Annotated in this window: 54 protein-coding genes and 3 pseudogenes (2 of these 57 cut by a window edge); 32 read left to right on the top strand and 25 right to left on the bottom strand. The window is 60.2% G+C overall.

Annotated elements, in window-relative coordinates; genetic code table 11:
• The 11 genes and pseudogenes from HFO99_RS12085 to HFO99_RS12135 form a co-directional block, all read left to right on the top strand.
• On the top strand, positions 1-608 hold the 3' portion of the coding sequence (locus HFO99_RS12085; protein ID WP_222361424.1) for an ABC transporter substrate-binding protein. Its footprint begins 337 nt before the window's first position; 608 of the gene's 945 nt are visible here — the last part of the coding sequence; the start codon falls outside the window, past its left edge; the stop codon is at positions 606-608.
• A gap of 68 nt (positions 609-676) precedes the next feature.
• Positions 677-1,612, top strand: coding sequence for an ABC transporter substrate-binding protein (locus tag HFO99_RS12090; protein ID WP_222361426.1), 936 nt, complete (start codon positions 677-679; stop codon positions 1,610-1,612).
• A gap of 16 nt (positions 1,613-1,628) precedes the next feature.
• A pseudogene (locus tag HFO99_RS12095) lies at positions 1,629-2,656 on the top strand (LLM class flavin-dependent oxidoreductase).
• Between the two features lie 56 nt (positions 2,657-2,712).
• The gene (locus HFO99_RS12100; RefSeq protein WP_131709612.1) at positions 2,713-3,309 is read left to right on the top strand and encodes a 2-hydroxychromene-2-carboxylate isomerase; all 597 of its coding nucleotides are present in this window, start codon (positions 2,713-2,715) and stop codon (positions 3,307-3,309) included.
• Positions 3,310-3,486: 177 nt separating this feature from the next.
• Entirely contained in the window at positions 3,487-4,047 is a 561-nt protein-coding gene (gene msuE, locus HFO99_RS12105; protein ID WP_222251788.1) for an FMN reductase, read from the top strand.
• A gap of 11 nt (positions 4,048-4,058) precedes the next feature.
• Positions 4,059-4,256, top strand: coding sequence for a hypothetical protein (locus HFO99_RS12110; RefSeq protein WP_130674234.1), 198 nt, complete (start codon positions 4,059-4,061; stop codon positions 4,254-4,256).
• Positions 4,257-4,389: 133 nt separating this feature from the next.
• Positions 4,390-4,566: a hypothetical protein gene (locus tag HFO99_RS12115; protein ID WP_222251789.1), complete on the top strand. Its 177-nt coding sequence runs from the start codon at positions 4,390-4,392 to the stop codon at positions 4,564-4,566.
• A 13-nt stretch (positions 4,567-4,579) separates the two neighbouring features.
• Positions 4,580-4,729 (top strand): hypothetical protein, encoded by a 150-nt coding sequence (locus HFO99_RS12120; protein ID WP_179040288.1) that lies wholly within the window; start codon positions 4,580-4,582, stop codon positions 4,727-4,729.
• 70 nt (positions 4,730-4,799) lie between these two features.
• Positions 4,800-5,381 (top strand): RBBP9/YdeN family alpha/beta hydrolase, encoded by a 582-nt coding sequence (locus HFO99_RS12125; RefSeq protein ID WP_222361428.1) that lies wholly within the window; start codon positions 4,800-4,802, stop codon positions 5,379-5,381.
• A gap of 11 nt (positions 5,382-5,392) precedes the next feature.
• Positions 5,393-5,701, top strand: coding sequence for a hypothetical protein (locus HFO99_RS12130; RefSeq protein WP_018071749.1), 309 nt, complete (start codon positions 5,393-5,395; stop codon positions 5,699-5,701).
• Positions 5,702-5,704: 3 nt separating this feature from the next.
• Positions 5,705-6,472 (top strand): annotated as a pseudogene (locus HFO99_RS12135) (gamma-glutamylcyclotransferase).
• Positions 6,473-6,496: 24 nt separating this feature from the next.
• On the opposite strand, the gene HFO99_RS12140 reads toward HFO99_RS12135, so the two are convergent.
• Genes HFO99_RS12140 through tauA form a run of 3 tightly spaced genes read right to left on the bottom strand, consistent with a single transcriptional unit; the run spans position 6,497 to position 9,205 of the window.
• On the bottom strand, positions 6,497-7,351 hold the full coding sequence (locus HFO99_RS12140) for an ABC transporter permease subunit (RefSeq protein ID WP_222361430.1): 855 nt from the start codon (positions 7,349-7,351) through the stop codon (positions 6,497-6,499).
• The gene (locus HFO99_RS12145; RefSeq protein ID WP_075225077.1) at positions 7,348-8,136 is read right to left on the bottom strand and encodes a taurine ABC transporter ATP-binding protein; all 789 of its coding nucleotides are present in this window, start codon (positions 8,134-8,136) and stop codon (positions 7,348-7,350) included. Before HFO99_RS12145 ends, HFO99_RS12140 begins: the two co-directional genes overlap by 4 nt.
• Before the next feature lie 55 nt (positions 8,137-8,191).
• A complete protein-coding gene (tauA, locus tag HFO99_RS12150; protein WP_222361432.1) occupies positions 8,192-9,205 on the bottom strand; it encodes a taurine ABC transporter substrate-binding protein in 1,014 nt (337 codons plus the stop codon).
• Positions 9,206-9,422: 217 nt separating this feature from the next.
• On the opposite strand from tauA, the gene HFO99_RS12155 reads away from it, so the two are divergent.
• The 13 genes from HFO99_RS12155 (at position 9,423) to HFO99_RS12215 (ending at position 22,705) form a co-directional block, all read left to right on the top strand.
• A complete protein-coding gene (locus HFO99_RS12155; RefSeq protein ID WP_222361434.1) occupies positions 9,423-10,784 on the top strand; it encodes an FAD/NAD(P)-binding protein in 1,362 nt (453 codons plus the stop codon).
• Positions 10,785-10,985: 201 nt separating this feature from the next.
• On the top strand, positions 10,986-11,678 hold the full coding sequence (locus HFO99_RS12160; RefSeq protein ID WP_222361436.1) for a GntR family transcriptional regulator: 693 nt from the start codon (positions 10,986-10,988) through the stop codon (positions 11,676-11,678).
• A 414-nt stretch (positions 11,679-12,092) separates the two neighbouring features.
• Positions 12,093-12,695 (top strand): amino acid synthesis family protein, encoded by a 603-nt coding sequence (locus HFO99_RS12165; RefSeq protein ID WP_018071756.1) that lies wholly within the window; start codon positions 12,093-12,095, stop codon positions 12,693-12,695.
• A 14-nt stretch (positions 12,696-12,709) separates the two neighbouring features.
• Positions 12,710-13,555, top strand: coding sequence for an alpha/beta fold hydrolase (locus tag HFO99_RS12170; RefSeq protein ID WP_222361438.1), 846 nt, complete (start codon positions 12,710-12,712; stop codon positions 13,553-13,555).
• Positions 13,552-14,487, top strand: a complete 936-nt coding sequence (locus tag HFO99_RS12175; RefSeq protein WP_222361440.1) for a flavin reductase family protein — start codon at positions 13,552-13,554, stop codon at positions 14,485-14,487. Before HFO99_RS12170 ends, HFO99_RS12175 begins: the two co-directional genes overlap by 4 nt.
• Positions 14,484-15,524 carry an LLM class flavin-dependent oxidoreductase gene (locus tag HFO99_RS12180; protein ID WP_222361442.1) on the top strand — a complete coding sequence of 347 codons (1,041 nt, stop codon included), beginning with the start codon at positions 14,484-14,486 and terminating at the stop codon, positions 15,522-15,524. The genes HFO99_RS12175 and HFO99_RS12180 overlap by 4 nt, the downstream gene beginning before the upstream one ends.
• 4 nt (positions 15,525-15,528) lie before the next feature.
• The gene (locus HFO99_RS12185) at positions 15,529-16,992 is read left to right on the top strand and encodes an aldehyde dehydrogenase (RefSeq protein ID WP_222361444.1); all 1,464 of its coding nucleotides are present in this window, start codon (positions 15,529-15,531) and stop codon (positions 16,990-16,992) included.
• Between the two features lie 5 nt (positions 16,993-16,997).
• On the top strand, positions 16,998-17,321 hold the full coding sequence (locus tag HFO99_RS12190) for an NIPSNAP family protein (RefSeq protein WP_024323787.1): 324 nt from the start codon (positions 16,998-17,000) through the stop codon (positions 17,319-17,321).
• A 48-nt stretch (positions 17,322-17,369) separates the two neighbouring features.
• The gene (locus HFO99_RS12195) at positions 17,370-18,380 is read left to right on the top strand and encodes a polyamine ABC transporter substrate-binding protein (protein WP_222309020.1); all 1,011 of its coding nucleotides are present in this window, start codon (positions 17,370-17,372) and stop codon (positions 18,378-18,380) included.
• 109 nt (positions 18,381-18,489) lie between these two features.
• Complete coding sequence (locus tag HFO99_RS12200) at positions 18,490-19,362, top strand: ABC transporter permease (RefSeq protein ID WP_222334579.1); 873 nt, start codon at positions 18,490-18,492, stop codon at positions 19,360-19,362.
• A 1-nt stretch (position 19,363) separates the two neighbouring features.
• A complete protein-coding gene (locus HFO99_RS12205; protein WP_075225088.1) occupies positions 19,364-20,164 on the top strand; it encodes an ABC transporter permease in 801 nt (266 codons plus the stop codon).
• The gene (locus HFO99_RS12210; RefSeq protein ID WP_130657557.1) at positions 20,161-21,240 is read left to right on the top strand and encodes an ABC transporter ATP-binding protein; all 1,080 of its coding nucleotides are present in this window, start codon (positions 20,161-20,163) and stop codon (positions 21,238-21,240) included. Before HFO99_RS12205 ends, HFO99_RS12210 begins: the two co-directional genes overlap by 4 nt.
• A gap of 10 nt (positions 21,241-21,250) precedes the next feature.
• Positions 21,251-22,705, top strand: coding sequence for an NAD-dependent succinate-semialdehyde dehydrogenase (locus tag HFO99_RS12215; protein ID WP_222334580.1), 1,455 nt, complete (start codon positions 21,251-21,253; stop codon positions 22,703-22,705).
• Positions 22,706-22,815: 110 nt separating this feature from the next.
• Here HFO99_RS12215 and HFO99_RS12220 read toward each other — a convergent pair whose 3' ends face one another.
• The 14 genes and pseudogenes from HFO99_RS12220 to HFO99_RS12285 all read right to left on the bottom strand — a co-directional run bounded on the left by HFO99_RS12220 (position 22,816) and on the right by HFO99_RS12285 (position 39,254).
• Positions 22,816-24,345, bottom strand: a complete 1,530-nt coding sequence (locus tag HFO99_RS12220) for an FAD-dependent oxidoreductase (protein WP_222361446.1) — start codon at positions 24,343-24,345, stop codon at positions 22,816-22,818.
• Complete coding sequence (locus HFO99_RS12225) at positions 24,342-25,559, bottom strand: NAD-dependent epimerase/dehydratase family protein (protein ID WP_222361448.1); 1,218 nt, start codon at positions 25,557-25,559, stop codon at positions 24,342-24,344. Before HFO99_RS12225 ends, HFO99_RS12220 begins: the two co-directional genes overlap by 4 nt.
• Before the next feature lie 9 nt (positions 25,560-25,568).
• Entirely contained in the window at positions 25,569-26,549 is a 981-nt protein-coding gene (locus tag HFO99_RS12230; RefSeq protein ID WP_222334583.1) for a GHMP kinase, read from the bottom strand.
• Positions 26,546-28,495: an HAD-IIIA family hydrolase gene (locus HFO99_RS12235; RefSeq protein WP_222361450.1), complete on the bottom strand. Its 1,950-nt coding sequence runs from the start codon at positions 28,493-28,495 to the stop codon at positions 26,546-26,548. The genes HFO99_RS12230 and HFO99_RS12235 overlap by 4 nt, the downstream gene beginning before the upstream one ends.
• The gene (locus HFO99_RS12240) at positions 28,485-29,426 is read right to left on the bottom strand and encodes an SDR family NAD(P)-dependent oxidoreductase (protein ID WP_222334585.1); all 942 of its coding nucleotides are present in this window, start codon (positions 29,424-29,426) and stop codon (positions 28,485-28,487) included. Before HFO99_RS12240 ends, HFO99_RS12235 begins: the two co-directional genes overlap by 11 nt.
• 32 nt (positions 29,427-29,458) lie before the next feature.
• The gene (locus HFO99_RS12245) at positions 29,459-30,418 is read right to left on the bottom strand and encodes a lysylphosphatidylglycerol synthase transmembrane domain-containing protein (RefSeq protein WP_222361452.1); all 960 of its coding nucleotides are present in this window, start codon (positions 30,416-30,418) and stop codon (positions 29,459-29,461) included.
• Entirely contained in the window at positions 30,415-32,385 is a 1,971-nt protein-coding gene (locus HFO99_RS12250) for a hypothetical protein (protein WP_222361454.1), read from the bottom strand. Before HFO99_RS12250 ends, HFO99_RS12245 begins: the two co-directional genes overlap by 4 nt.
• A gap of 19 nt (positions 32,386-32,404) precedes the next feature.
• On the bottom strand, positions 32,405-33,643 hold the full coding sequence (locus HFO99_RS12255) for a glycosyltransferase family 2 protein (protein ID WP_222361456.1): 1,239 nt from the start codon (positions 33,641-33,643) through the stop codon (positions 32,405-32,407).
• Between the two features lie 17 nt (positions 33,644-33,660).
• Entirely contained in the window at positions 33,661-34,287 is a 627-nt protein-coding gene (locus HFO99_RS12260; RefSeq protein ID WP_024322586.1) for an SIS domain-containing protein, read from the bottom strand.
• Positions 34,288-34,562: 275 nt separating this feature from the next.
• A pseudogene (locus tag HFO99_RS12265) lies at positions 34,563-34,913 on the bottom strand (RidA family protein).
• Between the two features lie 13 nt (positions 34,914-34,926).
• Entirely contained in the window at positions 34,927-35,748 is an 822-nt protein-coding gene (locus HFO99_RS12270; protein ID WP_222361458.1) for an ABC transporter permease, read from the bottom strand.
• Positions 35,748-37,004 (bottom strand): ABC transporter permease, encoded by a 1,257-nt coding sequence (locus tag HFO99_RS12275; RefSeq protein WP_222361460.1) that lies wholly within the window; start codon positions 37,002-37,004, stop codon positions 35,748-35,750. The genes HFO99_RS12270 and HFO99_RS12275 overlap by 1 nt, the downstream gene beginning before the upstream one ends.
• Positions 37,005-37,073: 69 nt before the next feature.
• A complete protein-coding gene (locus HFO99_RS12280; RefSeq protein WP_222361462.1) occupies positions 37,074-38,123 on the bottom strand; it encodes an ABC transporter substrate-binding protein in 1,050 nt (349 codons plus the stop codon).
• A gap of 48 nt (positions 38,124-38,171) precedes the next feature.
• On the bottom strand, positions 38,172-39,254 hold the full coding sequence (locus HFO99_RS12285; protein ID WP_222361464.1) for an ABC transporter ATP-binding protein: 1,083 nt from the start codon (positions 39,252-39,254) through the stop codon (positions 38,172-38,174).
• A 239-nt stretch (positions 39,255-39,493) separates the two neighbouring features.
• Between HFO99_RS12285 and HFO99_RS12290 the strand changes: the two genes are divergently transcribed.
• From HFO99_RS12290 to HFO99_RS12305, 4 genes are all read left to right on the top strand, one after another.
• Positions 39,494-40,891 (top strand): PLP-dependent aminotransferase family protein, encoded by a 1,398-nt coding sequence (locus tag HFO99_RS12290; RefSeq protein ID WP_222361466.1) that lies wholly within the window; start codon positions 39,494-39,496, stop codon positions 40,889-40,891.
• Between the two features lie 3 nt (positions 40,892-40,894).
• Positions 40,895-42,187 (top strand): NAD(P)/FAD-dependent oxidoreductase, encoded by a 1,293-nt coding sequence (locus HFO99_RS12295; RefSeq protein ID WP_222361468.1) that lies wholly within the window; start codon positions 40,895-40,897, stop codon positions 42,185-42,187.
• Positions 42,188-42,328: 141 nt separating this feature from the next.
• On the top strand, positions 42,329-42,580 hold the full coding sequence (locus tag HFO99_RS12300) for an AbrB/MazE/SpoVT family DNA-binding domain-containing protein (RefSeq protein WP_064245761.1): 252 nt from the start codon (positions 42,329-42,331) through the stop codon (positions 42,578-42,580).
• A complete protein-coding gene (locus tag HFO99_RS12305) occupies positions 42,577-42,975 on the top strand; it encodes a type II toxin-antitoxin system VapC family toxin (protein WP_222361470.1) in 399 nt (132 codons plus the stop codon). The genes HFO99_RS12300 and HFO99_RS12305 overlap by 4 nt, the downstream gene beginning before the upstream one ends.
• Before the next feature lie 80 nt (positions 42,976-43,055).
• On the opposite strand, the gene HFO99_RS12310 is transcribed toward HFO99_RS12305, so the two are convergent.
• From HFO99_RS12310 to HFO99_RS12330, 5 genes are all read right to left on the bottom strand, one after another.
• Positions 43,056-44,033 (bottom strand): ABC transporter ATP-binding protein, encoded by a 978-nt coding sequence (locus HFO99_RS12310; protein ID WP_222361472.1) that lies wholly within the window; start codon positions 44,031-44,033, stop codon positions 43,056-43,058.
• A 4-nt stretch (positions 44,034-44,037) separates the two neighbouring features.
• Entirely contained in the window at positions 44,038-44,865 is an 828-nt protein-coding gene (locus HFO99_RS12315) for a carbohydrate ABC transporter permease (protein ID WP_168273562.1), read from the bottom strand.
• Positions 44,862-45,740, bottom strand: a complete 879-nt coding sequence (locus HFO99_RS12320; protein ID WP_222309038.1) for a carbohydrate ABC transporter permease — start codon at positions 45,738-45,740, stop codon at positions 44,862-44,864. Before HFO99_RS12320 ends, HFO99_RS12315 begins: the two co-directional genes overlap by 4 nt.
• 66 nt (positions 45,741-45,806) lie before the next feature.
• Positions 45,807-47,090, bottom strand: coding sequence for an ABC transporter substrate-binding protein (locus tag HFO99_RS12325; RefSeq protein WP_222361474.1), 1,284 nt, complete (start codon positions 47,088-47,090; stop codon positions 45,807-45,809).
• 37 nt (positions 47,091-47,127) lie between these two features.
• The gene (locus tag HFO99_RS12330) at positions 47,128-49,449 is read right to left on the bottom strand and encodes an alpha-L-rhamnosidase (RefSeq protein WP_222361477.1); all 2,322 of its coding nucleotides are present in this window, start codon (positions 49,447-49,449) and stop codon (positions 47,128-47,130) included.
• 140 nt (positions 49,450-49,589) lie between these two features.
• Here HFO99_RS12330 and HFO99_RS12335 point away from each other — a divergent pair, with 140 nt between their 5' ends.
• Positions 49,590-50,657: a LacI family DNA-binding transcriptional regulator gene (locus HFO99_RS12335; protein ID WP_222361478.1), complete on the top strand. Its 1,068-nt coding sequence runs from the start codon at positions 49,590-49,592 to the stop codon at positions 50,655-50,657.
• Positions 50,658-50,703: 46 nt separating this feature from the next.
• On the opposite strand, the gene HFO99_RS12340 is transcribed toward HFO99_RS12335, so the two are convergent.
• Positions 50,704-51,615, bottom strand: a complete 912-nt coding sequence (locus HFO99_RS12340; RefSeq protein WP_222361480.1) for a dihydrodipicolinate synthase family protein — start codon at positions 51,613-51,615, stop codon at positions 50,704-50,706.
• A gap of 150 nt (positions 51,616-51,765) precedes the next feature.
• On the opposite strand from HFO99_RS12340, the gene HFO99_RS12345 reads away from it, so the two are divergent.
• The 3 genes from HFO99_RS12345 to HFO99_RS12355 all read left to right on the top strand — a co-directional run bounded on the left by HFO99_RS12345 (position 51,766) and on the right by HFO99_RS12355 (position 54,560).
• Positions 51,766-52,470, top strand: a complete 705-nt coding sequence (locus HFO99_RS12345) for a GntR family transcriptional regulator (RefSeq protein WP_222361482.1) — start codon at positions 51,766-51,768, stop codon at positions 52,468-52,470.
• 200 nt (positions 52,471-52,670) lie between these two features.
• Positions 52,671-53,411 (top strand): DUF4231 domain-containing protein, encoded by a 741-nt coding sequence (locus HFO99_RS12350; protein WP_222334663.1) that lies wholly within the window; start codon positions 52,671-52,673, stop codon positions 53,409-53,411.
• A 255-nt stretch (positions 53,412-53,666) separates the two neighbouring features.
• Positions 53,667-54,560 carry a class I SAM-dependent methyltransferase gene (locus HFO99_RS12355; protein ID WP_222361484.1) on the top strand — a complete coding sequence of 298 codons (894 nt, stop codon included), beginning with the start codon at positions 53,667-53,669 and terminating at the stop codon, positions 54,558-54,560.
• 454 nt (positions 54,561-55,014) lie between these two features.
• On the opposite strand, the gene HFO99_RS12360 is transcribed toward HFO99_RS12355, so the two are convergent.
• Both HFO99_RS12360 and HFO99_RS12365 read right to left on the bottom strand, forming a co-directional pair.
• Positions 55,015-56,346, bottom strand: coding sequence for an alpha-L-fucosidase (locus HFO99_RS12360; protein ID WP_222361486.1), 1,332 nt, complete (start codon positions 56,344-56,346; stop codon positions 55,015-55,017).
• A 90-nt stretch (positions 56,347-56,436) separates the two neighbouring features.
• Positions 56,437-56,747 carry the 3' portion of a LacI family DNA-binding transcriptional regulator gene (locus HFO99_RS12365; protein ID WP_222361488.1) on the bottom strand. 697 nt of this gene lie beyond the right edge of the window, so the window shows 311 of its 1,008 coding nt (coding positions 698-1,008); its start codon lies off the right edge, out of view — the gene reads right to left on this strand; the stop codon is at positions 56,437-56,439.

Raw genomic sequence — 56,747 nt, forward strand, 5'->3', positions numbered from 1 at the left:
CCGATTGGCCGCTGGGGCTGACCTCCGGAAAATTCGACGCGGTGATCTCCAACGTGACGGTCACGGAAGAACGCAAGGAGAAGTTCGATTTCTCGACCTACCGCAAGGATGAGCTTGGCTTCTACGTCAAGGCCGACAGCCCGATCACGGCGATCAAGCAGCCGAAGGATATTGCCGGCCTGAAGGTGATCACCGATGCCGGCACCAACCAGGAGAAGATCCTGCTGGAATGGGATCGCGAGAACGTCGCCGCCGGCCTGAAGCCGATCGAAGTGCAATATTATGACGACGACGCGGTCAAGGATCTCGCCGTTCAGTCCGGCAGAGCAGACACCGTCTTCAGCGTGAACGCGACGCAGGCCTATTCGGCGGGGATCAACGGCAAGACCAAGCTCGTCGGCACCGTCAGCGGCGGTTGGCCGATCACGGCGGAAATTGCCGTCACCACACGCAAGGGCAGCGGCCTGGCTGCTCCATTGACCAATGTCGTCAACGACCTGATCGCCAGCGGCGCCTACCGGAAGATCCTCGATACGTGGAACCTCGGTCCGGAGGCGATCGACAAAGCCCAGACCAACCCGCCCGGCCTGCCGAAGAGCGGCTCCTGATCGATCCCTATTGGGCCGGCGGCAATGCTGCCGGCCATTCCTGCCTGACAATTTGGAGATTGAAGACGATGATTGCCTTTCCGGCATTCCGGACCCTGCTGATCGCCGCCATGGCGTCGGCCCTTTCCTTTGGCGCAACCCATGCAGCCGAGGATTTCGATCTCAGCCCAGAGCAGCCGGGCCGGCTTCACGCCGCCAAGAACGATGCGGCTATCGCTGCGATCCCTAGGGAATTCAAGTTCGTCACGTCAGGCAAGTTCACCATCGCCGTCAGCCCGGGCGGCCCGCCGCTTGCCACCTATGCCACCGACGCCAAGACCGTGGTCGGGGCAGATCCCGATTATGCCTATGCCATCGCCGACAGCCTTGGCCTGACGCTGGAGATCGTGCCGGTCGCCTGGATCGACTGGCCGCTCGGCCTCGTCTCGGGCAAGTATGATGCCGTCATTTCGAACGTCGGCGTCACCGAGCAGCGCAAGGAAAAATTCGATTTCTCCACCTACCGCCAGGGTCTGCACGGTTTCTTCGTGAAATCCGACAGCCCTGTCACCTCGATCAAGGAGCCCACGGATGCGGCAGGCCTCAGGATCATTGTCGGGGCCGGCACCAACCAGGAGCGCATCTTGGTGAAGTGGAGCGAGGAAGATGTTGCCGCGGGCCTGAAACCGATCGAGCTGCAATATTACGACGACGAGGCGGCGAGCCTTCTCGCGCTGCGTTCCGGCCGGGCCGATGTCATCGTCCAACCGCATGCACAGCTTGTCTTCATCGCCGCACGCGACAAGAACATCAAGCGCGTCGGCACGCTGAGTGCCGGCTGGCCGGATCGCTCGGATGTCGCGATCACCACCCGCAAGGGAAGCGGACTGGCCGATGCGCTGACTGCCGCCACCAACGGCCTGATCAAGGATGGCACCTACGCAAAAATCCTCGACCACTGGCATCTTTCCGAGGAAGCCTTGCCGGCATCCGAGACCAACCCGCCCGGCCTGCCGAAATACTGATCATCGGGTGGCACGAGTGGGCAACATATCCATCAGCCATATCGGCTTCCTCACCCCCGGCAATTATCCCGACGAAGATCCGTTGTCGGGATTGGAGCAGACGCTTGAGCAGCTGCAATATGGCGAAGATCTGGGCTTCGACAGCGCCTGGGTCCGCCAGCGGCACCTGGAGCCCGGAATCTCTTCCGCGAGCGCCTCCTGGCAGCGGCGACGCAGCGAACCAGCCGAATCGAGCTTGGAACCGCGGTCATCCCGATCGGCTATGAAAGCCCCTACCGGCTGGCCGAAGATCTCGCCACCGTCGATGTTCTGTCGCGCGGACGGCTGAACATCGGCGTCAGCGCCGGCCGGCCGCTGCACGCCGAGCTGATCGCTCCGCTTGCCTTCGACGGCGACTGGACGGGTTACGATTTCTCGCATGATCGCGTGCTGCGCTTTGCCGACAATCTGCGCGGCACTTATCTCGGTGACGAGCAGACTTTTATCAAGACGCCCTTCGGCCCGCAGCGGCCGCGGCTGCAGCCTTATGCCAAGGGTCTGATCGACCGGATCTGGTATGGCGGCGGGTCGCAGCGCTCGGCCGAATGGGCGGGCAGCAATGGCTTCAACCTGTTGACCGGCAATGTGATAACAGGGGAGGGGACGGATGATTTCTTCATCGCGCAATCGCAGTTGATCGAAACCTATCGCGCCGCGGGCACGCAGCGTCGCGTCGCGCTGGGTCGTGTCATCGTGCCTTTCGACAGCGCCGATGCGGCAACGCGCCGCCGATATCGAGATTATGCCGATGGCCGCCATGAGCGGACGCTTTCGCCGCAGGGCGAGCGGCGCACCTTGTTTGCCCAGGATGTCGTCGGCACAGCGGACGAGATATTGGCGCAGCTTTTTGCCGATCCGATCCTGCCCGAGGTCAGCGAGTTGAGGCTGGAGCTCCCTTACGAGTTCGAGCACGAGCAGTATCGCCAGATTCTCCACGACTTCGTGACGCTGATCGCACCGGAACTCGGATGGAAAGCGCCATCCGACATTCGGGCCGCTTCCTGAAAAATGCCGTCGCCCATTCGACGCCAGGACAATCACCTCACAGGGAACATTCATCAGTGACCAAATCGGTAGAATATTTCTTTTCGATCGGCTCGCCCTGGTCGTATATCGGCTTCGATGCCTTCGCCGAACTTGCGGCGAAGAACGACGTCGTCATCACGCCTTATCTGACGACGGTGGTCGAGGAAAATGGCGGTATCTTCTCGCGCAATCGCCCGGAGATCCGGCGCGCCTACTGGACGCGGGATCTCAAGCGCTGGGCGCGCGTGCGCGGCAAGGAACTGCGGCTCGAACATCGCCCGGATTTGAGCGATCCGACGCCGGCGTCCCTCTTCGTGATTGCCGCCTACCTCGACGGACAGGATTGGATCGGCGTTGCCCGAGCCCTGCAGCATGCCTTCTGGAGCGAGGCGAGGGATATCGGCAAGCCCGATGTGCGCGAGGCGATCGTGACATCAGCAGGTTTCGATGGCGCAGCGCTCCTCAGGCGACAAGCCGACGACGATGTCCAGAACAAGTGGTCGGCGGACCGCGTGCATGCCCGCGACAGCGGCGTCTTCGGCTTTCCCACCTATGTCTTTGACGGCGAGATCTATTGGGGGCAGGACAATTTGCCCTTCCTCGAACGTCATCTTCACGGCGACAAGCCTTAGGCTTGGAATTGCAGCGTCCGGAGGTCGCAGATGTCGATGGCAGTCGGCTTGCAGCTTATGCGTGCTGAAGCGGCGAAGAACGTTTTTTTCAACCAGGCGAACAAGGAGAGATGCACGTTCCTTTAATCTATCAATTTTGTAGACAATAGTTGGGGCAACGCAAAGAGAGGAAAAACCATGTCAGGTTTCAAACTCGTCGGCATCGCTGGCAGCTTCAACCGTCCATCGAAGACATTGGCACTTGTGCGGCACATCGCCGAACGTGCAAGCATTCGCTACGGATTTACCAGCAAGAGCTATGACCTGCATGATGTCGGTCCGTCGCTGGGCAGCGCCTTGTGGCGCAAGGATCTCGACGCGCAGGCCAGGCATGTCGTCGACGAGATCGTGCAGGCCGATGCCCTGATCATCGGCTCGCCGACCTACAAGGGCTCTTATCCCGGCCATTTCAAACACCTCATCGACCTGATCGACCCCCACGAACTTCGGGGCAAGCCGATCATCATCACGGCGACCGGCGGCGGCGACCGGCATGCACTGATGGTCGAGCATCAGCTTCGGCCGCTGTTTGGTTTTTTCATGGCCCATACCTTGCCGACCGCCGTCTATGCGTCCGATCGCGATTTCACGGACTATGCGGTTTCATCCGACGCGCTTTTGGCCCGGATCAACGAAGTGATCGGCGAATTGGCGGCCTTCTTTCCGGGCGCAAACCCGGCCTTGGCGGCAGCCGAGTAAGGATCGTCGCGATGGCTCGATCTCAGGAAGCAACGATCGCCGATGCGGAAAGGCCGGGGGCAAGCGAGCAATTGTGGAGCGTCTTCGAATTCGCCCGACGCTATCGTCTCGCCAAACGCGAGGAGAACCGCCTGCTGATGCTCTACGGACCGACGGCATCGCTTCACGTTCTTCTCGCCAATGCACAACGTCATTCGCTGATTTCGTAGAGCAATTCCAGCAAAAGTGCACAGCGGTTTTGCGTCCGGAATGGCATGAACAAAGAGATAGAGCGCTTCCGTGATTCGAAGAAAAACGGAAATACTCTAGCCGAAGAATACCGGTTCCTGACAGGAGGTTCGCATGAAGCTTGATTTTCACTTCTGGCTGAAGCTTTCGATCGGCCGGTTCCTCGGCCTGAAGCCGCCCGCTGCACGGGAGCCTGTAAACGGATTGTTCGCGCGGGACGACGAGCGCGACCGCTCCGCGCGCGAATACGAACTCCATTATTGGGGCACCATGCCCGGCCTTTGGTATTGAGGAGAACGGCGTGATGGCGATTGTCGTTGAGACTGGCCTGCGTCGGCACGGTGCGAGAAGAGCGGAAGGCAGCGTCATGTCGCATTTCAGGCATGCGGCCGGAATCTGCACGATCGTCAGCTCCTTCACATTCCTGTTTGCCCTGGTGATCGGGTGGATCTGATGAGTGATGTCCGATGTTTGCCCCGATCGGGAAAAAGACCGACGCGCAGCTTCAGAGAGGATGCCGTCAGATGATCGACGTACTTATTCTTCCCGGGCTTTTCGGCTCGGGAGAAGGACATTGGCAACAGCACTGGCTGCAGGATCAGCCGGGCAGTCGTTGCGTCGCCCAGGACGACTGGGATCATCCGAACATTGACAACTGGCTGCTGCGGCTGGAAGGCGCGCTTGAAGAGGCCGGCGAGGCCTATCTCGTTGCCCATAGTCTCGGATGCCTGCTTGCCGCCCGCTTGGCCGGGCGAAGTGCAGCGCGGCGCGTCAAGGGAGCATTGCTCGTTGCTCCATGCGATTTGCCGGCCACCGAAAACCTGCACCCGGGGCATATCTCGTTTGGCGCCATGCCGACGGCGCCTTTGCCTTTTCCAAGCATCGTCGTCGGCAGCATGAACGATGCCTACATGACGGTCGATCGGTTGACCCTGTTCGGCCGCCTCTGGAATGCCGAGACCCGGAATATCGGCCTTGCCGGGCACATCAATGTCGCCAGCGGCTTTGGCCGCTGGCGCAACGGCTACCGGATGCTGGACGCCTTGAAGACGCAGGAACGCGGTCGAAGGCAAAGCTTTTCGATGCCGCCGGCTTTTGCAATGTGAGACAGAGTGGAATGTCCGATATTGTCTCAGACCTGCTGCGCCTCAGCGAGGATCCGAATGCCGATCCGAGGACCCAGCGCCGCCAAACCATGGAGCGGCTGGTGCAGACGCTGCTCGCCATGGCCGATGCCGAAATGGGATCGGAAGATCCGCAGCATCGCCATTCCATCATTCATTTGACGACGATCATCCGCGAGATGACGGGAAGGATCGCAGAGGCCGATGATGCGACGTTTTCGGCAATCGTCAGGGAGGCCGCGATGCTGATACGCAGCCTGCAGCGGCGCCAGGCCGATGCGGCCAGATTTACGGTGCACTGACGCATGACGGATATTCGCGAGCATACACAGTCTGCGGTCCGGGGAAGCAGACTTTTGCTGACCGGATCAACAATGGCTCTAACGGACGAGCTCGTATCGTTGAGCCTTCGCCCCGCGATCGATGTCGGCCCGGAGCCACACCGAAAACCGCTGAGCGAAGCGGAGGTGGAGATCCTCGCCAACCGGCTTCTCGATGAGTCTACCGGCGCCCCGCTTTGGATCTTCGCCTATGGATCATTGATATGGAAGCCGGACTTCGACGCCGTCGAATCGCAGCATGGCGCAGCAAGAGGGTGACATCGCTCCTTCTGCCTGCAGATGACCCGCTGGCGGGGAACGCGTGCCCAGCCGGGTCTGATGATGGCACTTGACCGCGGTGGACGTTGCAACGGCGTCGTCTTCAGGCTTGCCGATGATGATCGCCTTGGCCAGATTCGGCGGTTGATCCGCCGTGAAGTCGGCACGATCGAAGACGCGGCGACGGTTCGCTGGATCCCGGTCGCGACAGCGCATGGGCTGGTGCGCGCGCTGGTCTTTTGGGCTGGTCCGAAGGGCGAGCGCGTTTCCCGCAAATTGCCGCTGGAGACGGTGGCGCAGGTGCTTGCGAGAGCCTGCGGACATATGGGTTCCTGCGCCGAATATCTGTATCTGACGGTGAAGCATCTGGAGGAACGCGGCATCCGGGACCGCAATTTATGGCGGCTTCAGAAGCTCGTTGCAGCCGAGCTTGTCGCCATACACGGGCTGAACGCGGCAGCAGGAAGCCATTGAATAGGGCTCCCTGCCGCCATCTGGTCAGAGCTTGCCCTTCCAGGGCACGAGGAACGCCTCCAGGAAACGAATGGCCGCCGAGAAGGTGAATGCGCAGATCGCGATAATGCCGATGCCGACGAAGACGACGTCGGTCGCCAGGAACTGTGAAGCCGACATGATCATGAAACCGATCCCGCGCGTGGACGCGATCAATTCAGCCGCAACCAGCGTACCCCAGCCGACACCGAGCGCAATCCGGATGCCGGTGAGGATCTCGGGCAAGGCGGATGGCAGGACGATGTCCAGGAAGAGCTGCAGCCGGCTCGCGCCCAGCGAACGCCCGGCATTGACGCGCTCGATCGGCAGCGAACGAACGCCGGCCTGGGCTGAAAGGCAGATCGGTGCAAACATCGCAAGCACCAGCAGCGTGATCTTCGACGTCTCGCCGATGCCGAGCCAGATGATCATCAGCGGCAGGTAGGAGAGCGGCGGAAGCGGCCAGTAAAACTCGATCGGCGCGTCGAGCACCCCTTTTGCCCAGCGGTTGAGGCCCATGAGCAATCCGAGCGGAATGCCGGCCGAGATGGCGATGAAGGCGGCGACCACGATGCGGAACAGGCTCGCAAAAACATGCTCGGACAGCGACGCTCCGGCGTAACCGTTGCGGTAAATGGCGCCGATCTGTGTCAGCACCTCGTCCGGACGCGGCAGAAACAAGTGGGGGACGACACCGAGCGCGGAGACGAGCCACCACAACAGCACTATGGCCAGCGCTGTCGCAACGCTGATGGCCACCGTCGATTTCTCGCCGGGGCCGAAGCCTGCCATTTTCACCAGCTTGACCTGGCGGTCCTCTCTACCAGCCGCAATCGGCTGGGCCTGCACTATGTCGCTCATGCGGCGCTCCTCAGGTCTTCGGTGCTGTGGAGAATGGCGCGGATCTCCTCGCGCAGCTCGGCAAATTGCGGCGACGCCTTGATCGATCGGGCGTCGCCGGTCTCGGCGAAGCGGCGAACGAAATCCAGATCGAAGCGTGCCACGACGCGCCCCGGTCGAGGCGACATGACCAGCACCTGCGTGCCCAGGAACAGGGCCTCTTCGATCGAGTGCGTGATGAAGAAGACCTTCTTTGCCGTTTTATCCCAGATGGAAACCAGCAGTTCCTGCATCTGCTCGCGTGTCAGGCTGTCGAGTGCGCCAAACGGCTCGTCCATCAGCAGGATGTCGGGATTTGTCGCCAGAGCCCGCGCGATGCCGACACGCTGGCGCATGCCGCCCGACAGCTCGTAGGGAAAAGCGCCGGCGAATTCGTCGAGGCCGACGAGCCGGAGAAGCTCCAGGGCGCGCGCTTGGCGCTCCTTGCGCTTGACCCCGGCGAATTTCAAACCGAGCGCGACATTGTCGACAACCGATTTCCAGGGCAGCAGCGAGTCTTTCTGAAAAACGACGCCACGATCCGCGCCGGGTTGTTCGACCGCGCGGCCATCGAGCGTGATCCGGCCATCCGAAAGCGGAAGGAAGCCGGCAATCGCGTTGAGAAGGGTTGATTTGCCGCATCCTGATGCTCCGAGCGCGACGACGAAGCCCCGCTCGGGAATATCGAAGGAAACGCGATCGAGCGCGTGAACGGTCCGCCCGTCGCGGGCTGCGAAGAAAACGCTGGCGTGATCGACTTTAAGCATGTTGCCGCTCGCAGGTTCGACGCCGGCGCAACGACTGCGCCGGCGTCAGGGAGGATCAGTTGCTGACGCCGGTGAGGGCATCTGCGGTGACGAAGGCGCCGTAATTCGCCAGCACGTCGGAAACCTTGCCCTGTTCCTTCAGAAACGATGCCGTGTCCTTGAGGATCTTGCCGGCACCGGCCTTTTCGCCGCCGCCGAGCCAGGCATCCGATGCCTGAACCTCAGGTGTCAGAAGTGTGAGGTTCTTCAAAGCCGAGGCCTGCTGATCGGCTGTTCCGCCGAGAAGCTTGGCAAGCGACTTGGCGTTGTCGCTGTCGGGACCCCAGGCGGATTTGTCCGATGCGAAGGACGCGTAGTATTTGTTGATGACCGATGCGAAACCCTTCAGAAAGTCCGGGTTGTCGGCGGCAAATGTCGAGGTCGCGACCCAGGCCGAGAATGTTGGCGCACCCTTGTCTGCCACCTCCTTGGAGGTCACCAGAACCTTCCCGTTCTTCTTCAGTTCGGTCAGCGCCGGATCCCAGACGAAGCCGCCGTCGATGTCGCCGCGATTATAGCTGGCGACGATCTCGGGCTGAGGGATTGCGAAGACCTGAACGTCCTTTTCGGTCAGGCCCAGCGATTTGATCAGCGCCAGGAGCTGATAGTGGTCCGTGGATACCGGCGCGGCCGCGAGCTTCTTGCCCTTCAGATCATTCAGGCTTTCGATGCCGGAACCGTTGCGGACGACGAGAGCCTCGTCGATGCCCGAGATGGAGGCGAGGTAAAAGGCCTTGACCTCGAGCCCGCGTGATACCGCGGCCGCAAACGGGCTGGAGCCGACATAGCCGACCTGGACGTCGCCGGAGGCAATCGCCGCAAAGATTTCGGCGCCCGAGTTAAACCTGCGGAAGTCGATCTCGTATCCCGTCTCCTTGGCGAATTCGCCATTGCCGATCGCCACGGAAGACGGCAAGGCATCGGTTTGATAGGCGACGACGACCTTCTTGTCCGCCCCTTCAGCGACAACAGCCGTTGCAAGAGTGCTGACGCCGACGGCGATTGCGGCAACCAAATTCCTAAAATTCATTTTGAGCCCCTTTGTTCAGGGCCGCATGGCCCTTGATCTCACCCTCAAAAGCGTAATGGTTGGGGAGGGGCTAGCGGGAGAAATAACAAACTATATTTATAGACTATAGAGATAATTGTTTTCGTGATTCTGCCGCTCGTGCGATCAGCAGGGACCGGCGAGCGACACGAGGCTTGAATGACCAAATGTCTCGATGACGTTCTGAGCTTCAGGGAGAATGCATTTGACATATGATGTTATCGTGGTCGGTTCCGGTTTTTCAGCGATCGCGGTTACCTGCAATCTCATCGAACAGCTTCCGGCTTCGGCGAAGGTCGCCGTCGTCGGCGACGATCCTGGTTTCGGCCGCGGGACGGCCTACCGGACGGAGCTCTATCTCCATCGCCTCAATGTTCCCGCCGGCCGCATGAGCCTCTTGCCGCATCAACCCGACGACTTTGTCGACTGGCTGAAAAGCCATGGACGCCCGTTGAAGGCCGGCGATTTCGCTTCGCGCAGCGATTACGGTCTTTATGTCCGCGATACGCTTGCTCGGCTGCTTCGAAAGCGGGACGGCCGTTGCCGGGTCGATTTCATCAAGGCCAAGGCGGCGGGATGCGTGGAACGTTACAGCAGCACGCTGGCCTTCCATCTCGGCAATGGTGACGAGATTGCCGGAAAGAACGTGGTGCTTTGCCTTGGCGTCGGGAACGCGACCCTGCCGGTCGCTCCGGACGGAGTCCCGCCATCGCTGCGATCGCGGATCATCGAGAACCCGTGGCGGCTTTCGTGGCTGAGGCGCGTCGCACCATCCGATGCGGTGTGTATCCTCGGATCCGGCCTGACGATGATCGATCAGGTGCTCGCGCTTCGCGCTCATGGCCACGCCGGCAAGATCGATGTGCTTTCGCGGCGTGGGCTTGCGCCGCTCGGACACGCGTGGAAGCCGCCAGCACCTCTGCCGATCGACGTCGAGACGCTTCCAGATACGATCAGCGGCATATTGAAGACCCTGCGGGGAAAGAGCCGGACGGTTGCCGACTGGCGAGCCGTGATGGACGGTCTGAGGCCTGCAACGCAGGCTCTCTGGCAACGGCTTTCGAGCAGGGAGCGCGCACGCTTACTCAGGCATGCGCTTCCCTGGTGGAACATCCATCGTCACCGGGTCGCGCCTGACGTGTTCGACAGGTTTGAGAAGCTGGTCTTAGACGGAACCGTTCGTTTCCACGCGGGCTTCCTGAAATCGCTCGGGGCCGAGGAGGGCCGGCTCGTTGCCAGCTACAGGGTCAGATCAACGCGCGAGATCGCCGAGATCAGGGCGGACTGGCTCGTCAACTGCACGGGAATGGAGCGGGCCGGGATCAGTCATTCACCGCTTTTGAAGGAAATGAGCCGCTTTGAGTTGATCGTCCCCGATCCTCTTGGTCTTGGGATCCAGGTGGATGCCGCTTCCGAGGTGATAGCCCCGTCCCGTATCTCGCCGGCCCGACTGTTTGCGGTCGGCGCCCTGACGGCAGGACAATTCTGGGAGATTACGGCCGTTCCGGATATCCGGGTTCAGGCCAAAGTCGTGGTCGAGGAGATTGTTTTGAGAGGCTAGCTCCCGACGTATCAGCAGCAGATCAAGGTGCTACATCGTCCTTTGCGCGTCTGACAAGACGGGCGGCGCCATAGGTCGGCACGGCGCTTGTTGAATTGCCGGCCGCTGCCAGCTACAGTATCTGGTACGCCATAATACGATTCTTGCATTCGGCCGCGGCGGCGGAAGTTGAGCGTGCAAAGTCCAACACTGAGGTAGACAATGAGCGGTGCTCTGAAGGACGCAATTCGAGTCGAGCGTCCTGCAAAGACCTTGCGGGAATTGGCACTCGACAAGGTCCGCGAAGCCATCGTCAACGGATATTTTCGTCCCGGAGATCGCCTTGTCGAGCGTGACCTCTGCGCCCAGCTCGGCGTCAGCCGAACAGTCGTGCGCGAGGTTCTGAGGCATCTGGAATCGGAAGGGCTTGTCGCCATTCTGCCGAACAAGGGGCCGATCGTCGCGCAGCTCGACATCGACGAAGCCAAACAGATCTATGAGATCCGTGGCGCGCTGGAAGGCATGGCGGCGCGGCTGTGCGCGGAGCGCCGCAGCCCGGAGATCGTCGCTGCGCTGGAGGAATCTCTGGCCGGGATCCGCAACAGTTACCGCGACAACGACATGGCGGCTGTGCTGACGAACACCTCTTCCTTCTATCACACGCTGTTCACCATGGTTGACAGGAATGTTGCCTGGGGTGTCGTCAATCTCCTCACCGTGCGCATAAACCACCTGCGCTCGATGACGATCAAGACGGAGAGACGCGGCATCGAAGGGCCGCTGCAGATGTCGAAGATCGTCGACGCCATCCGCCGCGGCGACGGCGAAGGGGCTTACCGGGCCGCGATGGATCACGTCGCCGCCGCGAGCGCGATCGCCGAAGCAGTGCTGTCCGCCAAGAAGCTTGCCGAATAGGCACGAGCAAAGCCCTGACACTTCCCCACGGGCCTGGCAAAGCGCTCATCTCAGCTGTCGATATCACTCCATTCGCGATGAATGTTCCGCGCAATTTAGCGGAACCCATACTCCGCGCTTGACACCCAACTTTGTCCAATGTGATGGTATGCCATATTAAGTAATATGTAAGGCGGTACCATGAACTGGGATGACCGTGACTTCTGGACTCGGCCTGCCTCCGCGGGGCGCCGCCATGTCGTTTGTCAGCTGACAACGCGCTGACGGGAAGAAAGCGCTGCCCGGTGGGTCGAGAGTGCGCGCGCGCCAAATTGAAAAACTCCGCCTCGGCCTGAACTGCGTCCTCGCAGGAACCAACTTGACACTCGTGTATTATGGTATACCATAATACAAAATTGAGAAATGAGGTGCTCGATGGCCATTCAAATTCGCAAGACGGGACTGCAGATCGAAACGACGCTGATCGAAGGCGGCAAGGCCGCGGCGGTTCCGCTGAAGCTGTTTACCGCCTTCGCGGTCGTGAAGAATCCCTGGGCCGGTCGCGGCTTCGTCGATGACCTCAAGCCCGAAATTCACGCAGGCGCTCCAGTGCTCGGCGAGTTGCTGACCAAGATGATCATCGAGGCGGTCGGGTCCGGCGAGGCTGTCGAGGGCTATGGAAAGTCTGCCGTCGTCGGCCTGGACGGCGAGATCGAACACGGGTCCGCGCTTATCCACACGCTGCGTTTCGGCAATTTTTATCGCCAGGCCGTCGGCGCCAAGTCCTATCTCGCCTTCTGCAACACACGCGGTCCTGCAAATGCGCCGATCATGATCCCGCTGATGGACAAGAACGATGAAGGCCGCCGTTCGCACTACCTGACCATCCAGACGTCGATCCCCGACGCGCCCGCTGCCGACGAGATCGTCGTGGCCCTCGGCGCTTCGATAGGCGGGCGCCCGCATCACCGTATCGGCGACCGCTACCAGGATCTGAAAGACCTGGGGCAGGACGTTGCCAATCCTGCGGGCGTTTGAAGGAGCGCTCTGAGATGCTGACAGCCGGATCGACCACACGCACCGCTGCAGCAACAAATGCCGCCGGTGCCTTGCCCCGAAGGAAGACGGCAAGCGGAACGGCCTATCATGAGGCCGGCAGCGGCGAGCCGCTGGTTCTCATTCATGGCGTCGGCATGCGGCTCGAGGCCTGGGCTCCGCAGATTGCATTTCTGTCTGCAGGCCATCGCGTCATCGCTGTCGATATGCCGGGACATGGGGAGAGCGCAATGCTGCCGGCGGGCAGTCGGCTCGAGGAGTTCGTCGCCTGGTTCGGACGTTTTCTCGACGAGATGGCAATCGACACGGCAAATGTTGCCGGGCACTCGATGGGCGCACTGGTTTCAGGAGGGGCGGCCGCGACCTTTGGCGAGCGTATCAGCCGTGTCGCCTACCTCAACGGTGTCTACAGGCGTGACCCTGAGGCAAAGGCCGCCGTGCTTTCGCGGGCTGCGGCCATTCCGGTATCGGGCGTCGACAAGGAAGGTCCGCTGGCCCGCTGGTTCGGCGAAGATGCGGACAGCGTCACCGCGCGTGAATTGACGCGAAAATGGCTAAACCTCGTCGATCCCCAGGGATATGCCGTCGCTTACGCCGCCTTCGCGGGAGGAGACGAGACCTATGCTGACGGCTGGAAAGACGTGGCTGGTCCGGCGCTGTTTCTGACGGGGTCCGATGATCCGAACTCGACGCCCTTGATGGCGACACAAATGGCAGAGCTTGCGCCGCGGGGCTACGCCCGCATCGTCGAAGGGCATCGTCATATGGTGAACCTGACCGCGCCTGATATCGTCAATTCGCTGCTCGCTGAGTGGCTGTCGTTCGGGGAGGATGGACGATGACAATCCAGACTGTCGACCCAAGAGCACTGCGAGATGCATTCGGGGCTTTTCCGACCGGGGTGACTGTCGTCACCGCCTGCGACGGGGATGGACATCCGATCGGCTTCACAGCGAACTCCTTCACCTCAGTCTCGCTTAATCCGCCTTTGCTGCTCGTCTGCCTTGCCAAGTCGTCGCGCAATTTCGCCACCATGACCGGCGCGCAGCATTTTGCGATCAACGTGCTTTCGGAAATGCAGAAAGACGTGTCGAACACTTTTGCTCGCCCGGTCGAGGACAGGTTTGCGGCGGTCGAATGGGCCAAGGGATCGGCAGGCTGCCCGATATTCTCGAACGTTGCAGCCTGGTTCGAATGCGCCATGGAAGAGGTCATCGAGGCTGGCGACCACGTCATCTTGATGGGCCGCATCGAAGCTTTCGACAATAGCGGCCGCAACGGTCTCGGCTATGCGCGTGGAGGCTATTTCACGCCGACGCTCGCAAGCAAGGCAGTGTCCGCGGCAAGCGAAGGCAATATGGAACTTGCGGCCGTTGTCGAGCGCCGCGGGGAGGTTCTGCTGCTCGGCGAGGATGTGCTCTCCCTGCCAAGTGTCGACGCCCATGACGGCAGCCCGACCGAGGCACTGCAAAAATACCTGGAGACATCAACCGGGCTGAAGGTCAGCATCGGCTTTCTCTATTCGGTTTATGAGGGCAAAAGCGACGGCAAGCAGCACATCGTCTATCACGCCGTTGCCGGAGAGGGCGAGCCTGCCGGCGGCAGGTTCCTGAAGCCTGACGCGTTGGTTGCGGCAAAGTTCAAGACCAGTTCGACCGCCGATATCGTCAGCCGTTTCGCGATGGAAAGCTCGATCGGCAATTTCGGCGTCTATTTCGGCGACGAGACCGGCGGCACTGTTCACCCAATTCCAGTCAAGGACGCAAAAGCATGAAGTTCTCCCTCTTCGTCCATATGGAACGGCTCGACGCTAATCAAAGCCATAAGAGCCTCTACGAGGAATTCGTCGCGCTCTGCGAGATCGCCGACAAGGGCGGTATGCACGCGATCTGGACGGGTGAGCACCACGGCATGGATTTCACCATTGCGCCCAATCCGTTCGTGACCATTGCCGATCTGGCGCGCCGCACATCGCGGGTGCGGCTCGGGACGGGGACGGTGATCGCCCCCTTCTGGCATCCGATCAAGCTTGCCGGCGAGGCGGCCATGGCCGACATCATCTGCGATGGACGACTCGATATCGGTATCGCGCGCGGAGCCTATTCCTTCGAATACGAGCGTCTGTTGCCCGGTCTCGATGCCTGGGGTGCCGGTCAGCGCATGCGTGAGCTCATCCCGGCGGTCAAGGGCATATGGGCCGGCGACTACGCGCATGACGGGGAATTCTTCAAGTTTCCGTCGACCACGTCGGCGCCGAAACCGCTGCAGCAGCCGAACCCGCCCATCTGGGTTGCCGCGCGCGATCCGAACTCGCACGAATTTGCCGTCGCCAACGGCTGCAACGTTCAGGTCACGCCGCTCTGGCAGGGCGACGACGAGGTTCAGTCGTTGATGGAGCGCTTCAACGACGCCTGCACCAAGAATCCCGAGATCGAGCGGCCCAAGATCATGTTGCTGCGCCATACCTATGTCGGCTCGTCAGAGGACGATGTCGCCCAGGCCGCCCATGAACTCAGCGTCTACTACAATTACTTCTTCGCCTGGTTCAAGAATGAGAAGCCGGTTACCCAGGGTCTGATCGAACGGATCCCGGACGAACAGGTCAGAGCAAACGCGATGCTGTCGGACCAGGTCATGCGCACCAACAATGTCGTTGGCGACGCTGAGACCGTCATCGCCCGGCTCAAGGCGTATGAGGCGCTGGGCTATGACGAATATTCCTTCTGGATCGACACCGGCATGAGCTTCGAGCGCAAGAAGGCGTCGCTCGAGCGCTTCATCACCGAGGTCATGCCAGCATTTCAGGAGTAAGACCATGCGGCGTTTCCAGCACTATATCGACGGCGAATTCTCAGATGGCGAGGCTAGCTATCCGAGCATTGATCCCGCCTCCGGCGCGGTCTGGGCTGAGATGCCCGAAGCGCGCGAGGGCGATGTCGATCGGGCTGTCAACGCGGCTGACAGGGCACTTTACGAAGGCGCCTGGCCGAAAATGACGGCCACCCAACGCGGCAAGCTGCTTTACAAGCTGGCCGACCTGGTTGCTGCCAACGCGCAGGTGCTGGCTGAACTGGAGACGCGCGACACCGGCAAGATCATCCGCGAAACATCGGCGCAGATCGCTTATGTCGCCGAATACTATCGCTACTATGCCGGCATCGCCGACAAGATCGAAGGCGCCTACCTGCCGATCGACAAGCCTGACATGGATGTCTGGCTTCGCCGCGAGCCGATCGGCGTCGTTGCGATGGTCGTGCCGTGGAACAGCCAGCTTTTCCTGTCCGCGGTGAAGATCGGCCCGGCGCTCGCGGCCGGCTGCACGATGGTGGTCAAGGCCTCGGAAGACGGGCCGGCGCCGCTTCTCGAATTTGCACGGCTCGTGCACGAGGCAGGCTTTCCCGCCGGCGTCGTCAACATCATCACCGGTTTCGGCGCCTCCTGCGGCGCTGCCCTCGGCCGGCACCCGAAAGTCGCGCATGTCGCTTTTACCGGCGGTCCTGAAACCGCCCGGCACGTCCTTCGCAACTCGGCCGAAAACCTCGCCTCCACCTCGCTTGAACTTGGCGGCAAGTCGCCGTTCATCGTCTTTGCCGATGCAGACCTCGAGAGCGCTGCCAACGCCCAGGTCGCGGGCATTTTCGCCGCGACAGGGCAGAGCTGTGTTGCCGGGTCACGGCTGATCGTCGAACGCAACGTCAAGGATAAATTCGTCGCCCTGCTGCGGGAGAAGGCGGAGGCGATCCGGATCGGTGCGCCGCTCGATATGGCGACCGAAGTCGGCCCGCTTGCCACCAAGCGCCAGCAGGACAATATCGGCGCTCTCGTCGCCAAGTCGATCGAAAGTGGCGCCCGCCTCGTCACGGGAGGACGCAAGATCGACGGCGACGGCTATTATTTCCCGCCGACGATTCTCGACTGCGACGATGTCGCCTCGCCGTCGCTGATCGAGGAGTTCTTCGGGCCGGTCTTGTCCGTCGTGTCGTTCGAGACGGAGGCCGAAGCGCTGCGGCTTGCCAACGATACCCGTTATGGCCTGGCTTCCGGCGTCTTCACCCAGAACCTCACCCGGGCGCACCGGCTGATGAAGGGGCTCCGTGCCGGGATCGTCTGGGTCAACACCTACCGCGTGGTATCACCGATCGCGCCGTTCGGCGGTTTCGGCCTGTCGGGCCATGGCAGGGAAGGCGGCATGGCCGCGGCGCTCGACTATACCCGCACCAAGACGATCTGGCTCAGGACATCGGACGATCCGATCCCCGATCCCTTCGTGATGAGGTAGCGCCGATGTTTTACGAAATCCGCACCTATCGGCTGAAGAACGGCACCATCCCGCAATATCTCAAGGTCGTCGAGGAAGAGGGGATCGAGATCCAGAAGAGCCATCTCGGCACGCTCGTCGGCTATTTTTTCTCGGAGATCGGAACGATCAACGAGATCGTTCACATCTGGGCCTTTACGAGCCTGGACGACCGGGAGGCGAGGCGCCAGAGGCTTCTGGCCGATCCCCGGTGGCAGGCCTTCCTGCCCAAGATCCGCGATCTGATCGAAGTAGCGGAAAACAAGATTATGAAGCCAGCTAACTTTTCTCCCAGGAGCGAGGCGCACTGACGGCATAAGGCATACCCGTAGGACAAACCAGAACAAGGATAAGGGAACATGAAAACAATATTTGCTTTCGCGGCGGTTGCCGCATTCGTGGCTGTGTCCGGACCGGCACACGCCGACAACATGGTCTTCTCGAGCTGGGGAGGAACGACCCAGGACGCGCAGAAGGCTGCATGGGCAAGCCCATTCACCGAGAAGACCGGCATTACCGTCGTGCAGGACGGGCCGACGGATTACGGCAAGCTCAAGGCGATGGTCGAGGCTGGCCAGGTCACCTGGGACGTTGTCGACGTCGAAGGCGACTATGCCGCCCAGGCCGGCAAGAATGGCCAGCTGGAAAAACTCGATTTCTCCGTCATCGACAAATCCAAGCTCGATCCGCGCTTCGTGACCGACTATTCGGTCGGCAGTTTCTATTATTCCTTCGTGATCGGCTGCAATGCCGATGCCGTCAGCGCCTGCCCGAAGACCTGGGCGGATCTGTTCGACACGACTAAGTTTCCGGGAAAGCGCACATTCTACAAGTGGTCGGCTCCCGGCGTGATCGAAGCGGCGCTGCTTGCCGACGGCGTGGCTGCCGACAAGCTCTATCCGCTTGATCTCGACCGCGCCTTCAAGAAGCTCGATACGATCAAATCGGATATCGTCTGGTGGTCGGGCGGCGCACAGTCGCAGCAGCTTCTGGCATCCGCCGAGGCTCCCTTCGGCAGCATCTGGAACGGCCGCATGACCGCGCTTGCGGCGAGCGGTATCAAGACCGAGACCTCATGGGAACAGAACATTACCGCTGCGGATTCGCTCGTCGTGCCGAAGGGTTCGCCGAACGCGGAAGCCGCGATGAAGTTCATTGCAATGGCGACCGCGGCCGAACCGCAGGCCGCCCTTGCAAAAGCCACCGGATATGCACCAATCAACGTTGACTCGGCCAAGCTGATGGATCCGGAGACGGCCAAGTCCCTGCCGGATCAGCAGACGGCCAGCCAGGTGAATGCCGACATGAACTACTGGGCTGATAATCGCGATGCCATCGGCGAGAAGTGGTACGCCTGGCAGGCGAAGTAGCCTGAAACTTGAGAACGGGCACGGCGGATGTTCGCCGTGCCCCCCGCAGCGTCGGTGCCGTTTGTTGGACCTCGGCGCCTGCGGAATTTGACGGGTGGGAAGGACTGTCATGTCGACATATAGCGATGCCTCCGGCGCAATTGCGCCCCTGCCAAAGGTGCGCAGGGCAACAGGGTTCGGCGGGGTCCTTCCGGCGCTCGCCTTCGTGACGATCTTTTTCATCGCGCCGGTGGCGGTACTCTTGCTGCGCAGCGTGCTGGAACCGGTGCCGGGCTTTGGAAACTATGCGCAGCTGATCGGGTCCGCGACCTATCTCAAGATTTTCGCCAACACCTTCATCGTCTCGGGTCTCGTCACGGTGATTTCGCTGCTGATCGGATTTCCCGTTGCCTGGGCACTGGCAATCATGCCCGGGCGGCTGACCTCGGTAATCTTTGCGATCCTGCTCCTGTCGATGTGGACCAACCTGCTGGCCCGCACCTATGCCTGGATGGTGCTGCTGCAGCGGACGGGGCTCATTAACAAGATGCTGATCGGAATGGGGCTGATCGACAAACCTTTGGCACTGGTCAACAACCTGACCGGGGTGACGATCGGCATGACATATATCATGCTACCCTTCATCATCCTGCCGCTCTACGGCGTGATCAGGAAGATCGACCCGTCGACCCTGCAGGCGGCAGCACTTTGCGGCGCCAACCGGTGGCAGTGCCTGACCCGTGTCCTGCTGCCCTTGGCCATGCCGGGCATGGCGGCCGGTGCCCTCATGGTCTTCGTCATGTCGCTTGGTTATTTCGTCACGCCGTCGCTTCTCGGCGGCACTGCGAACATGATGCTCGCGGAGCTGATCGCCCAATTCGTGCAGTCGCTGGTCAACTGGGGAATGGGAGGTGCCGCGGCGCTGGTGCTCCTCGTGGTGACCCTGTCGCTTTATGCCGTGCAGCTGCGCTTCCTCGGCAACCAGAACCCGGGAGGGCGTTGACATGTTGCTCAACTTCGATCGGCTCGGCTGGTGGAAATATATCCTGCTGGCGATCACGCTTCTGACCGCGGCCTTTCTGCTGCTGCCGATCGTCTTTATCGCGGCGCTCTCCTTCGGCTCCTCGCAATGGCTGATCTTTCCGCCGCCCAGCTGGACGCTTCAATGGTACAGCGAACTCTTTGCCGATCCGCGCTGGCTGGAATCGGCCTGGACGAGCTTCAAGATCGCGGTCATCGTGACGATCCTGTCAGTGCTGCTCGGGCTCGTGACCTCCTTCGGGCTGGTGCGCGGCTCGTTCCTGTTCCGCGATGCGCTGAAAGCGCTGTTCCTGACGCCGATGATCCTTCCCGTCGTGGTTCTTGCGGTCGCCCTCTACGCCTTCTTTCTGAGGATTGGTCTTGGCGGCACGTTGGTAGGCTTTGTCATTTCGCACCTCGTTCTTGCGCTGCCCTTCTCGATCCTGTCCATCTCAAGTGCGCTGGAGGGCTTCGACAAGTCGATCGAGGATGCGGCCGTTCTGTGCGGCGCCTCGCCTCTGGAAGCAAAGATCAGGGTCACCCTGCCGGCGATCAGCCATGGGCTGTTTTCGGCGGCCGTCTTCTCGTTCCTGACATCCTGGGACGAGGTGGTGGTGGCGATCTTCATGTCCAGCCCGACCCTGCAGACGCTGCCGGTAAAAGTATGGGCGACGCTCCGGCAGGACCTGACGCCGGTTGTCGCTGCGGCGTCGACCCTTCTTATCCTTTTGACGATCATCTTGATGGCGCTGGTTGCCGTCGTGCGTAAGGTACTGAAACAATGAAAGAACCATTCCTTCAGATCCGCGGAATACGCAAGGAATACGGCCCTGTCGTCGCCGTCCACGACGTCAATCTCGACGTCCGGCGTGGGGAGTTCCTGACCTTTCTCGGACCGTCCGGATCCGGAAAAAGCACCACCCTCTACATCCTGGCCGGTTTTGAAACGCCGACGAAAGGCGACATCACGCTGGAGGGCAAGACCCTGCTCGACACGCCGTCGCACAAGCGCAACATCGGCATGGTGTTCCAGCGCTACACCCTGTTTCCGCATCTGACGGTGGGCGAAAACATCGCATTCCCGCTGAAGGTCAGGCGCAAGTCCAAAGCCGAGGTCGACAGCAAGGTGAAGGAGATGCTGCGCCTCGTCCGGCTCGAAGGCTTCGAGGATCGCAAGCCTGCGCAAATGTCCGGCGGCCAGCAGCAGCGCGTCGCCCTTGCCAGAGCCCTTGCCTATGATCCGCCGGTGCTTCTGATGGACGAGCCGTTGTCGGCGCTCGACAAGAAGCTGCGCGAGGAAATCCAGCATGAGATACGCCGGATCCATCAGCAGACCGAAGTGACGATCCTCTATGTCACCCACGACCAGGAGGAGGCGTTGCGGCTCTCCGATCGCATCGCCGTCTTTTCCAAGGGTGTCATCGATCAGATCGGCACGGGGCCGGAACTCTACGCCAATCCGCGGACCCGCTTCGTTGCCGAATTCATCGGCGACAGCGACTTCATTTCATGCGACCTACTGTCATCCTCCGATGGGCAGGCCACCATTTCGCTTGGCGGCGGCAGCGTCTTCAATCATATTCCGGTGCATGGAAAAGGAACCTCCGGGACGAGGGCAGCCCTGATGCTGAGGCCTGAGCGCATTCGATTGTCCCGCGCCCAAGCGGCGGGAGCGGGTCTTGCCGCAACTGTCAGCGACATTACCTTTCTCGGCAACAATATTCACGTCTCGACCGAGACGGCGACAGGCGAGGCGCTGGCGGTTCGCTTGCCGTTCGGTCACGAGGCTATCGCGGGGCTCAGCCGTGGCGATATAGTCCATCTGAATTTCGATCCCGGTGCTGCTCACGTATTCTGTTGAAAGTTGTCATATGAAGCTCAATGATCCCTCGCTGTTCCGTCAGGCATGCCCCATCGCCGATCGCTGGATCGAAGCGGAAGGCGGCAAGGCGGCGACGGTCCGCAATCCAGCGACAGGCGAGCCGCTGGGGGTGGTCCCTGACCTCGGTGCGGCGGAAACGGAGGACGCCATCCGCGCCGCCGTGATTGCCCAGAAGCTTTGGGCGAAGAAGACCGCCGGGGAGCGCGCCGCCGTTCTGAAGTCATGGCACCGCCTGATGATCGAAAACCGCGACGACCTGGCGATGATCCTGACGCTGGAGCAGGGAAAGCCGCTCGCCGAGGCCAAGGGGGAGATCACCTATGGTGCGAGCTTCATCGAATGGTTCGCCGAAGAGGCAAGACGCATCAACGGCGAGACCATCCCGGGACATCAGGCCGACAAAAGGATCCTCGTCCTGCGCCAGCCGGCAGGCGTGGTGGCGGCGATCACGCCGTGGAACTTTCCGAACGCCATGATCACCCGCAAGATTGGCCCCGCGCTTGCCGCCGGCTGTGCCGTCGTCCTCAAGCCGGCGCTGCAGACGCCATTCTCCGCCATTGCGATCGCCGTTCTCGGTGAGCGTGCCGGCCTGCCGCCGGGGCTTCTCAACATCGTCACTGGTGACGCAGCGGCAATTGGCGGGGCGCTCACGGCAAGCCGTGACGTTCGGGTCCTGACATTCACGGGCTCCACCCGGACGGGCGAGCTGCTTTACCGGCAATGCGCGCCGACGATCAAAAAGCTCGGTCTCGAACTCGGCGGCAATGCGCCCTTCATCGTGTTCGACGATGCCGATCTCGACGCTGCCGTCGAAGGCGCGCTCATCGCCAAGTTCCGCAACAACGGCCAGACCTGCGTCTGCGCCAATCGCCTTTATGTCCAGGACGGCGTCTATGAGGCATTTGCCGCCAAGCTCGCCGCGGCGGTTTCGGGCTTGAAGGTCGGCAATGGTCTCGACCGTGACGTCGTGCTTGGCCCGCTGATCGACGACAATGCCGTCGCCAAGGTCGAAAGCCATATCCGCGACGCCGTTTCAAAGGGCGCCGGGATCGTTTCAGGGGGCAAGCGCCATGCGCTTGGCGGTCATTTCTTCGAGCCGACGATCCTGCGCGATGTTGCTGCCGGCATGCAGGTCGCGCGCGAGGAAACCTTCGGGCCGCTTGCACCGCTTTTTCGTTTCCGCGACGAAGAGGACGTCATCGAACAGGCAAACGACACCGAGTTCGGACTTGCTTCGTATTTTTACGCCCGCGATCTGTCGCGGGTATTTCGCGTCGCCGAAGCGCTCGAATATGGGATGGTCGGCGTCAATACCGGTCTCGTCTCGACGGCTGAGGCTCCGTTCGGCGGTGTGAAGATGTCGGGCCTCGGACGCGAAGGGTCGAGGCATGGATTGGACGAATATACCGAGCTTAAATATGTATGCCTGGGTGGCATTGCCTGAACTTGGTCGATGCTTGCGGTTTGCCGCAAAGAAAGACGAGAACGCATCAGCAAACGGTTTTTCCGATGCGTTCTGTTAGTCCTCAAAGCTCGGGGGTGAAATTCAAACCCCTAAAGTGCCGAGTTTGCTTCCGTTTCGGCGAGGCGATGGGCGATGCGGTCGGCATTGGCCATGATCGTCATCGTGACGTATTTCGAAGACAGATCCGGAAGGATCGAACCGTCGACGATGTGGAGACCGGAATGGAGATTCAATTCGCCGTCTGAAGAGGTACCGAACGGACCGGACGCGCCCATAGGCAAGGTGCCGGCAAAATGGGCGTCGATGCCGGGTTCCGCCAGCGACGTGCCCGGGAGCTGAATGAGACCCAGCCGTTTCCATTCCCGGCGGAGCGTCTTTTTCAAGGCCTCGGCGCGGATGTCGAAACCTTCCGCGAAGCCGCCGCGGACGGTCAGACCCTTTCCTGCCGTTTCGTCCCGACGGATGTAGCTTCGGCTTTGATTGCCGGGATAATAGATCGTCGCGACGAGGAGACTGCTCCCGATAAGCTCGAACGCCGCGCGGCCGGCTTTTCGACCGAGCGGCATCCTGTTGATGAAGCTCTGCGCCGGCAGCGTACCAACTTCATAGATCGCTCCCGTCACGTAATCGGATGCGCCGCTGCCGTAGCGCAGAGATAATCCGAGCTGCGCGAGGCTGTGCGTCGCCGTCGGCGAACGCAACATTCTTGCGGGAGAGAGCAGGGGAATGGCCAGCGTGGGACTGTTCAGAAGACGCAGTCCCTGCTCGTCAATCGGCAGGAGGTCCGACAGCAGGGCGGCCGTTCCAAGGACTCCTGCGGCCAGAATGATCCTCGGTGCGGAGAATGACGATCCGTCTGCCGTTCTGACCGTCCAGCCCGAGCTGCGTGTCAACGAGACGGCCCGCATGTTGTCGAGCAAACGAAAATGTGGAGACTTTCGCAACAGAAGCAGATCCTGCCTGCTGTTATAGATCGCGCCGGTCGGGCAGCCATAGAGACAGTCGCCGCGCAGATCGCATGCCGCCCGCCCGGACCTCGCCTGCGAAAGTATGGCATTGACGGCGGGAAAAAGCCGGAACGATCCATCTGCCGGCTTTGCGGCCTGGTGCCGATGGAGAACATTGGCTGCTGTCGCTCCAAGTGGCAGGACGGGCTCACTGTCAGCGCCTGTCGTAGAATCCGCATTCCTGCTGATGCCGATGCGCTTGGCGACATGCTCGTAGGATCTCTGCAAGGAGGCGATGTCGATCGGCCAAGCCGCGATATCCTCGGCATCGAGATAGCTGATTTGCGCTCCCCAGATGTTGGAGAGACCGCCGCGGGCAAGGCTGCCGACTGGGAAGAAGCCGTTGCCGGTTATGCCGGATTGGTCTCGAAAAGGTTCGAGAATTCCTCGTGCAACGGGGGTCTGCAATTTCGGCGAACTTCCGTCGTCCGTTCGCAGCGATTCCAGATTGCTTCCGAGGACGCGGACGCTGCGGCTTTCCTCCTGCGATCCGGCATCATCCCCGCCGTCGAGCATCAGAACGCGGCGTCCGGCCGCGATCAGGGGAAACGCCGCGGAGACACCGGCAGGTCCACTGCCGATGATGATGAAGTCGGCGTCCGGCCCATTCATCGATATCTCCCCGCTAAAAGCGCGCGGAGCGGAAAGAGCAAGACATCGCTGGAAATCGCCAGTATCGCGCCGAAAAATCCGGGCTCTTTGCCCGGGCGCCTTTCCGGTTCGCTCGCGAGGTCGGCCAAATAAAGGGCCTGCGCGAGGCGATGCCGTGTTCGATTGGCCGGCGGTTCAAAGAGGGCCAGCAAACCAGGATGCCTGACCATTGCCGGGGAAAGGCCGAGCGGCGACAATCCCTCATGCCGCAGCCCTTCGCAGAGTCGCTGCAGCGGTATTTCGGAGGGCGCGATGCCCAGATATCGCAGCAGGGCCTGTGCCTCACGTCGCGATTGCTCCTCGTTTGTCTGCCCGAATTCTCCGGCAAGCGTGGTCGCCGGGTCAGAGAGGTTCAACTTCAGGACCTTGAGGCTCTCGCTGCTCTCCATCGGTGCGGCGCCTGCAAGCCCGAGGACACGTTCCGGATCGACCGTGGGAACCAACGGGAGAATCTTCGTCATGCGGCAGGCGAGGAGTGCGGCGGTCAGGGGAACCGGTATGAAATGGAGGTTGCCCTTACCCTGGGTACGGCGGAGAATTCTGAGCCAGGCCGCAAAGCTTATGGGTTTTTCCTGCGCCAGCACAAAGGTCTGCAGCGGCTGGTCCTCTCCGGTCGCGAGCGCCAGCAGGCCTGCGGCGACTTCGTCGAGATGAATGGGCTGAACTTTTCGGCTGAGCCCTATCATCGGCAGGATTGGACTGAGCGCCGCCAATTTCGCCATCAGGCCGTACATCGCTGTGCGCGGGCCGCCATAAACGAGCCCTATTCGCGCAATTCTGACGATCGGTGCTGCCTTGCTGGCAGCCAAATGCTCTTCGATCCTGAACTTGGTCCGGCCGTAGACATTGAGCGCTTCTCTTCTGGACGAGGTGGACGAGGCAAAAACGAAGCGCGGCACTCCGGCTGCCTTTGCCGCTTCCGCCAGCTTCAGGGTGCCTGATATATTGACGTTTTCTTCTTCGGCCGCCTCCGGCGAAGTAGCCCAGGAATGCGCGAGATGGACGAGCCCAACCGCTCCCTCCAGATCGGATGCTGCAGGTTCATCGCCAATGCGCCACGCCGCGCCGGGCCGCCGGCCCAGTTCAACCACGTCGAAGCCGCGCTCACGCGCCCTCGCGACAAGTCTTGCACCGATATAGCCGGTCGATCCGGTGATAATGAGACGTGGTGCCATTCACACTCTCTACTGTGCAAAAGCGATGCGCGCGCCGCTCCAGTCAAAACGAAACTCGATTTCCTTCAGCTGCGACAGCGCTTGCCGCACCTTTTCCTGACGATCTCTAGGGCAATAGAGAACGAGGAAGCCGCCTCCGCCTGCACCCGCAAGCTTGCCACCGATTGCGCCGGCAGCACGTGCTGCCTCATAAAACTCGTCGATCGCACTGTTGGTAATCTTCGATGTCAGCGATCGTTTCATCATCCATCCGCGATGCAGGGCTTCGCCGAACGCACCGAGATCTCCACCCATCAGGATGTCACGCATTTCGTAACTCAGCTGCACCATGCGCTCGACGGTCCGGAATTTTTCCTCGTCGGCCTCCATGGCTTGCACCTGCGTCGACAGCACCGAGCGCGTATCGCGCTGGCTTCCTGTGAAAAACAACAGGATGTTGCTCTCGAGTTCCGCCATCTTTTCGGAGCTGAGAACGACGGGCTGGACGTTCACGCTGCCGTTGGAATTGAATTCGATGAAGTTCAATCCGCCATGTGCGGCCGCATATTGATCCTGTTTGCCGATCGGCTCCTTCAGGATGTCGATTTCGAGCTTGCAGGCTTCTTCCGCCAGCTGATCCTTGGAGGCAAAGCGCGACCTGTGGGCGTAGAGCGCATTGATCAGCGCCACGGAAAAGGAACTGGATGATCCCAAGCCGGTTCCCGAAGGAATGTCGGCGACCGAAGCAACTTCGATGCCAGGCTCGAGCTGATGCATCCGCAGGGCCTCGCGCAGCAGCGGATGCGCGATCTCCTCAAGCGTGTCGGCGAGCTCTGTGCGTGTATATTTGAGATGATACTTCTTTTCGTTGAAATAGCTATGCACGATAACGAAGCTGTACTTGGCGATCGCGCAGGACAATACCGCGCCCGCCTGACGGCGGTAGTAGGACGCTATATCAGAGCCGCCTCCGGCGAAGCTGACCCGAAAAGGTGCGGATGAAACGATCAAAGGATTGCCTCCTCAAGATTGATGACGATATCGGCCGATGCCCGCTGCAGATCGATCTTCGGCCACTCGTCCTGAATTCGCGATGCCCAGAGCCTGTCGGTCGCTGCTGCCGTGAGGCCTTTCCAGGCGTAAAAATTGTGAAAGCGGCTGAGCAAGGTCTGTTGTGACGCTTCGACAAACACCGCCATATCGACATCTTCGCGGATCGACCTGTGTCCGGCAAAGATGCCGTCCAGCAGAATGACCTCGGCGTCACGCGCATCATAGGTGGTCGTACCCTTGCGCTGACCACGGCTTGCCGCTTCGTAACCGGGCGCCTCGACCTGTCCGGATCGGCGCAGCGTGCTGACGATCTCAGGATAGACTTCGACCCTGTTGCGTTCTTCCGCAGCCATATCAGGACGGCGATACTCGAGCGGCAGTATCCAGCGATCGAGCTCCAGCCTTAGCACCCGGCGTCCTGATTCCGAGAGCATACGCTCGACCGCATGCGCAAACGTGCTTTTCCCGGAGCGGGAACGGCCGCAGATACTGACGAGCAGTGGACCTGCTTTACGTGGAAGACGTTGATGAATGGCTCCGGACAGCCCTTGCCCGATATCTTGATAACCGCATTGAAAACGAACGGCGTCATAGACCGTGTCGAAGACAAGATCGGCACGGGGAATATCTGTTTCCTCAGCAGGATAGCTCTTTTCATCCCGCAGGCCGTAACCCGTTCGGACCCCATAGGCCCAGATGCCTGCCTTGCGGGCCGCACCTATGTCGCGCAGGCTGTCTCCGATGATGACGGATTTCGATTTTTCGACCGGCAACTCCGTCATTGCCTGGCGGATCATCAGGTCGCCTGGTTTGCGGCATGCACAATTGATCTTGAGTTCCGGGATCTCATTTGGAAATCCTTTGTCCGGATGGTGCGGACAAAAATAGATACGGTCCAGGACGCCGCCATCTTCGGCAAGCTCGGCCTCCAGGCGACCAAGAACATGATCCAGGCCGGATTCGTCGAGCAGGCCTTTGGCGACCTGCGGCCTGTTGGTGACGGCAACCGTCAGGAAGCCGGCCTCGCGGGCGAGCCGCACCGCTTTGCCGGCTCGGCCGATCAGCTTCACCTGGTCGGGATGTATAATGCCGTGGCCGCCGACATCTTCGTTGAGCACGCCATCGCAATCGAAAAATACCGCGGGTCTTCTGACTGAGAGATGGACCGCATGAACGCGGTCCTGCCGAAGGTCCTCCTCCGCGGCAGCATGGCGGTTCGGCGAGCCGGTATCCCTGATGTATTCCGGCGTGTCGTAAATCGCGATCGGAATGGAACGCTCGAGGAGATCGGGAATAACGTCGTGAATCATGTCGGCCGTATGGCCCGGCACCAGCGCCTCAAAAAACTGGTCTGAGGCTACGTACAAACCGGCCGGCACCAGATTGCGCCAATCCGCATCCCGGGGCGTTTTGCGGGGCAACAGGCGTTGGAGATAACCGCTCTTCTGGACGACGAGATCGGATGTGCGGGGATGATCGTTGGGATGAGCGATGATGGTCAGAGCGGCTGGAAATTGATGACGATGACGCGCCAGTGCCGCCAGATCGATGTCAAAAAGCATGTCGCCGTAGACGATCAGTACGTCGCCGGCTGTCGAATCCAAAGTCGTCAAGCAGCCTGCCGTGCCGAGCGGAGACGTCTCGACGAAGACCTCGATCTTGATGCCGAGTTTTTCAGCTTCCGGATCAAGAGCAGGCTCCAGCTGGCTGCCAAGGTGACCACCAAGCACGCGCACATGTTGAACACCTTCGCGGGCCAGCACACGAATCTGCCTGAGAATGATCGGGACACCGCCGAGCGGCAAAAGAGCCTTCGGAATGGCATCGCCTGTCATGCTGCGAGCACGCGTTCCAAGGCCACCGGCAATAATGATCGCCTGGCGGATCGTGCCTTCAGAACCCATTCGCCAGGATCCGTTCGACGGCAAGTTCAACGGCCTCTGTCGATTTTCGCTTCGGGGACCAGCCTAGCGTTACGAGCCGGCTTATATCGTAGCTGAAGCGCGGCACATCGCCCAGCCAGCCGCGATCCTCGTTGCCATATTCGATAGCGGCTCCGGCTGCCACCTTCGAGACCACGATCTCGGCGATATCCCGAACGGACGTTTCACCGATGCCGCTGGCATGAAATACTTCATAGGCGCCGGGTGCCTTGTCCCATGCGAGGAGAATCGCATCCACCAGGTCGCCGACATAGAGATATGGCTTTGTCTGCATTCCGTTGCCGAGCACCTGGAGTCTCGTCGGATCAGCCTTCAACCTGTTGATGAAGTCGTAGATCGCTCCATGCGTCGAGCGCTCCCCAACGACATTCGGAAAACGCAGCACGAGTGTCTTGATGCCGAATGACAGCGCATAGACGGACAGATAGGCTTCGGCGGCAAGCTTGCTGGCGCCATAGAATGAGATCGGCCGCAAAGGACCATGATTTTCATGAATATTGCCTTCGGCTTCGCCGAACACGGCGGAAGTGCTGGCGAAGAAAAGCCTGTCAATTCCATGCTTGCGCATGATGGCAAGCAGCGTCGTGGTCGTCAGCTGATTGAGTTGCAGGTCCAGTTCCGCATTGGCATTGCCTGCGGCGATATCGGAATTGGCGGCGAGATGAAAAACAGCGTCGGGGCGGTCCGCCGCAATGAGCTGATCCATGCCTTCCCGATCGAGCATATCCAGCTCCTGGAAGCGAAAATCTGATCGGTCCAGCAGATGGTCTATGTTCCGCATGCGGCCAAGATGAAGATTGTCGATCGCGGTGACCCGATAACCCTTTTCCAGAAGGCGATCGCAGAGATGGCTGCCGATAAATCCGGCCCCTCCTGTTACCAAGGCATGCATGTCGGCAGCTCCATATGATCTGTTAAGGCTCATCAGAGCGCTTTGATCTTTCCCGAATGAGGACGCGAAAGGACGAATACACCACCGACTAACCCGACCACAAGCTGCAGCAGGCCGAAAACCACCGATAGCGTTGCCGCGTCGGTCGTGCCTATGCCGAACACGGCAAGCGAAATGATCATACCGCCCTCCCGGAGTCCCCATCCTCCGACGGAAATGGGAACCATCGCGATCAAGAGCACCGGCGGGAAAGCGGCTGCGGCCTGACCCCAATCGAGCGGGAGGCCAAGGCCGAGAACGAGGATCTCAAGCGAGACGACGCTCAACCCGTGAATGGCGAGGGTCAATAGAAAGACGCCGACCATTCTTTGGTGGGTGATCAAAGCCCGCAACGCGTCGGTCAACGCGCGCAGCTTTGCCGGAAAGAACCGGACGAATAAGTGGCGGCGCCAACTGAACACCAGGGCTGATGCGATAGATCCCGCAACGCCAAGCGCCGTGAGTTCCGTCAGATAGGGGATGGGAAAGTCGTGCCCGTAAACAGTGCGCAGGATGATCAATCCGATCAGCGCAACGACCGCCAGTCCGAAAAGAGTGAGGATGCGGTCCATGACGACGCCCAGCGTGGCTTCTCCGATCGTCAGGCCATATTTGACGGCACCGAATATGCGAGCGGCATCGCCTGGAATGGGACTTGGAAGAGCCTGATTGTAAAACAGGCTTTGCATGAAGAGTTTCATGGCGCCTGAGATCTTCAGCCTTTGCCCTATCATGTCCGATAGAAGGCACCACCGCCACGCCGAAAGCAGGGCCTGCAAGAACAGAAGAAGGATGCTGACCGAAATGGTCGTCGCCGACAGGGTCTGGATCGCAGCCCACCCTTCCGAAAAATCTACCTTGCGCGCGATCCATATCACGAGGCCAAGCGCGACGGCCACTTTCAGAACCGGTATGCCGATGCGAAGCAACGCTGGGGAGGACGCAGTGGTCACGGTGTCCGATCCGCGTCAAAACGGTAGAGCTTCCAGCCGAACCGATCCGTCAATATCACCGAAGAGCGGGACATCATGTGCGCTACGACGCGGTTGGCCATCACCATTTTGTCTTCTCCAAGGCGCTCGGCGAGGAACGCGCTCCCGGCGTCGGCGGGGACGATGAAGTAGCCTATATGATTGTCCCTGATGAAAGCATCGATATCCGACCCCGGTAGAGGCAGCACGTAGCGCGGCAATTGCCAGCCGCCGTCGCGGCCGCCATTGTAAGCCGCGGACAATAATGTGTTTGCAGTATCGAAAGGTTGAAAAACGGTTCGCAGGTCGTGCTCCGCGATATAGCGGTACATGAAATAAGCTTGGCGGTGGCTTTCCATATATTTGTCGACGCTTATCATCCCAAGCACGACGTCGAGTTCTTTCGCCTTGACGGGATCCATGTCGCCGCCGCCCACTTGATGCCAGTGGGAAAACCACAGGCCCCCGGCCAGCAAGCTGATGACCACTGGGCTGGCGACCATGCATGCTGGCGACGAGACAATTTTCGCAAGCGGAGCTATCTGCGGCAGGACTCGCCGGTCGAGCCATTTATCGAGCCGTTCGCGAACCAGGGAGGCGCCGATAAACCCGGTCGAAAAGAAAAGCAGATAGGCGGGCGTCGCCCACCGTATGTGATTGAACATAACGATGTACCATATCACAAACATGGCAGCGACAATCGCTGCCAGAAATGCGATGCGCCGAAAAGCCACTGCCAGACCGGCCAATATCAAGGCAAGAGCGACGAAGCTATTCGGTTTGCGAGCGAGGAACCACTCGTAAAGAATATAGAGGAAGTCGTGCCAACCTTGCAGAGTTGCGAGGTTCGTCACGAAATGTCGGTTGGCGGGATCGAAAGCCCGGCCCAATTCGAGCGTGTAATCCGCCATCCAAGCGTCGGTGAGGCCTGGATGGCCGAATAGAAAGGGATAGATCGGATTGCCGAAAACGATCAGGTTTTTCGCATACCAGTAGCCCGCGACGGCGAGAAATGCGCAGAGGCATGACAGAAAGAGCGGCAATGATACCCTTCCCTTGAGAAGCGTCGGCATCAATGCCAGCCCTATGATGCCAACCACTTGCAGTTCCGTATATTTTCCTCCGACCGCTCCCCCTAAGACGAGCGCACAATGAAAAAGCTCCGCCGGGCGCCGGGTTTCCAAATAGCGCCACAGAAAAAGCACGGCTGCGACTGAGAAACACGACCGGGCCAGATCCGTCATCGGTTCGCCGACACTCCCCCTGAAGAAGGGGATGCTGACGATCAGAGCGGCCACCAGGAAAAAACCGCATGCCCGCCAACGACTGGCGCAGCTTGAAAGCAGGAACAGAAATCCGAAGAAAATTGCGATATTCATCGTCGCCGCGCCGGTCCATTGACCGCTGACCATCATGACGAGCGCAAACAGCAGATTGAAGAAGAGTGGAATATTGCCGTAGAAGGGATGGTCGATCTGCGGCGACACAAAGCCGGCGTGCTCGATGATACTGTTTGCGAGCGGGACGTGGAACACCCACACGTCGGCAATGCCCGGCGGAAATTGGGCCAGAACGCTCCACACATAGCAAAGTACGATGCATGTGAGTGCCGCAAGCACCGGAAACGGGTTTCCGATTTTCGCATTAGCGGCGATTTTTCGAAACAGTGAACCCAGGTCGCAAAGAACGGCGACAAGATCGCGCCGCCGCCAGATCATCGAGACAGCCACGATAGGAAGAACGATTTCCCATCGTAATCCGTGAACTGCGCCAACGACGGTAGCCGCACCGCCTGATATCGCCAGAGCCGGCAAAATGCCGCTGAACAAAAAGTCGATGCCGTCTCGAAAGGGCCGATCGCAACGTCGGTTGAGCCAAGCAACGAGGCCCCTGTCCATCACGAGGCCCCATAATATTATGGAGAGAACCGTGCACCAGCCTACGATCATTATCGCCCTTTCGTGGCTCTTATCCCTCGAGAGGCGGCGCAGGCTTCTTGACGGGCAGCATGACCCCAAGCGCCCGGATCATGAGCCCTGAAATAAAGATCTGGAACGCTGTCGTGATAAGCCAGAGCCCGAAGACGGCCCAGTTCGTTTCGACGCCAATCTCAGGCAGCAAGTACCCATTCCCGACATAGGAATCGAAGAGCGGAAACGCCAACAAAACGCCTGCAAGTACGGCCATGACCGTTCCCCAGATCGTTGCGTTATAAGGCAGAAGCCGCTCGAAACGAGGCTGCACGCGTCCCGAATAGTCGAAGATAACCCGACCGATCGCGGCCGAAACCAGCATTGATTGACCAAGCACGGCCAGGGCCATGGCAAAAAGCATGGCGTTGGACGAGAACCGCACACCGGCAATAGACATAGGTCCAGCAAGCAGCGGCAGCATGATGATCAAGCCGAGGGCCAGAAGCAGGAAGCCCGGCCAGATGAGAAAGAAATCAAACCCGTAGACAAACATCGCCTGAAGATTACGCCAGCCAGCGCGCCACGGCTCCATCCAACCCCGCCGCTTCATGTGGCTGAGCCGTCCATCCGGATCTTTTAGGAAGTGGATCGGCACTTCGGTGGTCGGAAGCTCCATATGCACGGACTTCAGCACCATTTCCGATGCATATTCCCATCCTTGCGACCGAAGATCCATGCGCAGCAATGCATCGACACTGATGCCCCGCATGCCGCAATGGATGTCGGAAAAGCGGCTGGCGAACATCCGATTGAGAATCCACGTCGTCAGTGGCGTCCCGAAATAGCGATGCAGGGCCGGCATCGCATTGTCTTCGATCGAGCCCTTGAACCGCGAGCCCATCACGAAGTCGGAGCCGTTCCGGAAGGCCTCGATAAACGGCGCAATCTGCCGAAAATCATAGGTGCAGTCCGCGTCGCCCATGATGATGAACTTGCCACGGACGAATGGGATAGCATCGATGTAAGCCCTGCCCAAACCGCGCTTCGGTGTCCGCAACACGCGGGCGCCCCTGTCGCGCGCGATTTCGGGTGTGCGATCGGTCGAACTGTCGACGATGAGGATCTCCACGGCCGCACCGCTTGCCGCGATACCCTCGCGGCACCAGTCGACGAAGGTTCCGATCGTCAATTCCTCGTTAAGAGACGGGACGAGGATGGTCACTTCAGGATCGGTGACATCATCGTCGGGGATAAGGAGCGTCAATTCCGGATCGTGAATGCTGGGGAAATTCATGCGCGTATAACGGCTCGTTAGGAAAGAGTGGGCGGGACAAGCCCGCAGGAGAAATCCAATACGGCATGGCAAATCGCCAGATGCGCGATCTCCACATAGCCATATTGATCGGAGGCCACATAAAAGTTCAGGTCACCCAGATCACGCAGCGGATTGCCCGGCGCGAAGCCGCTCAAAGTCATGATGGCGCAGCCTTTTTCCCGGGCCGTGCGGACGGCCTTGGTAATGCTTTCCGATCTCCCCGAACTGCTGATTGCCACCAGCAGGTCACCTTCGTTCGCATGCATGCCGATCTGCGTCGAGAACACATTCTCATATCCGAGATCGTTCGAGAGGCATGTCAGCGTCGCGCCGTCGTTCATCGCCATGGCGCGCAGCCCGCCGTTTTTGGAATAGTCCGTCGCCATGTGGCTGGCGATTGCAGCGCTGCCGCCGTTGCCAATGAACATGATCTTCCGTCCCGCATCGTGCGTGGCGCGAGCCAGTTGCATGGACTCTGTCACCGCTGCTGCATAGTCCAGGCTCTCACCGGCTGCCCGCGTAGCGGTTGCATTCACAAGAACATGGCGGAGAAATGTGAAGTAGCGATCCAGGTCGCCGGCTGTTACGCCAAGCCCCGAAGATCTGTTGTCGTTCTGTGACATGCTCGTTCAGTCCCTACGCCTTGGAAATTGGGGCGTCCTTAAAGATTAAATGGGGCAAAGGCAAGTTGCCCGCCCCCTCTTTTGAGGGTTGTCGCCGAGTGTCACGGCTTTGCAACTAAAGGTGTCACGCCAGGCAGTTGAATTCACCGCCTCTGCCCGACCCTCAGGACGCTGATTGATATAGCCAACCGACAAGCGCTTTCAGCGCTCGCGCCGGTGATGCCATGTAGGGTGAAAGAGGAGTTCGCAGCCGCTTCCGGCAAGGTTTTTAACTGTCAGGTCCCGATCGCTGCGATCATGCCGATCTCGACAGTAAATTCCGGTCCGGCGAGCCTTGCTTCGACCGTGGCGCGCGCCGGCGCATGGCCCGCGGGCACCCAGGCGTCCCACACGGTATTCATGTCTTCGAAGCTGGAGATATCGGCAAGCCAGATCGTCGCACTGAGGATCCGTGTCGGATTGTTGCCCGCGCCTTCCAGAAGCCGCGTGATCCGCGCCAGGATGTTCTGTCCGCGCACGGACGCGCCCGGTGCGTCGATTGCCACCTGGCAGCGAGAAAGACGAAGCCGCCACAGGTCACGGCCTGGCTCATCCGTTTTCCCGGTTTCGTAGCGTTCGATCTGCATGCTCAACCCCGAATTAGTCCCTATGCGCAATCTTCTGGCGTTCGGCGCGTCGCTGCAGCCATTGGATCGTGGCGAGGAACAGCGTCGAAAACAGGATGAGGAGCGTGGCGACGGCGGCGATCGTTGGGCTCAACGTTTCACGCACGCCGCTCCACATCTGGCGCGGCAGCGTGCGTTCTTCGGAACCGGCGATGAAGAGTGCAATCACCACTTCGTCGAATGATGTCACGAAGGCAAAGAGCGCGCCGGACGCCACCCCCGGGGCGATGACTGGCAGCATGATGCGCAACGTCGCTTCGACCGGGGCTGCGCCGAGACTGGATGCCGCCCGCATCAGATTGTGATCGAAGCTTGCGAGCGTGGCGGTCACGGTGATCACCACGAAAGGGGCGCCTATCGCCGTATGCGCCAGCACCAGCCCGGTCAGGCTGTTGAGCAGCCCAACGGCGGCAAAGGCATAATAGATGCCGACTGCAGAAACAATGACCGGCACGATCATCGGCGAAATCAGAATTGCGGTCAGCGTTGCCCGCGCTGGGCAGGAGGGCCGGCTGAGGCCGATCGCAGCAAGCGTGCCGAGAAACGTCGACAGAAGCGTGGCGAAGACGGCGACGATGATGCTGTTCTTGAGCGCCAGCTGCCAGACGTTGGAATCGAAGAATTCGCGATACCACCGCAGCGACAGGCCGGGCATGGGATAAGTGAAGAACGGCTCGGCATTGAAGGAGAGTGGCACGATCGCCACGATCGGTGCGATCAGGAACAGGATCACCAGGCCGCCAGCCAGGCACAAGAGGATCGAAAACAACCGCGGGAAAGAAAGGAAGTTCGTCATCAACCTATCCTCAGCCGGTCGATGCCGACAATGCGATTGTAGACGGCATAGAGGATCAACACCGCCACCAGCAGGATCGTGCTCAAAGCCGCCGCCATGCCCCAGTTCGTGACCTGATTTGAGTAATAAGCGATGAAATAGCTCACCATCTGGTCTCCCGGCCCGCCGACCAGGGCCGGGGTGATGTAGTAGCCAAGCGCCAGAATGAAGACGAGCAGCCCGCCGGCGCTGACACCAGGCATGCTCATCGGCAGGTATATGCGGAAGAAGGCCGACATCGGCGGCGCGCCAAGCGACGAGGCGGCACGCAGATAGACCGGAGGTATGCTCTTCATGACGCTGTAGATCGGCAGCACCATAAAGGGCAGGAGAATATGAGTCATGGCGATCAGCACGCCGACGCGATTGTAGATCAGGTCGAGGGGATGCGCTGGGTCGATCAGGCCCAACCAAACGAGCGCCGAGTTGATCACGCCGCGCCCCTGCAGCAAGACGACCCAGGCGCTGGTGCGGACCAGAAGCGAGGTCCAGAACGGCAGGAGCACCAGGATCATCAGCGTATTGGCGACCGCCCCTTTCGATCGGGCGATCAGGGCGGCGAGGGGATAGCCGAGAAACAGGCAGATCACGGTCACTGAAGCGCTAACGACGAATGTGCGGATCAGGACATCGACATGCACCGCATTCTCCGCCGAGACCCTGCCGATGGCGCCCGAAGCACCGCGCTCCAGGTCGAGCGAGGCGAGCAGGTAATAATCGGTGAAGGGCGGCGACGCATTCTTGATGAGCGTCCAGTAGTGCGGCGTCTCCCATTTGGGATCGATGGCGACGAAGGCAGTCTTATAGGGCGGCTCCGCGTTGCGGATCGTACGAGCGGTTTTCAGCAGCATCGAGCGCATGCCGGTCTCGTAATAGTTGAGACGCTTGGCCACTTCGGCAATCTGGTCGCGCGGCGATTGTTTCAGATCGGTGGCAAAGGCAGCAAACAGCGTTTCGTCGGGCGCAGACTGCTCATCCCAGGCTGATAGAGCCGACATCGTGTAGGGCAGGGCGGCGGAAGCCGCCCTGTTGTCGACGGCGCGTGTCAATAACAGGGCAATGGGCAGGACGAAGACGAGCAGCAGGAAGATCAACAGAGGCGCGATCAGCAGCAGCGCCCTCAACTGCGCCTTGCTTTTCGCACTGCCGAGCCTTTTCACCCGCGTGCGAGCGGCAATCCTTGCCTCATCGCCATCATTCATTGTCGCGATCACCATCGCTCATGCCTTCCTGAGGGAGAGAAAGGGGCGGACGAGGCCAGGGGGACACCCGCCCGCCCGAAGAGGTTACTGTGCGAGCCACTTGTTGAAGCGTTCGGTCAATTCCTCATCATGGTCGGCCCAGAACTCGGAGGAGACGACAAAGGCGGTTTTCGTGTTCTCCGGCGCGGTCGGCAGATCGACGAGAATATCCGGCGGAACCTTGGCGATGGCCGCTTTCAGGGTCGGGCCATAGGAGATATATTTGGACTGCTGCGCCATCACGTCGGGATTGACGGTGAAGGCGACGAATTTGTCCGCCAGTTCCTTGTTCTTCGAGCCTTTCGGCTCGGCCCAGAGATTGAAATCCATTCCCTGGCCGTCCCAGACAATCTTGAAGTTCTTGCCGCTGTTCTTGACGGCATCGTAGATACGGCCGTTCCATGCCGTGGTCATCACGACTTCGCCGTCGGCGAGAAGCTGCGGCGGCTGCGCGCCGGCCGTCCACCAGACCTTCACATCCTTTTTGATCGTGTCGAGCTTCTTGAAGGCGCGGTCGACGCCCTCGGGCGTCCCGAGCACGTCGTAGACCTCGGCGGGTTTGACGCCATCGGCAATCAGCGCGAATTCCAGTGTGGTCTTCGGCGACTTGCGCAAGGCGCGCGGCCCGGGGAACTTGGCCGTATCGAACAGATCGGCCATGGTCGTCGGTCCGCCATTCGGGAACTTGGCGGCATCATAGGCATAGATGGTGCCGAAGACGATCGTCGCGACCGCGCAATCCATCGCGGCGCCGTCGATGAAGGCGTCCTTGCCGCCGAGCTTCGAATAGTCGATCGTTTCGAGCCAGCCTTCGTCGCAGCCTTGCAGCGCATGGCTGGGTTCGACATCGACGACATCCCAGGTCACCTGGCCGTTTTCGACCATGCCCTTCAGTTTGGCGGTCGAGCCATCCCATTCATCCTGCAGAATCTTAGTGCCGGTTTCCTTGGCGAAGGGCTTGAAAAAGGCGGCCTCCTGGCTCTTCGTATAGGCGCCGCCCCAGGATGTGACGGTCAGCGTATCCCCGGCGAAAGCTGCTCCTGCGATGGCAAGAGTCATGACGGAACTGAGAAGCATGCAGTTTAAACGCATCATGGTGGTTCCCCTTTTTGTAGCTGCGTTTGCGAAAGAATGAGCGCCCGGTCAGGAGAGCGCGAGCGCGCGGCAATCCTCCGGCGCCCAGCCGATGACGGCAGTGGAGCCTAGCGACTGAACCGGAGTATCCTGGGCCGCGGCGACTTTGATGAAGATGTCGTCGCAGCCGCAGGCTGAGACGCGCAACCTGACATGGTCGCCGTGATAGATGATTTCCTTGAGCATGGCGGTGAACCGGTTCGCAATCTCGGCTGCCGGCGCCAGCTGAATCCGCTCGGGCCTCAAGACCAGCGTTGCCCGCGCGCCTTCCTTCAACCCCTCTCCGGCATGGCCGGTGATGATCGAACCATCGGGCGCGCGAATCCGGCAGACGGTATTTTCGATCGCGACGACTTCGCCCGATATCGCATTGTTCTCGCCGATGAAGGTTGCGACGAAGGGGTTTGCCGGCGTCTCGTAGAGCGCATGCGGCGGTGCGATCTGCTGCAGGATGCCGTCATTGAACACGCCGACCCGATCCGACATGGTCAGCGCCTCGCTCTGGTCGTGGGTGACGTAGACGACATTGATGCCGAGGCGGGCATGCAGGTGCTTGATCTCGAGCTGCATATGTTCGCGAAGCTGCTTGTCGAGCGCACCAAGCGGCTCGTCCATCAGCACGAGCTGCGGCTCGAAGACGAGAGCCCGGGCAAGCGCGATGCGCTGCTGCTGTCCGCCGGAAAGCTGGTTGGGTCGCCGCGTTTCGAAGCTCGCCATACGCACCATGTCAAGCGCGCGGCGCACCCGCTCGGTGATCTCAGCCTTGCCGAGCCGGCGCATTTTCAGCGGGAAAGCGACGTTCTCGCCGACGGTCATATGCGGAAACAGCGCGTAATTCTGGAAGACCACGCCGATATTGCGGCGATGCGGCGGAACGCTGTCGATCCTGTTGTCGGCAAGCGTGATCGTCCCGTCGCTCGGCGCTTCGAAGCCGGCCAGCATCATCAGCGTCGTGGTCTTGCCGGATCCGGACGGGCCCAGAAGGGTCAGAAATTCCCCTTTGGCGACGTCGAGGTCCAGGCCGCGCACGACATAGCTGACGCCGTCATAGGATTTACGCACGCCCTCGAAAGCAATGAAGCGCTCGCTCATGAAGTCCTCCTGTTTGCATCGGCGGGTCCCTGCCTCTTTGTCTCGATGCTGGGCCATATTGTCTCGGTCTACTTCGGCTTGTCAAGCCACACAAATAATTTTGTGTGGCGGCAGTGGCAGGGTCTCGAAAACATTGGGAAAGCGTGCTATGTCGCACGAAAGCGAGCTGAATCGCAGCGCCTCGGGGATTGATGTGTGCGTCCGGCTTATGGAATTTACGCCGCTGTTACAGGAATTGTATGTCTGAAAGATCGGAAGTGACCCGGACAAATCAGGAGCGGGAAGCGCGGATACCGGCCTATCTGGAGCTCGCAAGCGAGCTCGAGGCGAAGATCCGCTCGGGCGCCTTGCCTCCCGGCAGTCAGCTCCCGCCGCAGCGTGACCTCGCGCGGGAGCGGTCGCTCAACGTCTCCACAGTCACGCGCGCCTACCGCGAATTACAAAACCTCAACCTTGTGATGGGCAGCACCCGGCGCGGCACGATCGTGATGGCCGACGGCGCCATGCCGCGGGTTGACCGGGCAGCGAGCCCGGCCGGTATCATCGATCTGACGGTCAACCGGCCGGCCGTCGACGATTTCCAGCAGCGCTTGGCGCAGTCTTTGCCTGACCTGTCATCCGACCGGCGCTTTCGCCAGATGCAGGAATACCAGCCGCCGGAAGGCCCGGCCTGGGCTCGCCACGCCGCGAGAAAATGGATATCGCTCAACGGCTTCGATCCGTCCGAAGACGATATCGTCGTCACCAGCGGCGCCCAGCATGCTTTGCTGGCGGTGATCAGCAGCCTGATAGAGCCCGGCGACACCATCGTCTGCGATCGGCTGACCTATTACGGCCTGATCGCGCTTGCCCAAATGTTCCGCTTCCGCATCATCGGCATCGGAAGTGACGATCAGGGCATGTCGGCGGAGGAGCTCGACGATATCTGCCACCGGGAGACCGTGCGCGCCGTCTTCACGGTTCCCTCGATGCACAATCCGACCGTCGTCACCATGAGCGAGGCTCGCCGGCGGGAATTGGTCGACGTCGCGGAAAAGCACGATCTCGTCGTCATCGAGGACGATGTCTATGGACCGATGCTCGGGACCCGGGCAAGCGCCCTGATCACGCTTGCGCCGACCAGAACCTACCATATATCAGCGCTCTCCAAGGCGCTGGCGCCGGGTCTGCGCGTCGGCTATCTCTTGTGCCCGCCCGGCCGGGCGCTGCTGTCTGCCGAGGCGGTCCGCACGACCGCCTGGATGCCCTCGCCGCTGCCGCTGCTGCTTGCGACCCGTTGGCTGGAAGACGGCACGGCCCAAGCGATCCTGAAGGCCCAGCTTGCCGAGCTGCGCGCCCGCCATGCGATTGTCGCGACGATCCTTGCCGGCCATTCCTTCTCCGCCGATCCGCGCTGCATGTTTTTATGGCTCCGGCTGCCGGCGCCATGGCGATGCGAGGATTTTGCCGCCAATCTGCGCGCCCATGGCGTTGCCGTCATGGCCGCCACCGCCTTTGCCTGCGACCGTCAGCCGGTCGAGCACGCCGTTCGCGTCAATGTCGGCTGCGCATCGTCGCGTGACGAACTTGCAACGGCGCTTCGCATCATCGCCGCCACGCTGAACGATCGTCCCCGCGCTCTGGCCGGCATGGTCTAGCCGATGAACACGCCGCTGCCGGAGCTTCAGCCCTTACCCGACGCCGAGCGCCGGCATGTGGCTGTGGTCGGTGCCGGATTGGTCGGCCTCTGCACGGCGCTTTGGCTGCAGAGAATGGGGCACCGGGTCACGATTATCGATCCGGCGCCGCCCTTGGGCGATGCATCCTACAGGCAGGCCTGCTCCTACGGAAATGCCTGCACCTTTGCGCCGCACGGCGTCGTTCCCGTCGCGACGCCAGGGGTCATCTGGCGTGTGCCGGGAATGCTGCTCAATCCGCTCGGTCCGCTGGCGATCGTCTGGAGATATCTGCCGCAATTGATCCCGTGGCTGCGCGCCTTCCTGGCATCGAGCACGAAAGCCGAGGTCGAGCGGATCGCCGGCACACTGGCGGTGCTGCTTTCCCACGCCGATGCGGCCTGGCAACCGCTTGTGATGCAGGCAGGGGCCGAACGGCTGAAGCGGCATGACGGCTGCCTGTATCTCTATAAGACCGAAGCGCAATTCCGGGCGGCTGACGCTGAGAACGCGCTGCGTGAGCATCATGGCGTCGCCATGGACCGGCTGGACCGCGCTGATGTCCAGAACATGGAGCCTAATCTTGCGCCGCTCTACCACAAGGGCGTGCTGTTTCGTGACGCCTATGTGTTTTCCAGCCCCAGGCAACTTGCTTTCGCGCTCGCCCAGGCTGTCATAAACGGCGGAGGGGAGATCATCCGCGGCGAAGTCTCGGCGATCGAGCCGCGTGACAATGGCATCTGCCTGCGGACCGCTGACAAGCAAATCCCTGCGGACCACGCCGTCGTCGCCGCCGGCGCCCATTCGCGCAAGCTGACCGCATCGATAGGCGATCGCGTCCTGCTCGACACCGAGCGCGGTTATCACGTCCTGTTCCCGCAAGCGGGCCATCTGCTGTCGCGCCCGGTCTGCTATCCCGAACACGGCTTTTACATGGTGCCGATGGCAGATGGATTGCGCGCAGCCGGAACGGTCGAACTCGGCGGGCTTGCTGCTCCCTTGAACCCAAGGCGGACCGCGATAATCCGTGGCGGCGTGAAATTGCTCCTGCCGGCAGCCGGGCAAGGCAGCGACGAGTGGCTGGGCTTTCGCCCGTCCATGCCGGATTCACTTCCGGCGATCGGCAGCTCCCGCCGTTTGCCCCGCGTCACCTATGCCTTCGGCCACGGCCATCTTGGTCTGACGCTGTCGGCTTTGACCGGCTATCTCGTTTCCCAGCTGGTCGCCGGACAGCGCCCGGCGGTCGATCTGATGCCGCTGCGTCCCGACCGGTTCTAAGCCAGACGCATTATGAAGGCGACTCATGCGTCGGTGCTCTTTCTTTGGCCGGAGCGAGCCACGCAAAGTCCGTATCACTCAAACCTTGAATGTAAGGAAAAATTCCATTACTTTGGTGTTGACTTAAGAAGGAGATTTTCCATGGCTTCCCTTGCCGTCACCATGAAAGGGCAAATCACACTGAGACGGGATTTGCTGACGCACCTTGGGGTCAAGCCGGGGGAGCGCATCGAATTCGACAAGCTGCCTGGGGGCGAGCTGCGGGTAAAGGCTGCTCGTCCAGCGGGGACAATCGACGACTTTATCGGTCGGCATGCGGGCAAGATGAAACGGGCGCTGACCATCGAAGAGATGAACGAAATCGCGGCTTCGGGCTGGGCCGGCGAGGAATGAAGGTTTCAGTCGATACCAACATTCTTGCTCGAGCTGTCCTGCAGGATGATGCTGAGCAGGGCAGGGCCGCGGCAAAGCTCCTCAAGGAAGCATCGCTGATCGCGGTTTCCCTGCCGAGCTTATGTGAACTGGTCTGGATACTGCGTCGAGGCGCCAGGCTATCAAAGGAAGATGTTTCACAGACGATCCACGACCTGCTCAACGCGGGCAATGTGGCGATGAACCGTCCTGCGGTCGAAGCAGGGCTGGCCACGCTGGAGGCAGGTGGCGATTTCGCCGATGGCGTGATTGCCCATGAAGGAGCATGGCTTGGCGGCGAGAGCTTCGTATCTTTCGACAAGCAGGCGGTCGAACTCGTAATCCGCCAAGGCCAACCCGCGCGTCTTCTCGCCTGAAATTCCGCAGGCTCATGAGCGGGTCGATGCTGAGCGGCTGCAAGCTTTTCAACGCTGAGACGACGGGGCGGGCGTTCGCCTCAGAACCGATGTTCCGCTCCCTCGACCGGATTTGCCCAGACCGTCATACCCGGCGCAAACGGCGTCTCGCCTTCGGCGCGCACGACCATCTCGCCAAGCTCGGAGATGTCGAGGTAGAGGATCGCGTCGGCGCCAAGCCGCTCCACATGCCGGATCCTGCCCTGCCATTGCCCGGCCCCTTCCGAAAGCCTGATATGTTCCGGGCGAATGCCGTAGGTCGTGCAGTTCATTCGCCGCGCTATCTCGCCGCCATAGAGGTTCATCTTCGGGCTGCCGATGAACCCGGCGACGAAGGGTGTCGCCGGATTGCGGTAGAGCTCCATCGGACTGCCGATCTGTTCGACCGCGCCGCCGTTCAGGACGACGATCTTATCCGCCATCGTCATGGCTTCGACCTGGTCGTGGGTGACATAGATCATCGTCGATTTCAGGCGGGCGTGCAGATCGGCGATCTCAAGGCGCATCTGGGCTCTGAGCGAAGCGTCGAGATTGGAGAGTGGCTCGTCGAACAGGAAGACCTTGGGATCGCGAATGATCGCGCGGCCGATGGCGACGCGCTGCCTCTGGCCGCCGGAGAGTGCTTTCGGCTTTCTCTCCAGCAACTGGGTGAGCTGCAGCGTTTCGGCCGTCGCCGCGACCTTGGCGGCGATCTCAGCCTTTGGGCGGCGGGCGAGCGAAAGGCCGAAGCCGATATTCTCGGCAACGGTCATATGCGGGTAGAGCGCGTAGCTCTGGAACACCATGGCAATGCCGCGCTCGGAGGGTTCGGCATAGGTCACGTCCTTGCCGCCGATGGTCAGCGCGCCTGACGTCGTTTCTTCCAGGCCGGCGATGATCCGCAGCAGCGTCGACTTTCCGCATCCAGACGGGCCGACAAAAACCACAAATTCGCCGGAGGCAACCTCCAGATCGATCCCCTTGATGACTTCAAGGGCGCCAAAACTCTTGCGAACTTGCTTGAGAGTGAGCTCAGCCATTCGGTTACCCTTTTACTGCGCCTGATGTCATGCCGGCGACGATCTGCCGGTTGAAGAAGATGAAGACGACCAGCGGCGGTATCGTCACCAGGAGGATATTCATGAAGAGGAGATTGTACTGGCTCGTATACATGCTCTGGAAATTATAGAGCGTCAGCTGCACGGTCACGTTCTCCTTGCCGGGAAGATAGTAAAGCGGGTTGGTAAAATCGTTGAAGATCGCGATCGACTGCACGACGATGTTGGTGACGGTCACCGGCTTCAGCAGCGGCAGGATCACTCTGAAGAAAATCTGACGGGGCTTGGCGCCATCGATCAGCGCCGCCTCGTCGAGGTCGCGAGGTATGGTCGAAATGAATGACCGGTAGAGCAATGTCGAGAACGAGAGATTATAGGCGACCTGGATCAGGATCATCCCGGTCATGGTCTTGAAGAGGCCGATCTCCTGCAAGAGGCCGATGGTGGGCACGACGGCTGGCGGCATCATCAGCCCCATGAACAGGGCAATGGAGGCCACCCTGTTCCAGGCGGTCTTGCGGCGCTGCATCACATAGCCGACCATTGCCGACAGCAGGATCAGGATCGTGACGGAGACCACGGTGATCAGCGTGGAGTTGAAATAGGCGAGCGCGAGTTGATAGTCGCGCGCCTTGAAGACGGCGATCAGATTGTCCCAGAACAGCCACTGCTCGGGCAATTCGAAATCAAGGCGAGAGGCTTCGGATTTCGATTTGACCGCCTGGAGAGCGACGAAAACGAAAGGCATGACGAAGATGACGGCCGCCACCGCAAGGGCTATAGCGCCGGTCACGTAGGGGCGGACGCTTCTCATTCCTCGACCTCGCGCCGGTTGAACCACAAGGTGAATGGCAGGATGATTACGGCAATCAGCGCGAACAGGATGACGTTTCCGGCCGTCGACAGGCCGTAGAAACCCGCCTGGTACTGCTTATAGATGACCGAGGCGATCACGTCGGAGGAGAAACCAGGCCCCCCGCGGGTCATCGCCCATATCAGGTCGAAGGATCGAAGCCCACCGATCAGCGACAATGTCACCACGATGACAGTGGCGGGACGCACGAGCGGCAGGGTGATCCGGAAAAATTGCTGGAGACGCGTGGCCCCGTCAATCCTCGCGGCCTCATAATAATCGGGGCTGATCGCGGCAAGCCCGGCGATGAAGATCAAGGTGGCGAGGCCGACACCCTTCCAGACATCGACCAAAGCCACCGAAAAAAGCGCCAGCGCCGGATTGGTGAGCCATCCAGGTCCCGGAATGCCGAGCGTTTCCAGCGTGACATTGATGATGCCCCTGGTCGGATGCATCATCACCGTGAAGGTGATGCCGATGCCGATCGTCGAGACCAGGACGGGAAAGAAGACCAGCGTGCGCAGGAAGCCGCGGGCGAAGATATTGCTGGTCAGCAGCACGGCAAGCAGCAACCCGCAGACGGTCTTCAGGCCGGATGTCGTCACGGCATAGATCAGCGTGTTGACCAGTCCCTTGACCAGGAATGGTTCGGAAAAGAATTGTTGAAAATTTTCGAGCCCGATGAATTCGGCGGTCGAAAGATCCCAGCGCGTCAGGCTGAACCAGAGAGAGGATACGGTGGGAACGAGAAAGAGCACGCCGTAGATGATGGCGGCGGGAATGAAAAACCACAGCGGGTAGGGCGATTTGCGCGAACGGCGGCGTGTCTCAGTCATATCAATCTCTTCGATCGGGTGGAACCTCGCTCCATCAGGAGCGAGGATAACTTGCCCGAAAGACCGCTACCAGTTGGGCAGGCCAAGCTGCTTGGCCTGCTTGCGCACGTCGTCGTCATAGAGCTTCGCCGCGTCGGCCGGCTGGCGAATACCGGAGCCGACTTCGACGGTGATCTGCTCGAGAGCCGGTCCCTTGATTGGCGAAACGAATTCCAGCGCCGGGGTCGTCTTGTCCTTGGCCTCGAAATAGGGGAGCATGTCCTTTATCGCAGGCGGCACGCTAGCTGGCAGGTCGCAGCCGTCGATCAGGGACGGCCCCTGAACGGCATTGGTTTCCACCATGATCTTGCAGGCCTCGACGCTTCCGGCGAAATCGACGAATTTCCGCGCTTCCTCGGCGTGCTGGCTGGTCAAGGGAATGTAAAGGGCGGGCGGCATCCAGACCGTCAAGCCGTTGGTTGCGGCGTCGTCGCTCGGCTGCGCGAAAAAGCCGACATCGTTGAGGTTTTCGGGATAATTCTGTTTGAGCGCGCCGACCGCGAAGCTCAGCATCGGATAATGCGCTGCCTCGCCGGTTGCCACCATTCTCAGGCCATCGTCGTAGCTTGCCGCGCCGAAATCGTCGTTCATCAGACCGGCGTCGTGAACGTCCTTCAGCCGTTCGAAGCCCTTCAGGGCCGCAGGCGTCTCGGCGTATTTTGCCTTGTTGGCGGTATAGTCTGCGGCGAAGTTCGGCACGGCAGCGTGCAGGTTGTAATAGTCAGCCAGAACGAACAGCTGCGAGGTCCAGGTATCGCGATAGGTCTGCGCCACGGCGACCTTTCCGGCAGCTTTGACCTTCGCGTTGTTCGCCATGAAGTCCGCCCATGTCTTCGGGACGGAGAGGCCAAGCTCCTGGTAGATTTTCCTGTTATAGAGGATCCCGCCCGCCATCGCCGTGCCGAAGGGAACGCCGTAGAGCTTGCCATCGGCGCGGACGACCGATTGGAAACCGTCGTCGACCTTGGCCTGCGACGAGAGATCGCTCAGATCGACAAGCGTCTGTGTCGGCTTCAGCGCCTGTAGCAGGGAGCCGGAATTGTAGAGGAACACATCGGACATCTCTCCCGTCGCCAGGCGCGTCTTGATGATGTTGTCGCCTTCGCCGCCACCGGCCCGCGGCTCGATTTCGATCGTCACGTCGGGTGCCTTTGCCTGATAGGCGGCAACCAGTGCCTCGGCCGCCGCGACGGTGTCCGGGTTGTTGTCGATCAGGAATGACAGCGTGGTTTCTGCATGCGACGGGCCGGCCGCGACCAGCGCCAAAAGCGCGGACGCACCTGCAAGAATGAGCTTTATCCGATGTGTCATGACGTTCCTCCTCTGAACGGTGTGACGTGTATGCTCCTCAAGAATCGGGTAGGGAAAAGACCAGCTGGTGCGTTCCCGGCGCAAGAACGGCTTCCTCGACGACAGGCTCTGCGTTGAGCGACGGGTTTTGATGCCGTTTTCCGGGCCGGAACCGGCCGATGCAGCCTTCCGGAAGCGTCAGCACATAGGTGACCTTGTTGCCGTCGCACTGCCAGCCGGCCTCGATGCGTCCCTGGCTGATGTCATGATGGGCCGAGACCGGCGAAAGGGACGGAATCGGCGCCGGATCGACGATCACCTCGGCAAAGCCGGGTACGCTCGGGCTCGGCGAAATTCCGGCGACGCTTTCGAACAGCCATTGGCAGACTGCGCCATAGGCATAGTGGTTGTAGCTGTTCATGTCGGGTTCGTAGATGGTGCCGTCAGGCGCCATGGAATCCCAGCGTTCCCAGATCGTCGTCGCCCCTTTTGACACCTGGTAGAGCCAGCCCGGCACATCCTCCTGCAGGAAGACCTTTTCGGCCAGATCGTCCATGCCGAGCTTCGTCAGCGCCGGCAGCAGGGCGGGCGTGCCGATAAAACCGGTGCCGATCTTGTAATCTGCATCGATGATCACCTGCCGGAAATGCTGCTGTGCGGCTTGCGTATGCTCCGCCGGTATCAGGTCGTGCAGGAAGGCCAAGGCATAGGACGTCTGGTCATTATGCGCGAGCCGTCCCGCCGGCGTGATGAACTCGTTGGCGAATGCCCGCCGGATCTCGCTTGCGCGCTGTTTCATCTTCTCTTCAAGCGCATGCTCGCCGAGAGTGGCTGCGATCCTTGCCAGAAGGTCGGTCGAGATGAAGTGGTAGAGCGTGGCCGCGCAATCGTCGGCGATCGTCGGACGAGGCTTTCGATTGTCGCCGACCGGCTGCAGCCAGTCGCCGAAGGTGAAGCCTCGGGCGCCCCAATGCGACGGCGGGCGAACCAGGGGACCATCCGAGATCGACCAGACGAAATCGACCCAGCGCACCATGGAATCCAGGCACTCCGACAGGACGGCCCGGTCGCCGTAATGAGTGTAGAGTACCCAGGGGATGACGACGATCGCGTCGCCCCAGCCGGTCGAGCCGGCATAACCCGGGAAATTGGCCGGATGTAAGCGCGTCGGATCCGGCGAGAAATGCGAGACGGCGCCGTCTTCGCGCTGATCGGCCATCACATCGCGCAGATATTTCCGAAGGAACGACTGGCTGTCGCTCAGCCAGCATGCGGTTGCGGCAAAGACCTGGGCGTCGCCCGTCCAGCCCAAGCGCTCGTCGCGTTGCGGGCAATCGGTCGGTACTTCGACGAAATTGGCACGCTGCGACCAGATGGTATTCTCGACGAGACGATTGACCAACGCATTGCCCGAGGTGAAACCCCCGGCGGGCTCGGGCACCGACGAGATCGGGATGGACGCGATTGCAAGGATCTTCGCATCGCCCTTGATCGTTACCCGGGCATAACGGAAGCCGTGGAAGGTGAAATGCGGTGCGTAGGTTTCATCGCCGTCTCCCCGCAGTGTGTAGACGGTATGTGCCGCAGCCGTGCGATAGTTGCGATTGTCGAAATGACGATCGGGGCCGAGTACCTCCGAATGCTCCACCCGAATTTCAACGCCGGCGGTTCCGCGGACCGTATATCTGACATAGCCGCCGGAATTCTGGCCGAAATCGCAGACCGTCCTGCCCTCATCGTCGGTCCAGCTGTCGACCGGGGCGAGTGGCCGCAACTCGCGCACGGCAGCCGTTTCATGCGCGACAAGCAGCTCCTTGTCGAAGGGCAATCGTTCGGTGCCGTGGCTCTCGACGTAGTTTTCGTGGCGGGCATCATAGATTTCGCCGAAATAGATCCCCGACTTCAGGATTGGCAGAAGGCCGCTTCGCCATGTGGTGTCGGTGGAAAGAACGGTGCCACCCGGTCCGATCAGATCCGCAATGGCGCCGATCCTGTCGCCCCAGCAATTTGGGATCGCCTGGGCGCCCCACATCAAAGGCGACCGGTACCATCCGTCGGCAAGCCAGATCTCGATCCGGTTGAGGCCCGGCTTGAGCAGGTTCGAGACGTTGTATCGCTGATAGGCAAGGCGATCGTCGTAGTTCGTCCAGCCTGGGGTCAACAGGTCGTTGCCGACACGAACGTCGTTGATGAAGCAGCGATAGAGGCCAAGTGCGGAGATAAAAAGCTCGACGGGAAGCTTGGCGCCGTCATGTTCGAAAGTCTTGGAGACGAAGCTTGCGGTCGTTCCCTGACCGCCATCCGATAGTGGCGCGATCATTTCCCCGGACCAGGCACGCGAAACGAGGTTGCCGCTGATGGCTGCCGGCTGAAAGTTCATCAAGTCCTCCCGACAAAATGTAGAACGTTCTCCATATAACGTTCTACATTTTCTTCGGAAGCGCAATAGAATTTTCATTGCCAGTCTGCCATGGTGGTTCTGCGGACGATGTTGACGACCCGCAGCAAGCCAGAGATTTCATGCCAATTGAAGAAAAACAAAAACCGCAACGAAACGATCGCGTGACGATCCGGACCGTGGCAACTCACGCAGGCGTATCGGTCGCAGCGGTTTCCAAGGTGATGCGAAACGCCTACGGCGTCAGTGATGCGCTGCGCGCAAGGGTAACTGATGCCATCGAGGCACTCGCCTATCGACCCTCGCGGGCAGCACGAGGGCTGCGTGGCCGGAGCTTCACCATCGGTGTGCTCCTGATCGATATCCGCAATCCCTTCCTTCCGGAGGTGATTGCCGGCGTAAACGGAGTACTGGCGCCTTCGCACTACCAGGCGATGATCGGCGTCAGCGATGCGCGCGTGCAGCTGGAGACGTCGTTGATCGAGTCGATGATCGACTACAAGATGGACGGCCTTGTCCTCGTTGCGCCGCGTTTGCCCTCGGAGATCCTCGCAAAGTTCGCAGTCCAGATACCGATCGTCGCGGTCGGTTACCACGATGCCAGCGCCACGGCCTTCGATACCGTCAATGCCGACGATCAGCGCGGCGCGGAGATTGCCGTCGAAGCGCTTCTTGCCTGCGGCTATCGCGATATCGAAATGCTGAGCCTTGGCGAGCGCCAGGGGCACGCGGTCTCCGTTGTTCGCCAGCGTGAGATCGGGTTCCGCCGGGCGATGCAGCGTGGCGGCCTTGGCTCCTCGCCAGCGATCAGCAAAATTCCCATTGCTTCGCCAAAGCGGGAAGAGGCGATGCGAAGGTTCCTATCGAGGAACGATAGGCCGCGCGCCGTGTTCTGCTGGAGCGATCTCGACGCGATCACCCTTCTGAGCCTGGCTATGGAGATGGGTGCGCGCGTGCCCGAAGACCTCGCCGTCATCGGATACGACAATTCGTCGACCGCAGCACTCGGCCTCGTCAATCTCGCAAGCATCGACCAGTCGGGCAGGGAGCTCGGCCAGATAGCTACCCGGGCCCTCATTTCCAGGATAGAAGGCCGCACCGCTTCCGAGCATATTTTCCAGATACCGTCGCTGGTCAGCCGCAACAGCCTGACCCGTTCTGGCAATTCCACCGACACGAAGCAGGGTTGATGGTAAAGGCCGGCAGCCGCTATCCGCGTTTGCCGGCCCTGTTGTCTCAGGCAGCCTGGCGGGTCTTCGAAGGACGCGTGGCAGCGGCCTTCTCGACCATGGCGGTGACTTCGGCGCGGCGGGCGCCCGAAAGGGGCAGGCGCGGCAGGCGAACGCGTTCTGAGCCGCGGCCCATGATCTGCTCGGCGAGCTTGATCGACTGGACGAGGTCATGCTCGGCATCGAGATGCAGAAGCGGCATGAACCAGCGATAGATCTTGCGGGCCTCTTCCCAGTCGCCGCGTTCGGTGGCGGCAACGAGCTGCACGGATTCCTCCGGGAAGGCGCTGGTCAAGCCCGAGACCCAACCCTTGGCGCCGAGCATCAGGCCTTCAAGCGCGACGTCGTCGAGACCTGCGAAGATATCGAAACGATCGCCGAATTCATTGATGAGATCGGTGAAGCGGCGCGGATCCGGCGCACTTTCCTTGACCGCCTTGATGTTCGGCACGTCGGCAAGCACCTTCAGCACATCGGCGCCGATATTGACGCGGTACGCCGGCGGGTTGTTGTACAACATGATCGGCAGCGAGGTCGCTTCGGCGACGGTGCGGAAATGTGCAATCAGCTCTTCGGGCTTCGGCACATAAACCATGGCCGGCAGCAGCATCAGGCCGTCGGCGCCGAGTTTTTCGGCGTCGCGAGCATAGGCGACGGCACGGCGCGTGTCGAATTCGGACACGCCCGTCACTACGGGAACGCGGCCGTTGACGACCTCGACGGCAGCTTTCAAGATCGTGCGCTTCTCCTCGGGGTCCAGCGAATTGTTCTCGCCACATGTGCCCATGACGATCAGTCCGTTGACGCCATCGTTTACAAGCGCGTCCTGGACGCGCTGGGTCGAGGGCAAATCAACGGAAAGATCATCGTTGAACTGTGTCGTTACGGCGGGAAATACGCCCTTCCATCCTGTGGTCATTGATCGAGCCTCGTTGAAATTGGTTGTCTTATATACAAACTGTCGACAATGTTCAATGATGCCAGCTTACGAATTTGAGGCCCCCGAAGACTGACATTGCGAGAATCGGCCGAAACGAAATACAAGGCTCTAACGAAAGAGGGCGGACAAATGCGGAACGACGCGGAAAATGTGCGGGTGCGCGGCTCTGGCACGCAGAGCGTCTATGTGACGCTCAGGCGGGAAATCTTGTCGATGGCGCTGGAACCCGGCAGTCCGCTCGATGAGGTGCGGCTGTCGGAGCGCTTCCGGATGTCGCGGACTCCCATTCGCGAGGCGCTGTTGCGGCTCGCTGCCGACGGGCTCGTCACGACGCTGCCGAACAGGAACACGATCGTTGCGACGATCGATTTTGCAAGCCTGCCCACCTATTTCGAAGCGCTGACGCTGATGTACCGGGTGACGACGCGCGGCGCGGCGCAACGGCGAAACGGCGAGATTATGAAGACCGTCCGCCGGCATCAGAAGGACTTCGCCGAAGCCGTTGCCGCGCGCGATGCCTATGCGATGATCGAGGCGAACCGCGAATTTCATGTTTCGATCGCCGAACTTGCCGGCAATTCCTATTACACGGCCTTCTTCGCCAGGCTGCTTGACGAGGGCCGCCGTATCCTGCGCCTTTACTACTCGACATTCGACGACCGTCTGCCGCGCCAGTATGTCGACGAACACGAGGAGATCATCGCCGCGATCGAGGCAGGCGACGTCGAGCGGGCCGACCGGTTGGCGATCACTCACGCCGGGCAGATCGTCCGGCAGATTCAGGAATATGTTGCCCGCGATCTCGACCGCCCGCTGGCGATCAGCCTATCCTGAAGCGACCGAATTCAAGAGGCGGAGGCTACCCAGCCTGAACGTTGCCGATATGGCGGTTGGTTCTCGCGGGATGGGACATACGACCGGGTCGCGGGTTACCTGAAATTCGATCCATCAAGTATTTCGTCACAAACGTTACTTGCTTTCTGGCGTGGCACAAGGTTGATTGTGGTTAAACCTATGGCCTCGAGGGTAGGATGATGGACCTGTTCAGAAAGGGTGAGGATGACCCGGTTCGACTTCGGAACGTGACACTGAATGGCAGATATAGAAATATGGCAGCGATGCTTTCGATAGCTGTGGTTGTCTTTTCTGTATTCTTGATATCGCTTGGCGTTTTAACTGAATATTTCCAACCTGAGTTTTTTCCAAACATCATTCTCAAAGACGTCCCTTTGCACTACATCGCCTGGTTCATGATTACCTTCGGGATAACTATCGCAATCATCAATGTGATTTTGGCAGCAAGACGGGAGATCGATCAAGAGAGAGCAGAAAAGATGTTTCCATCGGATACGTTCGAGATCAAAAGACAGGCTTTACGTGACCTGCGGACGCATCGAAACTGGTATGCGCGATACTCCAGGGTGAATCAGTATCTCTGGAATTTTCTCACATTGGGGATCGTCGTTCTGAGCGGCCTCTCTTCATTATTTTCGGCTTATGGCACGGTTATCCCCCAATGGCTGCCGATGGCGACCTCCGCGCTCGTGGCGCTTTTCGGCACGTTAATCGTTCAATTCCGCATCCGGGACGTCTGGCAATTGAGAGAGCAGGGAAGGATCGAAGCGGAGATGCTCGTCGCCGAGGCTCATCTCATCGACATTACGGATGAGCTAACGACGCTCAAACAGGCCGTCGCTCTTAGAAAGCGCGCTCATGCGCTGGAGATGAAGCAACTCAACCAGTTCTTTGTGGGGACCACCGGAGCCAATCCGTAAATCACTGTCGGCATCTGGCGGGGGAAATCCTGGCCTGGGAAAAGGAGGAGAGCAGTGTTGCGCTCATCTCCCGTTTTGTCGGCCTCGCCAAGTCACCCGCTGATTGGCTGATAATGGTGCAGGAGACCTGCGGCGCACTTTTAAGAACTCGCAGCGAAAAGCGTCGCCTCGTTCGTAAACTCTTTTGCCACTCTCGCTAAACTGAGTTAAGTCGACTTTCCGTACAAGTTGTTATTGAAGATTTGGAGCATCTGGGTGTCTACGAAGCAACGCATGATAGCGGCGGCCAAAACAGTGCTGCCAAAGCCCCTAATTGAGGCAATCAGAAGCCGTATAGGCCCCAGCCGTAAGAACCTCTGCGCGTGGGATGGATCGGCACTTCAGTCCGATGCGGAGCAGTTCCTATCCTCGCGGATTGTTGCGGATCAAATTGACGGCATGCTCTCCACATTTTCAATGGCCGCAATGGATAGTTTGCTATCGCTTCAGACAACAAACCCCGAAATCTCAGGAAACGTCGTTGAATTTGGGACCTACAAAGGCCGCTCCGCCGCAATCATAGCGCCACGAGTCAGGCCATCAGAAAAGTTCGTTCTCGTTGATGTTGCCGAATACCTTGAGGTGGAAAAAATACGAGCAATAAATTCAGCCATGGAATTTGTTCTCTGCAAGTCGGAGGAATTTCGCTCGCACTACCCGGAATATAGGCAGCTCCGGAAGAATTGTCGGTTTATTCATGTCGATTCCAGCCATGCTTACAGAACAACATTTCACGAAATGAAACTATGCAACGAACTATTGTCCGCTGGAGGCATCGCGGTTTTTGACGACTATACCAATTTGAATTACTCTCAAGTCCTTCCGGCTATATATAAATATATTTATACCGCAGAACCGGATTTGGCTGTATTTATGGTGACTGACATAAAGGCTTATTTGTGCAGAAAGAAATATTTGAATTACTATTTATCTTTTGTTCTTCAGGGTGCGATACCATCGATGGTAGCGCGAGGCATTGAAGATGCGATAATATCGCGAACCGATTGGGACAGGGAATATCGCGCCATCTATTTGCGTACGCGTAGTCCCGGCGAAACAGGTCCTCATTACGGCAAGGAAATTTACGGAAGATTCTACGAGGGCCCCTGAGTTATCCATCCAAGCACGTCTATTGAAAGTAGGGTCGGACTTGATCCAACTCCTATGGAACGTCTGAGCGGGCGCGTGTCCCGTCCGCTCAGACAGCGCCGGTGTTCAGTTGGCTGCCGGGCTGGGCGGAAACGCCTCGTATAACAGTGCCGCAGGAGCTCTCCACCGCTCCGGAGGATTGTAATTGCCGGCAGCGATGGCAAGGGCGAAGTCGAGGTCCGGGAAAACAAGCAGCTTGGCAGCACGTCATTCTCGCCGCTTAATCACGTTCTTCAAAAGTCGCACTAATTCCTCACTTTCGCGTCATGATGCAGTGGCATCTCGATCTTGGGTGCCGGCAGCGCTTCCGGTCGAATGCTGTCTGGAAATTCGCCAGCGCGGCATCGATGAGGGGCCCCTATCGGTTCAAGGCAGGTATGATCGCTTAGCAGCGGAACCACCCACCTTACGTGCCCTAAATACCGGGCGCACTCCCCGCCTTGAGCTTGACTTCGATGACCGGGACCACGATCTGAGGTCGGCGCACCGGCAGGACGAATGTGAATTGATCCTCGCCGACGGGGAACTGGGTGTTCGCCCACAAGGTATTGGCGGACGGGCGCAGCCAGGTGACTTCGCTGCCATCATGCAGGAATTGCGCATATTCGACTTGCCCCGCCAACGCATCGAAATGCAGATGGCGATAGGGCCAGTTGAAGAGATGGATATAGAGACGATCGCCATTCTGGGTTAGGCGGCAATCGGCCGGAGCGGCGAAGTCGGACTGGGTGCAGCCGACGATGCTGCGCTCGTGCAGCGCCATCCACTCCTCATAAGCGGCAAGGGCTGCAATCGCGCGATGGTCGAGCGTGCCGCGCGCCGTCGGCCCGACATTCATCAGCAGATTACCACCCATGGCAACGGTGCCGACCAGCATCTGCACAAGTTGTTCCGTGCTTTTCCAGGTGTCCTCGTCGCGGTGATAGCCCCAGGAACCGCTGAGCGTGTGGCACGCTTCCCAGACGACACGCCTGCCATCGCGGAGCGGCCGGGCGCGCGGCATATATTGCTCCGGCGTGACGATGTCGGGCTGCAGGCCGGCGAGATCGAGCCTATTGTTGATGATGATGTCGGGGGCGAGTTCGCGCACCAGGCGCACGAGTTTCTCGCTTTCCCAATCCTGATGGCCCTTTCCGACCAGGTCTCCGAGCTTCCATTGCGGATAGCTGAAATCGAACCACATGATGTCGATCTGGCCGAAGTCCGTCAGGAGTTCGCGGACCTGCTCGCGCATGAAGGCGGCATAACGGTGCATGTCCCGGCCTTCGTTGATTTTCAGCGCATCGGGATGATTGCGCTGCGGGTGGCGCGGATCGACCGTGAAGTCGGGATGATGCCAGTCGATCAGCGAATAGTAGAATCCGATCCTCAGGCCTTCTGCGCGGAAGGCGTCGACGAATGGACCGAGCAGATCTCGTCGATAAGGCGTGTTGGTCACCTTGAAGTCGGTCGCCTTGGTGTCCCAGAGGCAGAAGCCTTCATGGTGCTTGGTCGTCAGCACGACATATTTCATGCCCGCAGCTTTCGCGCGTCTGGCCCATTCGCGGGGGTCGTAGAGATCGGGATTGAAATGATCGAAATATTTCTGGTAGTCGGCGTCGTTCAGTTCTTCGCGGCTCTTGACCCATTCATGGCGTGCCGGCAGCGCATAGAGCCCCCAGTGCACGAACATGCCGAAGCGGTCGTGGACGAACCAGGCCTTCTTCTCCTCAGGCAGGGCCAGTGACTGCAGATTGCTGATATCCATCGGATATTCCTCCCGTTCCAAACTTTAAGAATTGGAGCATGATGTCGTCCGAGAACCGCTCATACTTTTCGGCATCATGCTCCCGGGCGTTCAGGTTGTTTCGCGGACGATGAGCTCGGGCACGATGACGATGCCGTGCTGACGGTTTCTAGTGGCGATGCGGCTGAGCAGCAGACGCACGGCTTCCTCCCCCATTTCGCGTTTTTGCACCCGCAGGGTGGTGAGCGCCGGAGACAGCAGTTCGGCAGTCGGAATATCGTCGAACCCGATCAGGGCGATTTGCGCGGGGATCGAAACGCCGGCGGCCCGGCAGGCCTTCATCGCGCCGATCGCATTGAGGTCGTTGTAGCAGACAAGGGCATCGATGCCGGGCGTCTCCGCCAGCAATTGCGCGGCCGCCG

Source organism: Rhizobium leguminosarum (assembly GCF_019798305.1).
Lineage (GTDB): Bacteria > Pseudomonadota > Alphaproteobacteria > Rhizobiales > Rhizobiaceae > Rhizobium > Rhizobium leguminosarum_U.

Excerpts from the sequence above, each read along its gene's own strand:
- HFO99_RS12280 (WP_222361462.1), bottom strand. The coding sequence starts at position 38,123 with ATGATGCGTTTAAACTGCATGCTTCTCAGTTCCGTCATGACTCTTGCC.
- msuE (WP_222251788.1), top strand. The coding sequence starts at position 3,487 with ATGTCAGGTTTCAAACTCGTCGGCATCGCTGGCAGCTTCAACCGTCCA.
- HFO99_RS12125 (WP_222361428.1), top strand. The coding sequence starts at position 4,800 with ATGATCGACGTACTTATTCTTCCCGGGCTTTTCGGCTCGGGAGAAGGA.
- HFO99_RS12295 (WP_222361468.1), top strand. The coding sequence starts at position 40,895 with ATGAACACGCCGCTGCCGGAGCTTCAGCCCTTACCCGACGCCGAGCGC.
- HFO99_RS12270 (WP_222361458.1), bottom strand. The coding sequence starts at position 35,748 with ATGACGAACTTCCTTTCTTTCCCGCGGTTGTTTTCGATCCTCTTGTGC.
- HFO99_RS12145 (WP_075225077.1), bottom strand. The coding sequence starts at position 8,136 with ATGCTTAAAGTCGATCACGCCAGCGTTTTCTTCGCAGCCCGCGACGGG.
- HFO99_RS12110 (WP_130674234.1), top strand. The coding sequence starts at position 4,059 with ATGGCTCGATCTCAGGAAGCAACGATCGCCGATGCGGAAAGGCCGGGG.
- HFO99_RS12250 (WP_222361454.1), bottom strand. The coding sequence starts at position 32,385 with ATGATCGTAGGCTGGTGCACGGTTCTCTCCATAATATTATGGGGCCTC.
- HFO99_RS12285 (WP_222361464.1), bottom strand. The coding sequence starts at position 39,254 with ATGAGCGAGCGCTTCATTGCTTTCGAGGGCGTGCGTAAATCCTATGAC.
- HFO99_RS12205 (WP_075225088.1), top strand. The coding sequence starts at position 19,364 with ATGTTGCTCAACTTCGATCGGCTCGGCTGGTGGAAATATATCCTGCTG.
- HFO99_RS12330 (WP_222361477.1), bottom strand. The coding sequence starts at position 49,449 with ATGAACTTTCAGCCGGCAGCCATCAGCGGCAACCTCGTTTCGCGTGCC.
- HFO99_RS12160 (WP_222361436.1), top strand. The coding sequence starts at position 10,986 with ATGAGCGGTGCTCTGAAGGACGCAATTCGAGTCGAGCGTCCTGCAAAG.
- HFO99_RS12325 (WP_222361474.1), bottom strand. The coding sequence starts at position 47,090 with ATGACACATCGGATAAAGCTCATTCTTGCAGGTGCGTCCGCGCTTTTG.
- HFO99_RS12275 (WP_222361460.1), bottom strand. The coding sequence starts at position 37,004 with ATGGTGATCGCGACAATGAATGATGGCGATGAGGCAAGGATTGCCGCT.
- HFO99_RS12305 (WP_222361470.1), top strand. The coding sequence starts at position 42,577 with ATGAAGGTTTCAGTCGATACCAACATTCTTGCTCGAGCTGTCCTGCAG.
- HFO99_RS12180 (WP_222361442.1), top strand. The coding sequence starts at position 14,484 with ATGAAGTTCTCCCTCTTCGTCCATATGGAACGGCTCGACGCTAATCAA.
- HFO99_RS12225 (WP_222361448.1), bottom strand. The coding sequence starts at position 25,559 with ATGGCACCACGTCTCATTATCACCGGATCGACCGGCTATATCGGTGCA.
- HFO99_RS12170 (WP_222361438.1), top strand. The coding sequence starts at position 12,710 with ATGCTGACAGCCGGATCGACCACACGCACCGCTGCAGCAACAAATGCC.
- HFO99_RS12215 (WP_222334580.1), top strand. The coding sequence starts at position 21,251 with ATGAAGCTCAATGATCCCTCGCTGTTCCGTCAGGCATGCCCCATCGCC.
- HFO99_RS12360 (WP_222361486.1), bottom strand. The coding sequence starts at position 56,346 with ATGGATATCAGCAATCTGCAGTCACTGGCCCTGCCTGAGGAGAAGAAG.
- HFO99_RS12290 (WP_222361466.1), top strand. The coding sequence starts at position 39,494 with ATGTCTGAAAGATCGGAAGTGACCCGGACAAATCAGGAGCGGGAAGCG.
- HFO99_RS12220 (WP_222361446.1), bottom strand. The coding sequence starts at position 24,345 with ATGAATGGGCCGGACGCCGACTTCATCATCATCGGCAGTGGACCTGCC.
- HFO99_RS12340 (WP_222361480.1), bottom strand. The coding sequence starts at position 51,615 with ATGACCACAGGATGGAAGGGCGTATTTCCCGCCGTAACGACACAGTTC.
- HFO99_RS12185 (WP_222361444.1), top strand. The coding sequence starts at position 15,529 with ATGCGGCGTTTCCAGCACTATATCGACGGCGAATTCTCAGATGGCGAG.
- HFO99_RS12195 (WP_222309020.1), top strand. The coding sequence starts at position 17,370 with ATGAAAACAATATTTGCTTTCGCGGCGGTTGCCGCATTCGTGGCTGTG.
- HFO99_RS12345 (WP_222361482.1), top strand. The coding sequence starts at position 51,766 with ATGCGGAACGACGCGGAAAATGTGCGGGTGCGCGGCTCTGGCACGCAG.
- HFO99_RS12240 (WP_222334585.1), bottom strand. The coding sequence starts at position 29,426 with ATGCATGCCTTGGTAACAGGAGGGGCCGGATTTATCGGCAGCCATCTC.
- HFO99_RS12320 (WP_222309038.1), bottom strand. The coding sequence starts at position 45,740 with ATGACTGAGACACGCCGCCGTTCGCGCAAATCGCCCTACCCGCTGTGG.
- HFO99_RS12155 (WP_222361434.1), top strand. The coding sequence starts at position 9,423 with ATGCATTTGACATATGATGTTATCGTGGTCGGTTCCGGTTTTTCAGCG.
- HFO99_RS12120 (WP_179040288.1), top strand. The coding sequence starts at position 4,580 with ATGGCGATTGTCGTTGAGACTGGCCTGCGTCGGCACGGTGCGAGAAGA.
- HFO99_RS12175 (WP_222361440.1), top strand. The coding sequence starts at position 13,552 with ATGACAATCCAGACTGTCGACCCAAGAGCACTGCGAGATGCATTCGGG.
- HFO99_RS12190 (WP_024323787.1), top strand. The coding sequence starts at position 16,998 with ATGTTTTACGAAATCCGCACCTATCGGCTGAAGAACGGCACCATCCCG.
- HFO99_RS12210 (WP_130657557.1), top strand. The coding sequence starts at position 20,161 with ATGAAAGAACCATTCCTTCAGATCCGCGGAATACGCAAGGAATACGGC.
- HFO99_RS12115 (WP_222251789.1), top strand. The coding sequence starts at position 4,390 with ATGAAGCTTGATTTTCACTTCTGGCTGAAGCTTTCGATCGGCCGGTTC.
- HFO99_RS12310 (WP_222361472.1), bottom strand. The coding sequence starts at position 44,033 with ATGGCTGAGCTCACTCTCAAGCAAGTTCGCAAGAGTTTTGGCGCCCTT.
- HFO99_RS12130 (WP_018071749.1), top strand. The coding sequence starts at position 5,393 with ATGTCCGATATTGTCTCAGACCTGCTGCGCCTCAGCGAGGATCCGAAT.
- HFO99_RS12300 (WP_064245761.1), top strand. The coding sequence starts at position 42,329 with ATGGCTTCCCTTGCCGTCACCATGAAAGGGCAAATCACACTGAGACGG.
- HFO99_RS12255 (WP_222361456.1), bottom strand. The coding sequence starts at position 33,643 with ATGAATTTCCCCAGCATTCACGATCCGGAATTGACGCTCCTTATCCCC.
- HFO99_RS12315 (WP_168273562.1), bottom strand. The coding sequence starts at position 44,865 with ATGAGAAGCGTCCGCCCCTACGTGACCGGCGCTATAGCCCTTGCGGTG.
- HFO99_RS12260 (WP_024322586.1), bottom strand. The coding sequence starts at position 34,287 with ATGTCACAGAACGACAACAGATCTTCGGGGCTTGGCGTAACAGCCGGC.
- HFO99_RS12165 (WP_018071756.1), top strand. The coding sequence starts at position 12,093 with ATGGCCATTCAAATTCGCAAGACGGGACTGCAGATCGAAACGACGCTG.
- HFO99_RS12090 (WP_222361426.1), top strand. The coding sequence starts at position 677 with ATGATTGCCTTTCCGGCATTCCGGACCCTGCTGATCGCCGCCATGGCG.
- HFO99_RS12200 (WP_222334579.1), top strand. The coding sequence starts at position 18,490 with ATGTCGACATATAGCGATGCCTCCGGCGCAATTGCGCCCCTGCCAAAG.
- HFO99_RS12350 (WP_222334663.1), top strand. The coding sequence starts at position 52,671 with ATGGACCTGTTCAGAAAGGGTGAGGATGACCCGGTTCGACTTCGGAAC.
- HFO99_RS12140 (WP_222361430.1), bottom strand. The coding sequence starts at position 7,351 with ATGAGCGACATAGTGCAGGCCCAGCCGATTGCGGCTGGTAGAGAGGAC.
- tauA (WP_222361432.1), bottom strand. The coding sequence starts at position 9,205 with ATGAATTTTAGGAATTTGGTTGCCGCAATCGCCGTCGGCGTCAGCACT.
- HFO99_RS12335 (WP_222361478.1), top strand. The coding sequence starts at position 49,590 with ATGCCAATTGAAGAAAAACAAAAACCGCAACGAAACGATCGCGTGACG.
- HFO99_RS12235 (WP_222361450.1), bottom strand. The coding sequence starts at position 28,495 with ATGGGTTCTGAAGGCACGATCCGCCAGGCGATCATTATTGCCGGTGGC.